The organism is Caballeronia sp. INML1 (assembly GCF_023631085.1).
Lineage (GTDB): Bacteria > Pseudomonadota > Gammaproteobacteria > Burkholderiales > Burkholderiaceae > Caballeronia > Caballeronia turbans.
In genome coordinates this window covers 114,596-170,063 of the sequence record NZ_JALQDT010000055.1, presented here as the reverse complement: position 1 = coordinate 170,063, position 55,468 = coordinate 114,596, and the positions used below count along the sequence as shown (strand labels likewise).

58 protein-coding genes and 2 pseudogenes (2 of these 60 cut by a window edge) are annotated in these 55,468 nt (G+C 61.8%); 24 read left to right on the top strand and 36 right to left on the bottom strand.

The features are described 5' to 3' along the window. Positions 1–218, bottom strand: the 5' end (the start) of a protein-coding gene (gene choW / locus NCR38_RS20840) for a choline ABC transporter permease subunit (protein ID WP_061120449.1). Its footprint begins 685 nt before the window's first position; the window shows 218 of its 903 coding nt (coding positions 1–218); its start codon is at positions 216–218; its stop codon lies beyond the left edge, outside the window. Then, the gene (locus NCR38_RS20835; protein ID WP_061120448.1) at positions 211–1,389 is read right to left on the bottom strand and encodes a glycine betaine/L-proline ABC transporter ATP-binding protein; all 1,179 of its coding nucleotides are present in this window, start codon (positions 1,387–1,389) and stop codon (positions 211–213) included. The genes choW and NCR38_RS20835 overlap by 8 nt, the downstream gene beginning before the upstream one ends. Here NCR38_RS20835 and NCR38_RS20830 point away from each other — a divergent pair. Beyond that, positions 1,376–1,747, top strand: coding sequence for a hypothetical protein (locus tag NCR38_RS20830; RefSeq protein WP_143756390.1), 372 nt, complete (start codon positions 1,376–1,378; stop codon positions 1,745–1,747). The genes NCR38_RS20835 and NCR38_RS20830 overlap by 14 nt on opposite strands. Before the next feature lie 98 nt (positions 1,748–1,845). Here NCR38_RS20830 and NCR38_RS20825 read toward each other — a convergent pair whose 3' ends face one another. Both NCR38_RS20825 and NCR38_RS20820 read right to left on the bottom strand, forming a co-directional pair. Then, positions 1,846–1,998: a hypothetical protein gene (locus NCR38_RS20825; protein WP_167357790.1), complete on the bottom strand. Its 153-nt coding sequence runs from the start codon at positions 1,996–1,998 to the stop codon at positions 1,846–1,848. A 253-nt stretch (positions 1,999–2,251) separates the two neighbouring features. After that, the gene (locus NCR38_RS20820) at positions 2,252–3,121 is read right to left on the bottom strand and encodes a hypothetical protein (RefSeq protein ID WP_250477542.1); all 870 of its coding nucleotides are present in this window, start codon (positions 3,119–3,121) and stop codon (positions 2,252–2,254) included. A gap of 9 nt (positions 3,122–3,130) precedes the next feature. On the opposite strand from NCR38_RS20820, the gene NCR38_RS20815 reads away from it, so the two are divergent. Then, positions 3,131–3,310, top strand: coding sequence for a hypothetical protein (locus tag NCR38_RS20815; RefSeq protein ID WP_250477541.1), 180 nt, complete (start codon positions 3,131–3,133; stop codon positions 3,308–3,310). Positions 3,311–3,489: 179 nt separating this feature from the next. On the opposite strand, the gene NCR38_RS20810 is transcribed toward NCR38_RS20815, so the two are convergent. Beyond that, the gene (locus NCR38_RS20810) at positions 3,490–4,173 is read right to left on the bottom strand and encodes an MgtC/SapB family protein (protein WP_061120445.1); all 684 of its coding nucleotides are present in this window, start codon (positions 4,171–4,173) and stop codon (positions 3,490–3,492) included. Between the two features lie 154 nt (positions 4,174–4,327). Between NCR38_RS20810 and NCR38_RS20805 the strand changes: the two genes are divergently transcribed. Then, positions 4,328–5,407: an AGE family epimerase/isomerase gene (locus NCR38_RS20805; protein WP_061120482.1), complete on the top strand. Its 1,080-nt coding sequence runs from the start codon at positions 4,328–4,330 to the stop codon at positions 5,405–5,407. Between the two features lie 12 nt (positions 5,408–5,419). Here NCR38_RS20805 and NCR38_RS20800 read toward each other — a convergent pair whose 3' ends face one another. After that, complete coding sequence (locus NCR38_RS20800) at positions 5,420–6,961, bottom strand: methyl-accepting chemotaxis protein (protein WP_250477552.1); 1,542 nt, start codon at positions 6,959–6,961, stop codon at positions 5,420–5,422. A gap of 269 nt (positions 6,962–7,230) precedes the next feature. Between NCR38_RS20800 and NCR38_RS20795 the strand changes: the two genes are divergently transcribed. Further along, the gene (locus NCR38_RS20795; RefSeq protein ID WP_061120443.1) at positions 7,231–7,671 is read left to right on the top strand and encodes a PaaI family thioesterase; all 441 of its coding nucleotides are present in this window, start codon (positions 7,231–7,233) and stop codon (positions 7,669–7,671) included. A 77-nt stretch (positions 7,672–7,748) separates the two neighbouring features. Here NCR38_RS20795 and NCR38_RS20790 read toward each other — a convergent pair whose 3' ends face one another. From NCR38_RS20790 to NCR38_RS20750, 9 genes are read right to left on the bottom strand one after another with little or no spacing between them, the layout of a single operon-like run. Next, the gene (locus NCR38_RS20790) at positions 7,749–8,597 is read right to left on the bottom strand and encodes an ureidoglycolate lyase (RefSeq protein WP_061120442.1); all 849 of its coding nucleotides are present in this window, start codon (positions 8,595–8,597) and stop codon (positions 7,749–7,751) included. Positions 8,598–8,639: 42 nt separating this feature from the next. Then, positions 8,640–9,383, bottom strand: coding sequence for an SDR family oxidoreductase (locus NCR38_RS20785; protein WP_061120441.1), 744 nt, complete (start codon positions 9,381–9,383; stop codon positions 8,640–8,642). Positions 9,384–9,435: 52 nt separating this feature from the next. After that, entirely contained in the window at positions 9,436–10,272 is an 837-nt protein-coding gene (locus tag NCR38_RS20780) for an amidohydrolase (RefSeq protein ID WP_250477540.1), read from the bottom strand. Then, positions 10,269–11,315 carry an aldo/keto reductase gene (locus NCR38_RS20775; protein ID WP_250477539.1) on the bottom strand — a complete coding sequence of 349 codons (1,047 nt, stop codon included), beginning with the start codon at positions 11,313–11,315 and terminating at the stop codon, positions 10,269–10,271. The genes NCR38_RS20780 and NCR38_RS20775 overlap by 4 nt, the downstream gene beginning before the upstream one ends. Positions 11,316–11,337: 22 nt before the next feature. Continuing rightward, positions 11,338–12,630 (bottom strand): UxaA family hydrolase, encoded by a 1,293-nt coding sequence (locus NCR38_RS20770; protein ID WP_061120438.1) that lies wholly within the window; start codon positions 12,628–12,630, stop codon positions 11,338–11,340. 9 nt (positions 12,631–12,639) lie between these two features. Further along, positions 12,640–12,957 carry a UxaA family hydrolase gene (locus NCR38_RS20765; protein ID WP_061120437.1) on the bottom strand — a complete coding sequence of 106 codons (318 nt, stop codon included), beginning with the start codon at positions 12,955–12,957 and terminating at the stop codon, positions 12,640–12,642. 11 nt (positions 12,958–12,968) lie between these two features. Beyond that, positions 12,969–13,991 carry an ABC transporter permease gene (locus NCR38_RS20760; protein ID WP_250477538.1) on the bottom strand — a complete coding sequence of 341 codons (1,023 nt, stop codon included), beginning with the start codon at positions 13,989–13,991 and terminating at the stop codon, positions 12,969–12,971. After that, positions 13,981–15,486, bottom strand: a complete 1,506-nt coding sequence (locus tag NCR38_RS20755; RefSeq protein WP_061120436.1) for a sugar ABC transporter ATP-binding protein — start codon at positions 15,484–15,486, stop codon at positions 13,981–13,983. The genes NCR38_RS20760 and NCR38_RS20755 overlap by 11 nt, the downstream gene beginning before the upstream one ends. Beyond that, on the bottom strand, positions 15,483–16,484 hold the full coding sequence (locus NCR38_RS20750) for a sugar ABC transporter substrate-binding protein (RefSeq protein WP_061120435.1): 1,002 nt from the start codon (positions 16,482–16,484) through the stop codon (positions 15,483–15,485). The genes NCR38_RS20755 and NCR38_RS20750 overlap by 4 nt, the downstream gene beginning before the upstream one ends. Before the next feature lie 220 nt (positions 16,485–16,704). Here NCR38_RS20750 and NCR38_RS20745 point away from each other — a divergent pair, with 220 nt between their 5' ends. Continuing rightward, a complete protein-coding gene (locus tag NCR38_RS20745; protein WP_061120434.1) occupies positions 16,705–17,481 on the top strand; it encodes an IclR family transcriptional regulator in 777 nt (258 codons plus the stop codon). A gap of 91 nt (positions 17,482–17,572) precedes the next feature. Beyond that, on the top strand, positions 17,573–18,118 hold the full coding sequence (locus NCR38_RS20740) for a hypothetical protein (RefSeq protein ID WP_250477537.1): 546 nt from the start codon (positions 17,573–17,575) through the stop codon (positions 18,116–18,118). Here NCR38_RS20740 and NCR38_RS20735 read toward each other — a convergent pair. Beyond that, positions 18,115–20,541 (bottom strand): GNAT family N-acetyltransferase, encoded by a 2,427-nt coding sequence (locus NCR38_RS20735; RefSeq protein ID WP_061120432.1) that lies wholly within the window; start codon positions 20,539–20,541, stop codon positions 18,115–18,117. The genes NCR38_RS20740 and NCR38_RS20735 overlap by 4 nt on opposite strands. Before the next feature lie 280 nt (positions 20,542–20,821). Here NCR38_RS20735 and parA point away from each other — a divergent pair, with 280 nt between their 5' ends. Together parA and NCR38_RS20725 are read left to right on the top strand one after the other, a co-directional pair. Continuing rightward, the gene (gene parA, locus NCR38_RS20730; protein WP_250477536.1) at positions 20,822–21,484 is read left to right on the top strand and encodes a ParA family partition ATPase; all 663 of its coding nucleotides are present in this window, start codon (positions 20,822–20,824) and stop codon (positions 21,482–21,484) included. 24 nt (positions 21,485–21,508) lie between these two features. Beyond that, positions 21,509–22,573, top strand: coding sequence for a ParB/RepB/Spo0J family partition protein (locus tag NCR38_RS20725; protein ID WP_061120430.1), 1,065 nt, complete (start codon positions 21,509–21,511; stop codon positions 22,571–22,573). 107 nt (positions 22,574–22,680) lie between these two features. Here NCR38_RS20725 and NCR38_RS20720 read toward each other — a convergent pair whose 3' ends face one another. Beyond that, entirely contained in the window at positions 22,681–24,036 is a 1,356-nt protein-coding gene (locus tag NCR38_RS20720) for a replication initiation protein (RefSeq protein ID WP_061120429.1), read from the bottom strand. Positions 24,037–25,757: 1,721 nt separating this feature from the next. Here NCR38_RS20720 and NCR38_RS20715 point away from each other — a divergent pair. Next, on the top strand, positions 25,758–26,957 hold the full coding sequence (locus NCR38_RS20715) for a DNA-binding protein (RefSeq protein ID WP_061120481.1): 1,200 nt from the start codon (positions 25,758–25,760) through the stop codon (positions 26,955–26,957). Positions 26,958–26,981: 24 nt separating this feature from the next. On the opposite strand, the gene NCR38_RS20710 is transcribed toward NCR38_RS20715, so the two are convergent. After that, positions 26,982–28,022, bottom strand: coding sequence for a tyrosine-type recombinase/integrase (locus NCR38_RS20710; RefSeq protein WP_061120428.1), 1,041 nt, complete (start codon positions 28,020–28,022; stop codon positions 26,982–26,984). A gap of 186 nt (positions 28,023–28,208) precedes the next feature. Between NCR38_RS20710 and NCR38_RS20705 the strand changes: the two genes are divergently transcribed. Next, complete coding sequence (locus NCR38_RS20705; RefSeq protein ID WP_061120427.1) at positions 28,209–29,633, top strand: DUF2252 domain-containing protein; 1,425 nt, start codon at positions 28,209–28,211, stop codon at positions 29,631–29,633. 65 nt (positions 29,634–29,698) lie between these two features. Here the strand turns inward: NCR38_RS20705 and NCR38_RS20700 are convergent, their stop codons facing one another. After that, on the bottom strand, positions 29,699–30,055 hold the full coding sequence (locus NCR38_RS20700; protein WP_086961411.1) for a DUF2471 family protein: 357 nt from the start codon (positions 30,053–30,055) through the stop codon (positions 29,699–29,701). A gap of 267 nt (positions 30,056–30,322) precedes the next feature. Between NCR38_RS20700 and NCR38_RS20695 the strand changes: the two genes are divergently transcribed. Next, positions 30,323–30,511, top strand: a complete 189-nt coding sequence (locus tag NCR38_RS20695) for a CsbD family protein (protein WP_061120425.1) — start codon at positions 30,323–30,325, stop codon at positions 30,509–30,511. A gap of 127 nt (positions 30,512–30,638) precedes the next feature. Here the strand turns inward: NCR38_RS20695 and NCR38_RS20690 are convergent, their stop codons facing one another. After that, entirely contained in the window at positions 30,639–31,241 is a 603-nt protein-coding gene (locus tag NCR38_RS20690; RefSeq protein WP_061120424.1) for a helix-turn-helix domain-containing protein, read from the bottom strand. A 153-nt stretch (positions 31,242–31,394) separates the two neighbouring features. Between NCR38_RS20690 and NCR38_RS20685 the strand changes: the two genes are divergently transcribed. Together NCR38_RS20685 and tdh are read left to right on the top strand one after the other, a co-directional pair. Further along, entirely contained in the window at positions 31,395–32,597 is a 1,203-nt protein-coding gene (locus NCR38_RS20685; protein ID WP_061120423.1) for a glycine C-acetyltransferase, read from the top strand. A gap of 101 nt (positions 32,598–32,698) precedes the next feature. Next, on the top strand, positions 32,699–33,730 hold the full coding sequence (tdh, locus tag NCR38_RS20680) for an L-threonine 3-dehydrogenase (protein WP_061120422.1): 1,032 nt from the start codon (positions 32,699–32,701) through the stop codon (positions 33,728–33,730). Positions 33,731–33,751: 21 nt separating this feature from the next. Here the strand turns inward: tdh and NCR38_RS20675 are convergent, their stop codons facing one another. Beyond that, positions 33,752–34,390 (bottom strand): YceI family protein, encoded by a 639-nt coding sequence (locus NCR38_RS20675; protein ID WP_061120480.1) that lies wholly within the window; start codon positions 34,388–34,390, stop codon positions 33,752–33,754. A 183-nt stretch (positions 34,391–34,573) separates the two neighbouring features. Here NCR38_RS20675 and NCR38_RS20670 point away from each other — a divergent pair, with 183 nt between their 5' ends. Beyond that, on the top strand, positions 34,574–35,092 hold the full coding sequence (locus tag NCR38_RS20670) for a hypothetical protein (RefSeq protein ID WP_061120421.1): 519 nt from the start codon (positions 34,574–34,576) through the stop codon (positions 35,090–35,092). A 249-nt stretch (positions 35,093–35,341) separates the two neighbouring features. On the opposite strand, the gene NCR38_RS20665 is transcribed toward NCR38_RS20670, so the two are convergent. The 4 genes from NCR38_RS20665 to NCR38_RS20650 all read right to left on the bottom strand — a co-directional run bounded on the left by NCR38_RS20665 (position 35,342) and on the right by NCR38_RS20650 (position 38,673). Next, positions 35,342–36,076, bottom strand: a complete 735-nt coding sequence (locus tag NCR38_RS20665; protein WP_086961408.1) for an oxidoreductase — start codon at positions 36,074–36,076, stop codon at positions 35,342–35,344. A gap of 152 nt (positions 36,077–36,228) precedes the next feature. After that, a complete protein-coding gene (locus NCR38_RS20660) occupies positions 36,229–37,077 on the bottom strand; it encodes an SDR family oxidoreductase (RefSeq protein WP_061120420.1) in 849 nt (282 codons plus the stop codon). 41 nt (positions 37,078–37,118) lie between these two features. Then, complete coding sequence (locus tag NCR38_RS20655) at positions 37,119–37,880, bottom strand: SDR family NAD(P)-dependent oxidoreductase (protein WP_250477535.1); 762 nt, start codon at positions 37,878–37,880, stop codon at positions 37,119–37,121. A 52-nt stretch (positions 37,881–37,932) separates the two neighbouring features. Next, entirely contained in the window at positions 37,933–38,673 is a 741-nt protein-coding gene (locus NCR38_RS20650) for an SDR family oxidoreductase (protein ID WP_086961406.1), read from the bottom strand. Between the two features lie 279 nt (positions 38,674–38,952). Between NCR38_RS20650 and NCR38_RS20645 the strand changes: the two genes are divergently transcribed. After that, positions 38,953–39,846 carry an AraC family transcriptional regulator gene (locus tag NCR38_RS20645; RefSeq protein WP_061120418.1) on the top strand — a complete coding sequence of 298 codons (894 nt, stop codon included), beginning with the start codon at positions 38,953–38,955 and terminating at the stop codon, positions 39,844–39,846. Here the strand turns inward: NCR38_RS20645 and NCR38_RS20640 are convergent. Continuing rightward, positions 39,808–40,212, bottom strand: coding sequence for a zinc-binding dehydrogenase (locus NCR38_RS20640; RefSeq protein ID WP_250477534.1), 405 nt, complete (start codon positions 40,210–40,212; stop codon positions 39,808–39,810). The two genes, NCR38_RS20645 and NCR38_RS20640, sit on opposite strands and share 39 nt — an antisense overlap. A gap of 292 nt (positions 40,213–40,504) precedes the next feature. Continuing rightward, positions 40,505–40,567: pseudogene (locus NCR38_RS34495) on the bottom strand (hypothetical protein); the annotation flags it as partial. A 319-nt stretch (positions 40,568–40,886) separates the two neighbouring features. On the opposite strand from NCR38_RS34495, the gene NCR38_RS20635 reads away from it, so the two are divergent. Continuing rightward, on the top strand, positions 40,887–41,243 hold the full coding sequence (locus NCR38_RS20635; RefSeq protein WP_061120417.1) for a hypothetical protein: 357 nt from the start codon (positions 40,887–40,889) through the stop codon (positions 41,241–41,243). A gap of 7 nt (positions 41,244–41,250) precedes the next feature. Here the strand turns inward: NCR38_RS20635 and NCR38_RS20630 are convergent, their stop codons facing one another. The 4 genes from NCR38_RS20630 to NCR38_RS20610 all read right to left on the bottom strand — a co-directional run bounded on the left by NCR38_RS20630 (position 41,251) and on the right by NCR38_RS20610 (position 45,502). After that, complete coding sequence (locus NCR38_RS20630) at positions 41,251–43,059, bottom strand: L-lactate permease (RefSeq protein WP_061120416.1); 1,809 nt, start codon at positions 43,057–43,059, stop codon at positions 41,251–41,253. Positions 43,060–43,775: 716 nt separating this feature from the next. After that, complete coding sequence (locus tag NCR38_RS20620) at positions 43,776–44,315, bottom strand: hypothetical protein (protein ID WP_250477533.1); 540 nt, start codon at positions 44,313–44,315, stop codon at positions 43,776–43,778. 33 nt (positions 44,316–44,348) lie between these two features. Continuing rightward, a complete protein-coding gene (locus NCR38_RS20615) occupies positions 44,349–44,888 on the bottom strand; it encodes a hypothetical protein (RefSeq protein WP_250477532.1) in 540 nt (179 codons plus the stop codon). Between the two features lie 44 nt (positions 44,889–44,932). After that, positions 44,933–45,502, bottom strand: coding sequence for a hypothetical protein (locus NCR38_RS20610; protein ID WP_061120414.1), 570 nt, complete (start codon positions 45,500–45,502; stop codon positions 44,933–44,935). Positions 45,503–45,731: 229 nt separating this feature from the next. On the opposite strand from NCR38_RS20610, the gene NCR38_RS20605 reads away from it, so the two are divergent. Further along, a complete protein-coding gene (locus NCR38_RS20605) occupies positions 45,732–46,463 on the top strand; it encodes a hypothetical protein (protein WP_061120413.1) in 732 nt (243 codons plus the stop codon). Between the two features lie 71 nt (positions 46,464–46,534). Here the strand turns inward: NCR38_RS20605 and NCR38_RS20600 are convergent, their stop codons facing one another. Further along, entirely contained in the window at positions 46,535–47,038 is a 504-nt protein-coding gene (locus NCR38_RS20600; RefSeq protein ID WP_061120412.1) for a hypothetical protein, read from the bottom strand. A 417-nt stretch (positions 47,039–47,455) separates the two neighbouring features. Here NCR38_RS20600 and NCR38_RS20595 point away from each other — a divergent pair, with 417 nt between their 5' ends. Further along, a complete protein-coding gene (locus tag NCR38_RS20595) occupies positions 47,456–47,647 on the top strand; it encodes a hypothetical protein (protein ID WP_061120411.1) in 192 nt (63 codons plus the stop codon). Positions 47,648–47,800: 153 nt separating this feature from the next. On the opposite strand, the gene NCR38_RS20590 is transcribed toward NCR38_RS20595, so the two are convergent. Together NCR38_RS20590 and NCR38_RS20585 are read right to left on the bottom strand one after the other, a co-directional pair. Then, on the bottom strand, positions 47,801–48,073 hold the full coding sequence (locus NCR38_RS20590; RefSeq protein ID WP_061120410.1) for a hypothetical protein: 273 nt from the start codon (positions 48,071–48,073) through the stop codon (positions 47,801–47,803). A 226-nt stretch (positions 48,074–48,299) separates the two neighbouring features. Further along, a pseudogene (locus NCR38_RS20585) lies at positions 48,300–48,561 on the bottom strand (hypothetical protein); the annotation flags it as partial. 289 nt (positions 48,562–48,850) lie between these two features. On the opposite strand from NCR38_RS20585, the gene NCR38_RS20580 reads away from it, so the two are divergent. The 3 genes from NCR38_RS20580 to NCR38_RS20570 all read left to right on the top strand — a co-directional run bounded on the left by NCR38_RS20580 (position 48,851) and on the right by NCR38_RS20570 (position 49,661). Further along, entirely contained in the window at positions 48,851–49,072 is a 222-nt protein-coding gene (locus tag NCR38_RS20580) for a hypothetical protein (RefSeq protein ID WP_061120408.1), read from the top strand. Between the two features lie 140 nt (positions 49,073–49,212). After that, positions 49,213–49,422 (top strand): dodecin, encoded by a 210-nt coding sequence (locus NCR38_RS20575; RefSeq protein ID WP_061120407.1) that lies wholly within the window; start codon positions 49,213–49,215, stop codon positions 49,420–49,422. Positions 49,423–49,445: 23 nt separating this feature from the next. Continuing rightward, positions 49,446–49,661, top strand: coding sequence for a hypothetical protein (locus NCR38_RS20570; RefSeq protein ID WP_143756389.1), 216 nt, complete (start codon positions 49,446–49,448; stop codon positions 49,659–49,661). A gap of 68 nt (positions 49,662–49,729) precedes the next feature. On the opposite strand, the gene ligD is transcribed toward NCR38_RS20570, so the two are convergent. Further along, positions 49,730–52,240, bottom strand: a complete 2,511-nt coding sequence (gene ligD, locus NCR38_RS20565) for a DNA ligase D (RefSeq protein ID WP_250477531.1) — start codon at positions 52,238–52,240, stop codon at positions 49,730–49,732. A 249-nt stretch (positions 52,241–52,489) separates the two neighbouring features. Here ligD and NCR38_RS20560 point away from each other — a divergent pair, with 249 nt between their 5' ends. Together NCR38_RS20560 and NCR38_RS20555 are read left to right on the top strand one after the other, a co-directional pair. Next, positions 52,490–53,407: a Ku protein gene (locus NCR38_RS20560; RefSeq protein WP_061120475.1), complete on the top strand. Its 918-nt coding sequence runs from the start codon at positions 52,490–52,492 to the stop codon at positions 53,405–53,407. Beyond that, on the top strand, positions 53,404–54,246 hold the full coding sequence (locus NCR38_RS20555) for a tetratricopeptide repeat protein (RefSeq protein ID WP_061120405.1): 843 nt from the start codon (positions 53,404–53,406) through the stop codon (positions 54,244–54,246). Before NCR38_RS20560 ends, NCR38_RS20555 begins: the two co-directional genes overlap by 4 nt. A 175-nt stretch (positions 54,247–54,421) precedes the next feature. Here the strand turns inward: NCR38_RS20555 and NCR38_RS20550 are convergent, their stop codons facing one another. Then, positions 54,422–55,315, bottom strand: coding sequence for a LysR substrate-binding domain-containing protein (locus tag NCR38_RS20550; protein ID WP_061120474.1), 894 nt, complete (start codon positions 55,313–55,315; stop codon positions 54,422–54,424). Between the two features lie 134 nt (positions 55,316–55,449). On the opposite strand from NCR38_RS20550, the gene NCR38_RS20545 reads away from it, so the two are divergent. After that, positions 55,450–55,468 carry the 5' end (the start) of a M20 aminoacylase family protein gene (locus NCR38_RS20545; protein ID WP_061120404.1) on the top strand. 1,163 nt of this gene lie beyond the right edge of the window, so the window shows 19 of its 1,182 coding nt (coding positions 1–19); its start codon is at positions 55,450–55,452; its stop codon lies off the right edge, out of view.

Genomic DNA, 55,468 nt, shown 5'->3' with positions numbered 1-55,468 from the left:
AGCACGAACGCCGCGAATCGCCAGCCGACACGCCACAAGCCGATGCCGACGAAGATCGCCATCAACAGCCACATCGGAACGGCCTGCAGGCCGTGTTCGATCGCCGCGGCAAACGTTTCGATGACCTTGCCGATGGCGTCGAAGGTTTTCGCGTCGTGATCGAGGAGATAGTGGACGCCGTGGTCCACCCAACTGCCAAGCGGAATGATTTCAGACATGGGAACCTCGATGGTGCGTAAGAATCTTCAGGACATTGGCCTTGTTGATCGAACCGCAATACGAACCGTCGGCTTCGACGACCGGCAGCGGCGCGGGGCTGGCGACGACGCGATTGACGACGTCATCGAGCGCCATGCTGCGCTGGACGCATTCGATGGGATTGATCTGCGACGCGGCATTGCCGTTCGCATCGCGCCCGACGAAGCCGCGGATGCGGCGTTGCGCATCGAGCACGAACGCGTAGTCGGCGCTGCCGTTGAGCGTCGCCGCGACGCTCGAGGCGTCGATCTGCGGCGCGTGCTTCATCAGCGGCACGGCGTCCGTCTGCATCAGATCGCCCGCGGTCAGATAGCGACTCGTGTCGATGCCTTCGAAGAACGCTTCCACGTAGTCGTCGGCCGGATTCGTGATGATTTCCTGCGGCGTGCCGATCTGCACCACGCGGCCGCCTTCCATGATCGCGATGCGCGTGCCGATGCGCATCGCCTCTTCCAGATCGTGCGACACGAAGAGAATCGTGCGGCGCTGCTCGCGTTGCAAATCGAGCAGCACGTTCTGCATTTCCTTGCGCTTGAGCGGATCGAGTGCCGAGAACGCTTCGTCCATGATCATCAGCGAAGGATTCACCGCAAGCGCGCGCGCGAGGCCGACGCGCTGCTGCATCCCGCCCGATAGTTGCGCAGGCAACTTCTGCGCGAAGGGCGCGAGGCCGACCTGCTCGAGCACGGTCATCGCGCGTGCCTCGCGCTCCTTCTTGCCGACGCCCGCGACCTCGAGGCCGAATGCGGCGTTGGAAAGAACAGTGCGCTGCGGCATGAGCGCGAAGGACTGGAACACCATGCTCATGTCCTTGCGGCGCAGGGCCGTGAGTTCCGAGCGCGGCACCGAGGCCACGTCGCGGCCGTCGATCAGCACCTTGCCGGCCGTCGGTTCGACCAGCCGGTTGATGAGCCGGATCAGCGTGGATTTGCCCGAGCCGGACAGGCCCATGAGCACGAAAATCTCGCCTTCCCTGACATCGAAGGAGACGTTATGGACGCCGACGATCTGGCCGGTGCGCTTGAAGACTTCTTCCTTCGTCGCGCCACCGGCCAGCATGTCCAGCGCCTGTTTGGGACTGTTGCCGAAAACCTTACACAGTCCTTCGACTACTACCTTGGGGGAATTCATCGAATATCTCCTGGCGTGGGCGGACGCGCGTCCGCGCTGTGCATACATAGTTGCCAGAAAAAAGTCGCATCAGCCGACTATTTGCGACAACCACATGTGGAAATACGACACCGGAATAAGGGCGGAAGTGCAAAGTGACGAGCGAAGCCTTGCTGGACAAGGGTTTGCGGGGTACGAAGAGAACGATCTTGCGATTTTCGGCGTGTCGCGCAAATACAAGTCGCCATGTCGTTTTGCGATACAGGCGGGTCGCGAAGCCTGTGTCGGCAGGACGAAAGGGAAGAAAACGAGGGTGACGCGCGAGGCGTGGAAGAAAGATGCGTCCGGCAGAAAGGCCGAAGCGGGGGAACTACGCTAGAAAAACTACAAATTGATGAAGACTGGCGGGCGGGTCGTACGGCGTTTGCCGTCGTGTGTTGCTTGTATTGTGTTTCCCGCGCCGCCCTCAGCGACGCATTACAGACGGATGCCGAAAGCCGTGCCGCGTGCCTTGCGCTGACGCTCGGACTCACGGAAACGTGCTTGATACGAATAGTCTTTATCCATCGGCAGGTGTGCGGACTCGAACATCGAAGCGAATTTTTGCAGCAGGGCGAAGAGGTAGCTCATGACTGACTCCGGTTTGGTGATAGAGGGTTTTCCCTTAGAGAGAATTATAGGGTTAGCCCTGACCTTTTTCTAGTGCAATGCAACATTTCTCGGAAAGAAATCCTGTAGTTTTTCTACAGCCTTACCGTTTTGAGTTGCGCAGAAAAGAGGGACGGGCCGGAGAAGTCCAAAAGACGAACCTCGAGCGCCGCGGCGAGCGAGGACGCGACGTGCCGCCGCAAGGGGCGGTGTCGCAGGAAAGTGACAGCGGGGATCAGTGCGCCGAAGAAATCGCGCGATGGTGCGCGCGATGCGCGTGCTTTTTCGGCGCTGAATCAGGCTGCGCGGCGCGGACCGGCTGCAGCGGCGAGGCGTCGCCGGAATCGCGCGCGCTGTCGGGTGCGCCGTGCAGGCTGACGGTCGCGGAATCGGTATCGAAGAGCGAGGCGAGCGTCGCCTGCTGGTTGAGCATCAACTGCTCGGTGCGGTCCTGCTGCAGTTTGCCGTCGCGGCTCATGCGCAGCAGCAGCGACGTCTGTGCTATGCCGGTCGCCACCGTGACGAGCATCACGCAGACGATGATCGTCAGCATCGTCTTCATGCGGCGCGCGTGGGCTATGGCCGACGTGCGCTGCTCGGCGAGCACCGCGTAGAGCGCGTCGACGGTGTCCGCGAACGCCGTCGCGCGGGCGCGGTCGAGCTCGGGCGCGGCATGGCGGACGTTCGACTTCGCGAGCGGCTCGGCGGCGTTGCGTTCCCCGCGCTCACTGCGATCGCTCGCGATCAGCGCCGAAGCGAGCGCGGCCGGCGACGGCGGTACGCCCTCCGGCGCGACACAAGTGCTAATGCCCGCCGATCGCGTCGCGGCAGCGGCGATCGCGCCGGTCTTTGCGGCCGTCTTGCTCGCGTCCGGTTCCGGCGCCTCGACGTGGGGCAAATCTTCCTGAAACAGGCTGCGCACCGGCGCCACCGCCGCCACCGCCGCCACCGCCGCCACGCTCTCCCGCGCCGCGCGTTTTGCGGCAGCGGAATCAGGCGCAACGCCGCCCGGCGACGCCGTCCCGCCGTTGCATTGCACCGCCGCCAGAAATACGTCCGGCAGTTCGAAACCCTCGAAAGTGCCCTGGCGGATATCGGTGTTCATTGCCTGGAGATGCGCACGTTCGGCGTCTTCGGCGAACAGGTCGAGCGTTTCGCCGCCGCGCGCACCATCGCTCAACTGTGCGAGACGCTGCGCCGAGCGCGCGGCGCGGGCAAGTTTCCTTTCGGTGTCGGTTATGGCTTGCGTGACCTGCAATTCATGCGCTGGCGCGCCGCGCCGGCGGCGGGATGAGGCGGCTGGATCGCCCCGGAGCGCGTCGGAATCTCTCTTTACTGCGGAATCTGGCATAGGTTCGAAAGGCGGCGGCATCTATGGCCGGCGCGCAAGGCACACCGGCGTTTCGGCGATAATTTCCGAGAGGCCGCATTGTCGCATGGCCGCGTGCGCAAACCAGCATCCTCGCGGCGATTTCAGGTCGTATCGTCCTCGCGAAACTCGCGCACGCCGTCGAGGTGCCGCAAACGCTCGCAAATCGCCCGATATTCCATCGCCGATGCGCGCGACAGCTCCACCCGCACCTCGTCCAGATCCGGCGAATCGTCGCTCTGCTGCACGACGAACTGTTTCACGCGCACGCTGCCGGGCCCGAGCGCCTCGTGCAGACCGTGAAACGAGAGCGAGCCGCGATCGACGAGCATCGTCAGTTGCCGGCGCTGTTTCACGCTGATGAAGCGGCGCTCGAGCGGCTTGATCCCCGCCAGAATGATCAGGATGATCGCCGTCGCCGCGATCGACGCCGTGTAGAGCCCGCCGCCGACCGCAAGCCCGATCGCCGCGACCGACCAGAGGCTCGCGGCCGTCGTCAGCCCGCGCACGATTTCCCCGCGCAGCAGAATCGAGCCCGCGCCGAGAAAGCCGATGCCCGAGACGACCTGCGCCGCGACCCGCGACGGATCGAGCACGACGTGGTCGTACTTCAATGCATCCGCGAAGCCGTAGGCGGACACGATCATGATGAGCGCCGAACCCACGCACACGAGCATGTGCGTCCGCAGGCCGGCCGCCCATGAGAGCCGCTCACGCTCGAAGCCGATCACGCTGCCGAGCGCCGCGGCCATCACGAGCCGCGACACCAGTTCCATATTTCCCAACACGTTTCGTCCTCCTCGCGGTAATGGGTCCAAAGACGCGGCGCTCCATGCAGCTTTTGCTATTCTTTTGAGTTGCGTGTGCCTCGCACGGCTGCGCGCCCCTCGAAACAATAAGAGTGTTCTTATGCAGGATCAGCAATCAAACGCTTCGTCGCGCATGCAATCGACGAGCCCGGAATCCGCCGCCCAGTTGCGCGCGCATTACACGAACATCGTGCTGCCGGTGTGGCGCGGGCCCGGATTCAACGCGGCGCTCGGCCTGGCGTATGAAGCCGTCGCGCCGGGCGACCATGCGCCGCTGCCGCCGAAGCGCTATCGGGCGATGGCCTGCGCACGCCAGCTATTCGTGTTCTCGGCAGCGGGCGATCTCGCGCACGCCGCGACGCTCTTCGAATCGCTACGGCACTATTTTCATGACAAGCGCAACGGCGGATGGTTCTACAGCGTGGATGCAAGCGGCGCGCCGCTCGAGCGCCAAAAGGATTTGTACACGCATGCGTTCGTCGTTTTCGCGTGCGCGCATTACGCGAAGAAAAGCGGCTCGGCCGACGCTTTGGCGCTGCTCGATGAAACGTCGCGGCTCATCGAGGCGCGCTTTTCGAGCCACGGCGATCTCCTGAACGCGGTGCTGGCCGAGGATTTCGGCGCCACGATCGAAACGCCGTTGCAAAACCCGCTGATGCATCTCGCCGAAGCGTGGCTCGCCGCACGCGATGCAACCGGCGATGCCGCCTACGACCGGCGTCTCGGGCTGCTCGCGCGCTCCGTCGCGGACGCCTTCGTGCACGCGCCGAGCGGCTCGATTGCCGAATTGCCGATGGGCACGGCGGGCAACCGGCTGGAGCCGGGACATCAGTTCGAGTGGTACTTCCTCGCGCTGGGAAGCGGGCATCCCGCGTTCGAGGCGGCAGGGCTCAACGAAGGGCTCGTTCGCGCGTTCGATTTCGCGCAGCAGCGCGGCGTGGACAAGGAAACGGGCGGCGTGTATGCCGCCATCGACGAAGCGGGCCATGTGATCGACGGCACGCAGCGCATCTGGGCGCAGACGGAGTATCTGCGCGCGCTGGCCACGCGCGGCGAAGCCGTCGGTGCGCAAATCGAGCGCTTTCGCGCGCGCTTTCTGCATGAAACCGGCTGGGTCGAATGCCGCTCGGCGCAAGGCGAGATCAGCCGCGCCGAAATGCCGTCGACGACGCCGTATCACCTCGCGACGTCGTACGCGGCGCTGCCGGTCTGACCCGGCCCTGACTCAGGCGAGCTGGAACACCGACACAGCCGCCTTCAACTGCCGCGTCTGCTCGTGCAGCGACGACGCGGCAGCCGCGGCCTGTTCGACGAGCGCCGCGTTCTGCTGGGTCATTTCGTCCATCTGCGTGACGGCCTGATTGACCTGCTCGATGCCCACGCTCTGCTCGAGCGAAGAGGCGCTGATCTCCGCCATCATCTGCGTGACGCGAGAAATCGACGCCGATACTTCGTGCATCGCCTGGCCCGCGCGCTCGACGAGCACGGAGCCGTCGCTCACCTGCGCGACCGACTCGCCGATCAGTTCCTTGATCTCCTTCGCCGATTGCGCCGAGCGCTGCGCGAGCCCGCGCACTTCGCCCGCCACGACCGCGAAGCCGCGCCCCTGCTCGCCAGCGCGCGCGGCCTCGACAGCCGCATTCAGCGCGAGAATGTTGGTCTGGAACGCAATGCCGTCGATGACCGAAATGATCTCCGCGATCTTGTCCGAACTCGACGCGATGCCGCGCATCTTCTCGACGACATCGTCCACGACGCTCGAACCGCGCGAGGTCGCGTCGAGCGCTTCGCCCGCGAGGGTGTTCGCCTCGCGCGCGTGCTCGGCATTCTGACGCACCGTCGCGGTCAGTTCTTCCATGCTCGATGCGGTTTCTTCGAGCGAGGCCGCCTGATTCTCCGTGCGCGCGGACAGATCCGCGTTGCCGCTCGCGATTTCATCGGCGCCGAGATTGATCGAATCGGATGTCGCGCGCACGGTCTTCACGGTGCTCGCGACGCTTGCCTGCATGGTCGCGAGTCCCGCGAACAGACGGCCGATCTCGTTCGTGCCGCGATCTTCGATGCGCTCATCCAGACGCCCGTTCGCGATGCGCTCGAAATGCCTGCCGGCTTCCTCCAGCGGCTGAATCACGCCACGGCGCAGCGCGACGTGCACGAGTGCGATCCCGGCGACGAGCGCCGCGAGAATCACGATGCCCACCGCGCGGAACCACGCGTAACGCGTGTCGATCGACGCGAGATAGCCGCGGCCCGCTTCATCGCCGAAATTGACGAAGTTCTGCTGTTCCGCGAGATAGCGGTCCTGGAAACCTTGCGTCGGCTGATCGAGGAACGCCTGGAGATTGCCGGCGTCGAGATACTGCACGAGCTCGCTCAAAGCCTTCGAATACTCGGCGTATTTCGCCTGCAACGCGGTCGTGCGCGCCGCGTTCTCCTCGCCGGTCTTCGGCGCGTTCAGGAACGCCGCGAACGACTTGTCCGCCGCCGCGATCTGCTCGCGCGCGTGCTGAACGATCTCGGTCGGCTCGGTGCCGCCGCGCACCATGCGCGTTCCCGCGCGCGAAAGGTTGATGCGCGCGTCCATCAGATGCTGGGTGGTCTTGTTGACCGCGTTCACCTGCTTGAGAGCGATATCGGACAGGCTGCCGACGTCGTCATGCGTGCGCGAGAGGGACCAGAAACCGAGCCCTTCGGTCACCAGTTGAAAAAGACAGAACACCACCAGAACTGCGAGCAAACCCGATGAAACCTTGATCTTTCCGAACATCACTTGCACCCACACTTTCCGAAATTAGGCCCGCCGACGCGGGGACAGTGCGGGTTTACGGCATTCGCGCCGGAAAGCTTGAATCGTTTGCCAAAAGGCTGATCTACGCGAATGCAGGCTTCGCGCCGCTTTCGCGACTGCATCGGCGGGACGCGTCTGCGAGCCGAAACGCACCATTGCACAATTTTTGCCTGACTTCCTTGCAGTGCGCGCGAACGCTTCCTATTGTCTTTGCAGGACGGCACCGAACCCACCCAAGGAGTGTCCGAATGGCCGAAATAGTCGATATCGCGCGCGGTGCGCTGAATGCGCAACCGTTCAGCGCCTTGCTCGGAACCAAGCTGATGCAGGTCGATTCAGCGAGTCTCACGCTGTGCCTGACGATCAGGGACGAGCTCAGGCAACAACACGGCTTCGTGCACGGAGGGGTGGTCAGTTATCTCGTCGACAACGCACTGACCTTCGCGGGCGCGCTGCGGCTCGGGCCGAAGGTCGTCACCGGCGAATACAAGATCAACTATCTGCGGCCGGCCGTCTCCGGCACGCTGATGGCGCGTGCCCGCGTCGTCCATGCCGGGATGACGCAGGCCACCTGCCAGTGCGACGTGTTCGTCACCGATGGCGGCGCCGAGCGGCTCGTCGCGGTCGCGCAGGGCACGATCACGCGCATCGGCGAAAGCGTCTCCGCCGAGCCGGTTTATCACGCCTGAACCTTCAATCTCAATCTCCGTCCTTCAAAGCAAAAAACCTCGCCGCGGCGAGGTTTTTTGTTGGCTGCGCGTGCGCGTCACTGCGCCGCGACGGTCTTCTGCGTCTGCTCGCCGAGGCCCTGAATGCCCAGACGCATCGTCTGGCCGGCCTTCAGATACACCGCTTCCGGCTTCACGCCCATGCCGACGCCCGGCGGCGTGCCCGTCGAAATGACATCGCCCGGCTGCAGGCTCATCACCTTCGACAGATACGCGACGAGTTGCGCGACCGTGAAGACCATTGTCTTCGTGTTGCCGTTCTGATAGCGCTTGCCGTCGACCTCGAGCCACAGATCGAGCTTCTGCGGATCGGCGACTTCGTCCTTCGTGACGAGCCACGGGCCGATCGGGCCGAATGTGTCGAAGCCCTTGCCCTTGTCCCACTGCGTGCCGTGCTCGAGTTGCCATTCGCGCTCGGAGACGTCGTTGATGACGCAGTAGCCCGCGACGTAATCGAGCGCGTTCGCTTCGTCGACGTACTTCGCTTCCTTGCCGATCACCACGCCCAGCTCGACTTCCCAGTCGGTCTTGACCGAGTTGCGCGGAATTTCCACGTCGTCGTTCGGACCGCTGATCGCGCTCGTCCACTTGTTGAAGATGACCGGCTCGGTCGGCACGGGCAGATTCGATTCGGCGGCGTGATCCGCATAGTTGAGCCCGATGCACACGAACTTGCCGATGCGCCCGACACACGGCCCGATGCGCGGATTGCCGTCGACTGCGGGCAGCGACGCGATATCGGCCGCGCGCAGTTTCGCCAGGCCCGCTTCGGTCAGCGTCGCGCCGGCGATGTCATCGACGACCTTCGACAGGTCGCGAATCTTGCCCTCGGCGTCCAGCAAACCCGGTTTTTCCTGACCCTTGGGGCCGTAACGAAGCAGTTTCATCTGGTTTGATCCTTCTGGTTCGGAAAAAGAATGAGGGGCCGGTCAGTTCGACCAGCCGCCATCGATGACATGAATCTGGCCCGTCGTGAACGACGATTCGTCCGATCCAAGATAAAGCGCAAGTGCCGCGATTTCTTCGGCACGGCCGACGCGCCCCATCGGCTGGCGCGCGACGAACGCCGCATGGACCTGATCGACGCTCGCGCCCTGCGCCTTCGCCTGCTCCGCGATGCGGTCCTTCAGCGACGGCGATTCCACCGTGCCGGGACAGATCGCATTGCAGCGGATGCCACGCGTGACGAAATCGGCGGCGACGGACTTCGTCAGCCCGATCACGGCCGCCTTCGACGCACCATACACGAAGCGGTTGGGCACGCCCTTCACGCTCGACGCCGCCGACGACATGTTGATGATCGAGCCGCCGCCCTTTTCCAGCATCTTCGGCAGGAACGCGCGAATCGTCCGATACATCGCCCTGGCGTTCAGGTCGAAGGCGAAGTCCCAGTCTTCCTCGCTCGCTTCGAGAATCGATCCAGCGTGCACGTAGCCCGCGCAGTTGAAAAGCACGTCGATCGCGCCGATTTCATCGGCCAGCGCGTTGATCGCCTGCGGGTCGCGCACGTCGAGCGTGCGCACGTCGAAAGGCTTTCCTTCGAGCGATCCCGTGCGGATATCCGTGGCGATCACGCGCGCGCCCTCTGCCGCGAAAAGCTCGGCCGTCGCGAGCCCGATGCCTTGTCCCGCCGCCGTGATCAGCGCCGTCTTGCCTGCCAGTCTTTGTACCATCCACTACTCCAGTCGAAAGTGTTTTTGAGACATGCCGGGTATATCAGCCGTTTCAGAGACGGTAGAACGCGCGAGCGTTCGCGCCGAAAATCGCGGCTTGCTCGGCTTTTTCGAGATGTGACGTGAGGTTTTGGGCCGTGCTGTGCCATGCAGTGTAACTGCCATTCATGTCGAGCACGGGCCAGTCGCTGCCCCACATCAGGCGCTCGGGACCGAAATGCCGGAGAAGATGTGCGACGTAGGGCTTCAATGTTTCGTCGGTCCAGTTTTCGCCGGATTCGGTCGCCAGGCCCGAGAGCTTGCAATGAAGTCTTTGCCGCAACGCGGCGAGTTGCGCGATGCCGTCGGCCCAGGGTTGCCAGCCGGATGCGAGACCATCGCGGATCGGCGGTTTGGCGCCGTGATCGACCACGATGCGCAAGGTCGGATATCGCTCCACGAATTCGATCAACGAGGGCACATGCCGCGCGAAGATCAACGCATCGAAGGCCAGATCGAGGTCGATGAGACGGCCGATCGCGTCCTCGCGCGGCGCGTGTGCGATCCACGTATCGTCGGGCAAGTCCTGCAGCATCGGGCGCACGCCCTTGAACTTCGGCTCTTGCGCGAATTCGTCGATGAACTTCGCTGCATCGGGCGAATCGAGCGGAACCCAGCCGACGACGCCCGCGATCGACTCTTCATTGCGCGCGAGTTCGAGCAAATAGCGCGTTTCGTCGAGCGTCGGCGCGGCCTGAACGACGACCGTTCGTTGAACGCCGACCGACTCGCGAAGCGGCGCGAGATCGTCCGGACCGAATACGCGATAGAGCGGCTTCATGTCCGGCGTGAGCCATCCGTAGTCGCCGCGCGATGGATCCCAGTAATGCTGATGTGCGTCGACATTCATCGCGGCACCGGCGCGTTCGCGTGCAGCAGACCTTCGGCGCGCAACGCGTCCCATAGCGCGGACGGAACCGGCGTCGCGAACGATGCCGCGTTTTCGCGCACTTCATCCGGCGTGCGCGCCCCCATCAGCACCGTGGCGACGACTTTATGCGCATAAGGAAACTGGATGGCCGCGGTCGCCAGCGCAACGCCATGCGCACGGCATACGCGCTCCAGCTTGCCGACACGCTCGACAATGTCCTTGGGCGCATCGCCGTAATTGAACTTGAGATCGCCGTGCGCGTTGGCATCGAGACCGCGCGCGAGAATGCCCGAATTGAACGCGCCACCGAGCAGGATGCTCACGCCGCGTTTTTCGCACTCGGGCAGAAGATCGTCGAGCGTGTTTTGTTCAAGCAGCGTGTAGCGGCCCGCGAGCAATGCGCAGTCGATATCGAATTCGGCCATCGCTTCCATTACCGCCGCGCCTTCGTTCACGCCGAGGCCTACGGCTTTCACGCCGCGCGACTGCTTCAACTCTTCGAGCGCGCGAAAACCGCCTTCATCGGTAAGCTGCTTCCAGTAATGCGCGTTCTTCTCGCCATGCGTAACGCGGCCGATGTCGTGAATCAGCACGATGTCGATATCGACCATGCCGAGCCGCATCTGGCTGTCTTCGAACGAGCGGACGATGCCGTCGTAGGTGTAGTCGTAGATCGCTTCGAAGGGCAGCGGCGCGGCCCAGCCTTCGCTGCCGTCGTAGGCTGTCGTGCGCGGGACGAAGCGCCGGCCGACCTTGGTCGAGAGGACGAAGTCGCCGCGTGGATAACGCCGCAAGGCATCGCCCAGACGATGCTCCGCCTTCGTGTGACCGTAGTGCGGCGCGGTATCGAAGCAGCGGATGCCTGCTTCCCAGGCGGCATCGACGGTCGCGCGCGCCTCGTCTTCCGTCAGTTCGTGATACAGCCCGCCGAGCGGCGCGGTGCCGAGCGACAGCGCCGTGACTTCCAGCGCCGTGCGGCCGATTTTGCGCCGGCGCGAAACGGCCTGCGTGTCTCCTGTCATGTGCGACCCCCAGTCGATACGTTCAGTTTGAAACGCTCTCCACGGCGCGAGGCACCACAGTAACGCGTCCCGCGCCGCCGGGCAAACACGCGGGTCCGACCGGTTCGAAGGATTTGTAAGTCAGGATGAATTCCTGATGCCCGAGCGCTTCCGACTTCGACGCCGCACCCGCCGCGACCGCGACAGTGACATCGACGATTTCGCGCCCCACTTCGTCGAGCGTCGCGCGGCCTTCGAGGATGCGGCCGGCATCGACATCCATGTCGCCGGACAGGTTGCGATACGTCGACGGATTCGCGCAGACCTTGATGACCGGCGATATCGCCGAGCCGACCACCGAGCCGCGCCCGGTCGTGAAGAGGATGACGTGACAACCGCACGCGATCAGCTCGCCGATCTCCGCGTTGTCGCTGATATTGGGAAAGCCGAAGCGCGGTTCGCCATCGGGGACGACATCGAGCAGATAGAGCCCGCTCGTCGGCGGCACATCGCCCGGCTTGATGATGCCGACGATCGGCGACGCGCCGCTCTTCGAATACGCGCCGAGCGATTTCTCTTCCTGCGTCGTCAGCCCGCCGTCCGCGTTGCCGACGGAGAACGAGCCGTGACCCATCGTCGTGTAATAGCGCGCGGCCTTCTGCACGCAATCCACGATGGCGTCGCCGAGTTCGGGCCGCGCCGCCCGCCGCTTCATATGGAATTCGCAGCCGACGAGCTCGCCCGTTTCCTCGAAGACGCACGACGCGCCCGCGTCAATGAACGCATCGAATGCGCGGCCCACCGCAGGATTCGCCGTGATGCCGCTCGTGCCGTCCGAACCGCCGCATATCGTGCCGACGATCAGTTCGTCGAGCGCCATCGGCACCTTCCGTTGCGCCGCGAGCGTCGCACGCGCCTCGCGCACCCAGTCGAGCCCGTTCTGGATCGTGCTGCGCGTGCCGCCTTTTTCCTGGATCGTCAGCACGGCGGCGGGGCGGCCGCTCGCGCGCACGACATCGGCGAGATAGTGCTTGTTCATGCTCTCGCAACCGAGCGACACGAACAGCACTGCGCCGACGTTCGGGTGCGTGCAGATGCGCTCCAGCATCTTTTCGGCGTAGCTGTTCGGGTAGCAGCCCGGAAAGCCGATCAGATGCACGGGCGACCCGGCCTGCGGGTCGAAGGAATCGAAGTCATCGAACGATGGACGGAAGTGCGCGACGATCTCACGCGCGACGTGATGCGCGCACTCGACGAGATACGCCACCGCGACGACATTGCGGATGCCCTTCCTGCCATCCGCGCGCAGATAGCCTTGCAGTGCTGGACTGTTCATGAGTGTTCTTTAGTGCTGTACGTAGGCGTGCCCGGCATCGTGCGTGTACGTCGGGATGTAGTCGCTTTCCAGATTGTGCGTATGCAGATGCTCGCCGCATGCGACATCCGCATTCACATGACCGATGATCGCGCCGTAGCGCAGTACCTTCTCGTCCTTCGACAGCGCCCGCCGCGCGACCTTGTGCGCAAGCTCGATGGTCGTCGCGAGCGTGACGGACTCGCCTTCGATCATCAACGTTTCGCCTGCGGGCAAGCGCGCGGCGGCGATCAGGCAGTTGTCTTCCGGGCTCAGCAGGATGAGGCGCGGGTCGGTTGTCTTTTGCATCGTTCGATATCTCAAGTTTGCGTGTCGCCACCCGCGATTCGCGCCACCATCAGCGAGCCGAGAATGATCGCGCCGTAGATCGCCTGAATCCAGAACGAAGGAACTTGCGCAAGTGTCAGGAGGTTTTGCACGACGCCCAACAGCAAAACGCCTGACAGCGCGCCGAGCATCGTGCCCTTGCCGCCATCGAGCGAGATGCCGCCGATCACCGCCGCGGCGAATACCGTGAAGATCATGCCGTTGCCCTGATTCGCATTGATCGCGCCGACATAGCCCGTGACGACCAGACCGCCGATCGATGCGAGCACACTGCCCAGAATGAACACGCCCCACGTGATGCGCTCGACACGAATGCCCGCCGCACGCGCCGCTTCCGGATTGCCGCCGATGGCATACAGCGCGCGCCCGAGCCGGTGATAGCGCAGCATGAACGCGGCCGCCGCGAACGCCGCCGCCGCGAGCCACACGGAAATCGGCAGGCCGAGCACGAGCGTCGTTGCGAGCGTGAAGAACGACGGCGGCATGTCGAAGAGCGTGCCGCCCTTCGTCGCGCCGACGAGCATCCCGCGCAGCACGATCAGCATCGCAAGGGTGACGATGAACGCGTTCAGGCGCAGCCGCACGACCAGAAAGCCGTTGACGAAGCCGATCAGCGCGCCCACGACCACGATCGCCGCGAGACCCGCCGCAACCGGCCACTCGAGACCGAAGCCCGCCGACGCCGCGGGCATCACGAGCATCGCGCCGACGGCGGGCGCGATGCCGACCGTCGACTCGAGCGATAAATCGAACTTGCCCGTCAGCACGATCAGCGATTCGGCGAGCACGACGAGCGCGAGCGCTGCCGACGCGCCGAGGATGCTGATCAGATTCGCCTGCGTCAGAAAGCTCGGGCTGACGAACGCGCCGATCGCGAGCAGCAACGCGAGCGCGGGCAGCAGCGCGAGATCGCGGAACCGCGCGAGCTCGATGCGCGGGCGCTGGCGTTGCATCGGCACGCCGGCCATCGCGGGACTGGAAACGTCATGCTTCATGGAGACTCACTCCTTCGACGGATGCGATGAGTTCATGGTCCTGCCATCCGGCAGGAAATTCGGCCGCGATCGCGCCACGGAACATCACGAGGACGCGGTCGCAGGTGCGCAGGTCGTCGAGTTCGCCGGAGACGACGAGCACCGCCTTGCCTTCCTCGCGCACGCGTTCGACGACGCCGAGCAGCGCTTCCTTCGATTTCACGTCGACGCCCGCGGTCGGATCGATGAGCACGAGCACGTCCGGATCGGTCGCGAGCGCGCGCGCCATCACCACCTTTTGCTGATTGCCCCCGGACAGGCCGGACACGACATGCTCCGGCCCTTGCGTCTTGATACCGAGCGCCGCGATCATGCGGCGCCCGAACGCGTTCTTCTTCGCCGGCGACGCGATGCCGAAGCGCCCGAGCGTGCGCGCGATCGTCATCGACGCGTTCTCCGCGACGGACTGGGTGAGCACGAGACCCTCGCGATGCCGGTCCTTCGGCACGCAGCCGACGCCGTTCGCCAATGCATCGGGCACGTCGCCGGGCGTGAGCGCGCGGCCGTCGACCGCAATCGTGCCGCTGCGCTGCGCCTTCAATCCGGCGATGGCTTCCGCAACGCTCGTGCGACCGCTCGTCGTCGCGCCCGTCAGTCCGATGACTTCGCCGCGTCGCACGTCGAAGCTGACGTCGTCGTAGTCATCTCCGCACAGGCGGGACACGGCAAGCGCGATCGATGCGTCCGCGGGCAAAGGCGCGCGCGCCGCCGCATCGGCGACGGCGAGACCGCCTTGTTCGCCCGTCATCGCTTCGATCAGCTTGTCGCGCGGCAGCGCCGAAACCGGTGCGCTGACGATATGCCGCGCATCGCGCAATACGGTCACCGCCTGACAGATTTCGTACACCTCCTGCAAGTGATGGGAAATGAACAGGAAAGTGACACCTTCTGTCTGCAACTCTTCGATACGCCTGAAGAGACGCTTGATCTCGTCGCCGTCCAGTTGTGCAGTCGGCTCGTCGAGGATGATGAAGCGCGCGCCATACGACAGCGCCCGCGCGATCTCGACCAGTTGCCGCGCCTCGACGGTCAGGTCGCCTGCGCGCGCGTCTTCGCGCACGTCGATCTTCCAGTGATCGAGCAATGCGCGCGCGTCGCGACGCATCGTGCGCCAGTCGATCACGCCGCCGCGCCGATGCTGGCGATTGATGAACAGGTTCTCGGCGACCGACAAGTCGCGAATGATCGTCGAATGCTGGTAGACGCACGCGACGCGCTCGCGCCATCCGTCGCGGTCCGCAAGGGGCGGCGCAGGCTCGCCGCCGAAGCGGATCTCGCCGGCGTCGGGACGGCGCAGGCCTGTGATCATCGAGACGAGCGTCGACTTGCCCGCGCCGTTGCGCCCGACGAGCGCATGCGACTCGCCGGGCAAAACGCGCATGGTGACGTCCGACAGCGCCGCCGTCGAACCGTAACGCTTGGTCAGCCCAAGCGCTTCCACCACGGGCGCGCTCATTTGATGCTGTTGCCCCAGAGGGACTTGTCGTCGACGTTGGCTTTCGTCACGAGCGGCGCGGGCAACTGATCTTCCAGAATGCCGGGCGCGCGCTGGACGATCGTGCTGCCGTGATCCGTCGGGCCGGGCTTGAAGGTCTGTCCGGCGAGTGCCGCCTTGATATAGAAGAGGCCGTACTTCGCGTACAGATCGGCGGGCTGCGAGATGGTCGCGTCGATTTCGCCGCGGCGGATCGCATCGTATTCCTGCGGGATGCCGTCGTTGCTCACGATCACAATGTGTTTCGGATCGCCCGCCTTGACGAGCAGTTGCTTGCGGCGCAGCGTCTGGAGCGTCGGCGACAGATAGACGCCGCCTGCCTGCATGTAGATCGCCTTCACGTCGGGATTCGCAGTCAGCAGGCTGTCGAGCGCGGTCGCGGCGGCGTCGCCTTTCCATGCTGCCGGAATCTCCAGAAGACTCAGCGACGGATATTTCTTGAGGCACTCGCGAAATGCCTCGGACCGGTCGCGGCCGTTCACCGATGCCAGATCACCCATGATCTGCACGACCTTGCCCGACTTCACGTGCTCGCCGATGTACTCGCACGACTTCGTGCCGTACGCGCGGTTGTCGGCGCGCACGACCATCGCGACCTTGCCCTGGGTCGGCGCAACGTCCACCGCGACGACCGGCACGCTCTTCGCAGACGACGCATCGAGCGCCCGGCTGATCGCCGCCGAATCCAGCGGTCCGACGACAATGCCCTTCGCGCCGAGATTCAGCAGGCTGTTCATGTCGGTGATCTGCTGCGCGGGGTCGCCGTTCGAATTGACGGGCGCGAGGATGTCTAGGCCCATTTCTTTCGCATATTTCGGCAGGTAGTTGTTGTACGACTGCCAGAACGGCGATGTCAGCAGCGGCAGGCCGAGGCCGACCTTGCCGCTCTCGGTGGCGTGCGCGAGGCCGATGGTGCCCGCCGCCGCAATGGCGACGGCGAGTGTCTTCGTGATTCTCATGCGTCTGTCTCCTGATTTGTGCGGTTCTTCGTGACTGCTACGTGGGGCTTCGGAAACTGCCGGTGCATCTATTCATCAGTGAACGTATTATTCATATACGCACAAATTGAAGTCAAGGACGATGCGCGGCGAAACCGGTCGGTAATTTCCCTAGCCGGTATTCGCCGACTGACAGAAGGCTTAAACTCGGCGCGAATTCATGAACCGACCCAGACTGCCCATGGACGTGGAAGACAACGACGCCGACCGCTATCGCGCGCCCGCTCTCGACAAGGGGCTCGATATCCTCGAATTGCTTTCGGAGCAGAAGTCGGGACTGACGCGTGCGGAAATCACGAAAATGCTCGGGCGCAACGCGAGCGAGATGTATCGGATGCTGGAGCGGCTCGTCGCGCGGCAGTACGTCGTGCGCTCGCCCGAAGGCGATCGCTATTCGCTGAGCCTCAAGCTCTATGCGCTCGCGCATCGGCATCCGCCGATGAACCGCCTGATCGCCGAAGCGTTGCCGGTGATGCAGCGATTCGCCGACTCGGCCGAGCAGTCGGTGCATCTCGCCGTCTACGATCGCGGCAATCTGCTCGTCATCGCGCAAGTGGATGGACCCGGCACCTGGGGCATTTCGGTGCGGCTCGGCTCGCGCGTCGGTTTGATCGACACCGGCTCGGGCCGCGTGATGCTCGCTTTTCAGACCGAGGAGCAGCGCGAGCACATGCTTGCGGAGCACACCAAGGTCAAAGGCGAGCTCGCGCTGGATCGCGCGGTGCTCGACGCCGATTACCGGCGGATTTGCGAACTCGGCTACTCGAAGAAGGACAGTCAGCAGACCTTCGGCGTGACGGACGTGACGTTTCCGCTGCTCGGGCCATCCGGCCAGGCGATCGCCGCCCTCACCTGCCCGTATATGCGACGTATCGACGAATACGTGGCGCCGTCGATCGAAGACGTCACGGCATTGTTGAAAGACGCCGCGGCATCGCTTTCGATGATGCACGACTGACTGGCGCGCTCGACGCGTTAGAATGGCGGCCCTCTCAAAAAGCCGGCGCGCCGCGATCGCGTGCGGCCGTGTTCAATTCAACGCATTCCCGATGGCGAAACTCCTCTCCGACACCGAATTCCTCCGATTCACCGAGCTTCAGCAAAAGCAGGCGAACTTCACGATCACGTCCGACGAAGCCGATGAGCTCCGCGAAATCGTCGCCCGTGCGCAGAAAACGCGCGACGATCGCGCGGCCGCGATGCAGGCGATAGAAACGTATATCGCGCAGTTCGACATCACGCCCGACGAGCTTTTCCCGGCCGAGCAGATCGGCGATGCGGCGCGCACCTTCGGCCTGATTCCCGCCGCAAAGAAGGAGCGCACGCTGCCACCCCAGCTGACGCACAACGGCAAGCCATATCAGTGGACGTCACGCGCGCTGCCCGAGGACATCCGCGTGCCGCTTTTCGACGCGTTCCCATCGGGCCAATCGGTCAAGCCGTTCATCGCGACATTGAAGGACACGTCGCGTTGCGCATTGACAATCGCGCGACTCGAAAAGGAAACGGGAAGTACGTACGCCGAAGCATTGCTCGACGAGCTTTCGCTGTCGCGGGCCCAGATCGACGAAGCGCTCGCGAAACTGGCGGCCTAATCGGCGCGCGGCTGTGCTGGCGTATCGCACAGCCGCATCCTGAAGCCGACGACGGTCGGATCGTCGGTCTTCGTCAGCTCGAAGCCGCTATTGCGCGCGAGTGCGATCATGCCGGCGTTCTCGCGCAAGGCTTCGCCGACCAGCCAGCGCGTGCCGCGCTGTTTCACGTAGTCGATGATGCGCGACAGCAGCAGCGATCCCAATCCCTTCCCCTTCATATCCGAGCGTGCGGCGACGGCGAACTCGGCGGTCTCGTTGTCGGGATCGGCGATCGCGCGCGCGACGCCGAGCGTCTCGCCTGTCCCTTCGCCGTTCGCCCGCGTGACGATCAACGCCATCTCGCGGTCATAGTCAATCTGCGTCATGCGCGCGAGTTGCGAGTGATCGAAGCTGCGGACAGCGCCGAAGAAACGCAGACGCAAATCTTCGGCGGTATTGGCGGCGACGAAGGCCGCGTGCGCTTCTTCGTCTTCGGGGCGAATCGGCCGCACGGTGACGCGCATGCCGCGCCAGTCGAGCGTCTCTTCGAGGCAGCGCGGATACGGCACGATTGCAAGCGGCTTGCGATGCGCGCCAAGCGTGAGTTGCGGTTCGTGAACCGCGACCGAATCGCGCGTCACGCGCAAGGTGAGCCGCAGCGCGACGACTTCCTCGATATAACAAACGAGTTGCGACAACGCGGTCAGCGCATTGAGCAGCGTTTCGGCAGGGAGTTCGCGCGAGCGCGGCGAGCGCATGACGAGATCGCGTGCGAGCACGGGGTTGAGCGGCGGCAACGCGAACTCGTGAAGCGCGTCGGCAAGTCCAAGTGCGCCTTCGGCCTTGAACTCGAACACGGGACCGAACACGCGATGGTTGAGAAGCCGCGCCTGAATTTCGACGGCATCGCTCGTGAGCGAGTCGGGCGGCCCTGGCTTCACCGTAATGCCGAAGCGAGCGAACACGCGCGCCGCCCGCTCGCCATTCAGTTCGGTGATGCCGTTTTCGAGCGCGCTGCGGATTTCGCATTGCGCGGCATCGATATCTTCTGGGATATCGGCGGGGAGGCCGTCGGGCGTTTGCATCAACAACTCGCGGCCTTGCCGGAAATTGACAAGGCGCGCGAAGCCGCGAGCGAGCCGATGCGGCGTCGTGTGGACCGGAATGCCGTTCGCGTGCAGTTCGTCGCGCGTGGCCGAATCGACGCAGCCGAAAAAGCAGGCCAGCAATCCGCGATAGGCGTGACGCCGCTCGGCGATCAATGTGCGCGCGACGTCCGCGACGGGCGCGCTATGCGTCGGCGCATGCACGACGAACACGGTGCCGGTTTCGCGATGCGACGCGAGCGCCTCGAGCGCGGCGCCGAAATCGGCGGGCGTGGCATCGTCGCCCAGGAGAAGCGGGTTGCCCGCACGGGCGCGAGGCAGTGCGGCGGCCACGGCATCGCGGGCGGCGGCCGGCCAATGAGCGAGGTCATCGCCCGCGGCGCCGAACGCGTCCTGCGCGAGGGTAGCGACGCCGCGGTCGCTCGTGATGACGGTCGCGACATCGCTCGCCGCCACGCGTCCAATGCCGAGCGTTTCGATTTCGTCGAGCAGATCGTCGAGTGAATCGACGCGGACGAGTCCCGCGCGACGGAAGGCCGCCCCGTAAAGACGATCGAACGGATCGTCACGGCCGTTGCGAAGCACGAGCACGGGCTTATTTCGCGCGGCGGCGCGCGCGGCGGACATGAATTTGCGCGCCGACCGGACAGTTTCTATCGCGAGCAGGATTGCACGCGTCGATGCATCGCTCGCGAGGTAATCGAGGATGTCGCCGGAATCGACATCGGCTTCATCGCCAAGCGCGACGATGCGCGAGAAGCCGAGCCCACGTGCGCGCGCCCAGCCCAGCACGCCGTTTGTCAACGCGTTCGATCCGGAAACCCACGCAACGCCACCGGATTTCACACTGCATGCGGGCGCGCCGAGACACGCGCCGATCGCAGGCGTGACTACACCGAGACTTCCAGGCCCGATGATCCGCACGAGGAAAGGCCGCGCGGCTGCAAGGGTTCGACCGGTCCATTCATCCGCCTCGGCGGCGGACGATTGATGCTTGTCTTGCAATGACGACGAACCGCCACGTTGCTTTGCTTCGCCGACGATTACGACGGCCTTCGTTCCTCGTCGGCCCAGGCGCTCGACGAGCCCCGGCCATGTGTGCGGTCGAGTGCACAGCACGGCGACGTTCGGCGCTTCGGGCAACGCATCGACGTCCGCATACACGGTTTCGCCATCGAGCGACTTGTGCTTCGGGTTGACCGGCCACAGTGAACCTTTGAATCCGGCGCATTGGATACGCGCCCATACCATCTCGCCGACGCTCCCTGCACGCGACGAGGCCCCCACGATAGCGATCGACTTCGGCGCGAAAAGAATATCCAGATTGCGAACGGTCATGGCGGCTCCGGCACGAGCGGCAGTTGTGACAGCGCTTAGGATAGGCGATTTTGTTTTGGGGAGGATGACTGAGATCGAACGTCGCCGGGGCGGACTTTATGCGCATAAAGTCCGATGACCGTCTCACCGACTTGGCCGCGTCGGACCGGTCCCGCGCGCCGTACTTTATGCGCATAAACCTCGGCCGAATGGCTAACCGACCCGCTTTGTTGCTGTTTATCACTGGAAAAAAAACTACGCCAATGTAAAATTCAACGAACTTCAAAATCCGGAGCGAAATGTGGCGGCGGAAATCATAGCGATCACGCAGCAGAAGGGTGGCGTCGGCAAGAGCACGATTGCGATGCATCTCGGTGCGGCCTTTCACGAAAAAAAGAAGCGTGTGCTGGTGGTCGACGCGGATGGTCAGAACACCTTGGTACATTGGTCGAGCGCCGCATCGGACGGCGCAAGCGGAATTCCGTTTCCGGTCGTCAATCTCTCCGAAGCGGGAGGACAGATCCACCGCGAGATCAAGAAGTTCGTCAACGACTACGACATCATCGTCGTGGATTGCCCACCGTCGATCACCGAGAAAGTGTCCGGCGTCGTGCTGCTCGCGGCGAGCGTCGCCGTGATTCCGACTTCGTCGTCGCCTGCGGATTATTGGTCAAGCGTCGGTCTGGTTAAGCTCGTCCAACAAGCACAGGTGATGAACGAAGATCTGCGCGCTGTCTTCCTGCTCAACAAGACGGAAGAGAAGCGCATGCTCACACGCGAACTCAAAGTCGCGCTCGAAGAGCTCGGCTTTCCTTTGCTTAAAACCCAAATCCCCACGCGCGAGTGCTACAAGCAGGCGATGGCACTCGGTGTGACCGTCCTTCAAATGAGCGATCGCGGGTCGCGTCTCGCGGCAGCGGAGATCCGCGCCGTGGCGGACGAGATCCTCGCCATGCTGTCCTGACTTTATGCGCATAAAGGACCCTGAATGAAACCGTCTCAGTTTGCAAAGGGCTTCAAGGCTCGCCCCGATTCGACAAGCAGTGAGAAGCGCACGGCGCTCGATCGTCTCAATGCAATCGATGGCATCGTCGACATTCAGCACGTGGGGCAGGCTGCCGCGAATGGCCGATCGAGCGCTTTCGTCGCCGATGATCCCGCCGACGTGAATACCGGACCGGAGTCCGATGAATATCGCGCGTGGCGGCGCGCTAACCGTTATACGACGGGCCAAGTGATCGAACTGCCGCTCAAGTCAATCAAACCCAGTCCGTTCAATCCGCGCCATTTCTATCTCAAGACCTCGATTGCGGAATTGGCCGTCAATCTCGCGAAGCAGGGGCAACAGCAGGCGATTCACGTCATCCCTGACTACGAAAGCCCGGGAACGTTTTTCGTCAGCGATGGCGGTCGCCGCGTACGGGCGCTCAAAGAGGCGAACAAGGAAACGGTCAAGGCGGTGGTCGTCGACCTGCCGATTGGCATTCAGAGCTACAAGCTGGGTTACGACCTCAACGTTCAACGCGACTCACAAACCGTGTTCGACAACGCCGTAGTCTGGCGGCGCTTCCTCGACGAGCAGCACTTCCAGAGTCAGCGCGAACTGGCCGACCATCTCGGTCTGGATGAATCGACAATCGCCGTGGCGCTATCCATCGCGAAGCTTCCCGAGAACGTCATGCACGAGATGGTCGCGCGGCCGGACCGGTTCGGCTCGAACATGGCTTATCAGATCGCCCGCTATCATGCGGCGCGCGGCAGCGACGCGACGTTGCGGCTCATCAACAAGATCACGTCGGACGATCTGAGCACCCGCCAGGTCGCCGATATCGTCAAAGGTCGTGCGAGCGCTCAAGAAACACCGAAGACACCGAGCCGTCAGCGCTATGCGCAGCGTCTCGAGATCAAGCTGGATGGCGTCGCAGTCGGCGATCTGAAGTCATACGGTGAAGATCGTCTTGAACTGCGTTTGCGGGGCTTGTCGCGGGACAAGCGCGATGCGTTGCTGCATCAGATCGAGCTCATGCTTCAGCCTTCCGACGCCGAAAAGTAACGCAGTGAATGGCCGCGGAACTGATTCTTCGGCGGCCGTTCTTGTCTCACGATTCATTCTGAAAGTATTGCAGCGGCGCCTGCGGCATCACTGTGCATGCGAAGCGGTCAGCGCGACTGACTCAGCGTAAATGCCAACAAGTCGCCATCCGTAGGCTCGCCCCATGTCTTTCGAGCCAACCAGTCGAAGAAGGATGTCTCCGCGAGCTTGGAATCCAGTCCGCGCTTGCGCCAATCGTCGCGCATATGCGTGCCCAGCCCCGGAAGCACATCCTCCTCGAAAGACTGGCGCGCGATCTCCCGTTCTTCCTCACCTTGCTCGTCGTACAGCACGCGCGCTTCCTTGCGGCGGTAGGCCGAAAACTCGCTCAGCAAGCGGGCCTTGAGATCGTCGGCGGCAGAAGCGGTCGCTGGCGTGCGCACCGCCGTACCGCTCGTTGCGGGGGGCAGTGCCTCTACAGGCGGCGCATAGCCCTTCTTGAGCGCGTCCTTAAAAAGAGCCGCTGCGCTGCGAACCGGCGGTAGGGTTGTGCTGCGCATGCGCTGCTCCGTCATCTGGAGCGCCGCGCGGATGCGGTTTTCCTCGCTGTCTGCGTAAAGTGTCTGCGCGTCTTTCAATGGAATGCCAATCTTTACCATCCGATCAACGAGCGTACTGTCGAACACGTTCGGATGTTCGTCGAGCGCCAGCATCGGCTGCTTGCGCTCGGTGACGCGGAACTGAATTTCAGCGACCCGCCGCCCTTCACGATGTTCGACCAACTCGACGAAGATGTTGGTTACCGCATTCACCTCGGCAATCGCGGGGCGCAGATAATCGCGCTTGAAGTATTTGTATTCGCGCTTGGCTTCGTCGCCGGCTTCGGTGTCGGGCGTACCGGAAAGGATCGGCCGCCACCACTCCCACGTTTCGCGCATCGTCAGATGACTGGGATTGGTCAAGTAGCGAACACAGATTTCGTAGAGTGCAAGGCCAGCGCTGCTGCGCAGTTGGCTTTGGAACTGCAGGCTTAGTCGCGCATACTGGACGGGATCCAGCAGCTTCTTTTTGATTTTGGGCGCGAAAGAGAATTCGACCCATACGCGACGTGTTGTCGGATCTTCGAGAATTTCCGCATCGGCGATCAGCGTCGAAATGCCCCATTTCCGACCGGGCTTCTGGCTCGACGTGCCGGTACTCCACTCGACCTGCACCGACACCATGCGACGCAAATGCTCTTTGACAAGTGCGGTATCGTTCGAGTCGAACGCAGAGTTCGCGACGATATCCGATAACAGCGCGCGATACGTGTCGCCAGCGTCGTCAGCCTGCTGAGCGACTGCGAGGAGCACATTGAAGAGCTTTCGGGTGAGCAGCGTGATCTTGCCGCTCTTCGGTTGAATCGCAATAGCCTCGACCGCCTTGCGCAATTCCGCCGAGCTCGGGCTGACTACGTCGGTCTTCTTTGCGCGCTTGGTGGCCATGAGATGGTCAGGATCGATATTGCGAGCAAGGATACCCATCGGGGTGAACCGCGTCTATAGGGGCGACTTCACCATAGAGGGGTGAGGTTGGTCCGAATCATTCGACTCACTGCGGTGCGCTCCTGTAAACGCTCACCGCTCACCAATCGGGTTCATCTCATATAAGCACTGCCCGCACGGGTAAACGAAATGCGGGGATTTCTGGAAGTGCCCGCAACGTCCGAACGCAGGTCCCGAAAACACTCACCTGCGATTTTTTTGGCGCATTATGAGGTGTGGTACGCGAGAGACATTCCGGCACTTGAACATGAACTAGCACGCGATTGTGACGGTTGAGGTGCAAATCCAGCGCTAACGCTCTTCACTCTGCGTCCAGCCCAGCAAGACGTCCCGAAAACTCTCACCTTCGAGTCGGGTGGACCGGACGTTATATGTACGCCGAGGCCCTATCCCGGCGTCCGCACAACGGAATAACCTCCCGTAAATGCTCACCGACTGAGTCTTGAAGCGCGCGCAAGAACCAAAAAGCACGGCCTCGGGCTCCTGCAAAGGCTCACCTTTGCGAGTCGCCGTCGGAAAAACGCGCCTTTTTGGGCACCTATCTCGCTTTCACTGCGTGGCTATGCGGACACCGGCTCCCGCAAAGCCTCACCTTTTGACGCTGTGCTACAGAAAACTAGCGGTACCAGCCGCTCCCGAATTTGCTCACCATCCCTCATCACAACCACGCGGGCCTCGGCCTATCTATCTGATTTCACGGGAGTTACGACATCAGGACGAAGCGGCGGCGCTCGCTCTCCATCCAACTCGACAAAGTGACATCCCGGATTTCCTCACCATAAACTGGGTACTTTTCCTACAGAACGTTCGCCAGTACTACGCTGTCTCTTCCCGAAAATGCTCACCTTACATCGTCGAGCCTGAAAGTTTCGGTCGCGAGGGGCAGTCTTGCGGCTCAACACCCCCGGCCGCCAGTCCATTACTCCCGAAAAAGCTCACTCTTCGATCAAAACTACACCAGGGAGCAGCGCAATGTTGCACATTCGCCCGAAAAGACTCACCTTCGTTCCCGAACCTTTCCTGTAAACGCTCACCTGTCGGGAATTATTACTTCATACATGTAGTTAACACCCCATCTAGCCGCCTCCCGAGAATCCTCACCTTTCCCCAATTGCTGGGCATGAGAGGATTCACGTATAGCAACGCCGACAGGGTATTAGTCTCCCGAATACGCTCACCTAGATGTTTACCACGCTCCCTGAATCCCCTCACGATCCCTCCCGCAGGTGCTCACTGACTGTCCCGAAGCCCGTCACCGATCCCTCCCGAATAGCTTCACCATAGTTCCCGTACAATCTCACCCGATCAACCGCAAAGCCTTATGGGATAAGGCTTTACCGCGGCGTTAACAGGGTTAACAAGGTTCAAGGGTGTTTACTTCTAATACTCTCAAGCGCCACTGAGTCTCTTTCGCTAGCTGCGATACAAAACGCGTGAAACATCGCCCGGAAAACGCATATATCGTAAATCCCTTGCTAAATCATAGGCTTGTAGCCACAATCTCAGGATGTTTCACGAATAACCTCGACGACGCCGGCTCGAATGCTTAAAACGGCAGGAAGCGGTCTGACAGGGACATTGGTGCAGATCAACAAACCATTTTCATAACGTTCAACACGTAAAACGTTATGATCGTTATGTTGAACGGCTTATTCTCGGACATGAATCAGCACACCCGCGACATCTTGCGTCAGGAAATCGAAGCGATGCGTACCGCAGGCGCCCGACGGCAAGATCTTTCTCAGCACGCGTGCAAGCGGCTTTTCTTCGACCTCGGCATACGACCTTCAGTCACCACCGTCCGCGAACTCACACAGACGGGCAGCGCGAGCGACATTCCCAAAGATATCGAAGCCTTTTGGGCGGGCCTGCGCACGGCGCTGCGCGTGCGCATCGACGCCGGCGCGATGCCGGAGGTGTTGCAGCAACGCGCAGGCGAACTGCTGGCGGCGCTCTATGACGAGGCTCAAAAACTCGCACTCGCAGCTCTCGACGACGACAAAGCTCGTCTCAACGCGGCCGTCCAGGCCGCGCAGGCGCAGGTTCGGGATGCCAACATTCGTCGCGAGGCGATCGAGCAGGCCCATCAGCGTGCGGAGGCACGCGCCGAAGCCAACGCTGCACAGATCGCCGCCCTGGAAGCCGAACTGAAGGCGCTGCGCAATGAGGGATCGGGCGCTCAGGCCGGTCTACGCGAGGTCATCGCGCGTTGGGAAAAGGAAAACGAGACCCTGGCGGCGCGCCTGCAGCAGGAGCAAGAGTCGGCTGCGCGGCTTCGCGACCGGGTCGACGAACTGCAAGCCGAATTGCGCCAGAACACCGAGCACTACGCCCAGCAGATCAAGGACGCAATCAAGGAAGCTGAACGACGCGTTCACCCGATGCTGGTCGAGCTCGACTCCTTGCGCGGCATGGCAGCTACTTATCAGGCAGGCGCGCGCGAAGCAGGCCAGAAGGAATTTGATTTCATTCAACAACTTAGCGCTGCAAGAAGTCGCGCGGATCGGCTCGAATCGCAAGTGCGGGCGCAGTCCGACGAAATCGATGCGCTCGTTCGAGAGCGCGACGCTCAGCGTGTCCAGTCCGGGGCCAGCGCTGAAGTCGGTGCGTTGATTGCGTCGCTGGCGGCCGAGGGTCGCCTGAGTTCCGTCGAAATCGCCAGACTGGGTACGCAAGTGGATGCGCACGTCGTGGCGCCCCCCGCCTGTCCGGCGTGCGAAACGGGCGAACCGGAACTTCAGCGCCACGAAGACGAATACGAACTCTCCTGCCCGAACTGCGAGCGGACATCGGGTGCAGCGTCATCCAAGCTCGCGGCTGTCGACGGCTTTATCCGCTCGGCGCGTGTCAGCGCATCGTGAGAGCCGTCTCGCGGGCGTATCGGGTCAAAGGTGAGGGTTTTCGGGATCGTCGACGGCTGTGTGTAAATCCCCGCCGGGCGTTCCGCTAACGCGCGCCTGAGCGAGATCCCGCTCCCGTATTTGCTCACCCATCCAATCCTGCCATGCACGGAGCAGCCGATGCACGGAGATCGTCTGCTGAAATCCGAGCCATTGCCCGACGCGTTCGGGGTCCGTTCCGTCTTCGAAGTGTTCCGCCGCGTACGTGTTGCGCAGCGTCTGCGGACTCGCTCGCGCGACGCGTGATGCGGCGATGCCGGACGCGGCCACGACAGCGTCGATCGCGCGCAGCATAGTCGCCTTGTGCATGTGGCGGCCGGACGACGCGGCCGGAAACAGCAGCTCGCCCGCTAGATCTGCCGTCTTGCGCTCGCTGATCCAGTTGTCGAGCAATTCGACCGCGAACGGCGCAAGCCGCGCTTGCCGGATCAACAGCGGGTTCGACGCATCGACGGTGATATACGGCGCGCCCGCCGCGTAGCAGTCGACGGTCAATTGCGCCGCTTCGCCCGTTTTCACGCCTCCGCCCAGAAACACGGCGACCAGCGCCCGGTCGCGTCGCTCGCGCCAGCGCTGCCCGGCCGGCATCGCGCCCATAGGCGAAAACAGATGCGCGACGAGCAGCGCCCGCTCGTCGTGAGTGAGAAACCCGGTCGGCTCGTTGTCGCGCGCTTTGCGCCATGCCGCGTTGCCGTCCTGAGCGATGAATCGCGCCGGATTCGTCGCCGCCGATTCCACCTCGCGCACATGATCCAGCACGCGCTCGATCAGCCTCAGATAGCGCATGCGTTGCGGACGTCGGATGTCCAGCTGCGCGACGAACTGCTCGATCACGGGACGTTGCACCGTATGCAGCGTCGCGCGCTTCGCGGCCAGCCACTCGAGAAAGTTGCCCCACTGCGCGCGATACACATCCGCCGATGACGCCCGGAACGACTGCTGGGCGAGCCATGCATCGAAAGCGGCGTGCGGATCGGCCTGCCAGTCGGCGCGCTGTTGGTCAAAAAGATCGGGAGTGTTCGGCATAGTGTTCGGAAGGCGCGTTGCGCACTGTGTTGCACTGCGCACAGGGTCGGGCTTCACGCGCGGAACGTCAAGCAGAGGTGTTCGCAAAAGTGTCGAACACTGTCTTGCCGCCGGTGCGTTTGGTCACTACTGTCGTCGATACGGCTTCCTTCCGCCCGCAAGCACAAGAGCAAAATGGAGTGAGTGATGCCCCAGCTATCCTGGCGGCAACGCCGTGCAACGGGACGCGCCGCGCGCGAGCGCACGCCGCGAAGCGCACAAGAGGCGATTGGCGACATCGACCGCGATCCGATCGAGCTCTTGCGGATAAGCAGCGAAGGCCGCGTGCGTGCGCTGATCCCTTTGCGCTACGGCCGCATGCTGGTTTCGCCGTTCACCTTCTATCGCGGGAGCGCCATTTTGCAGGCGCATGATTTGGCCACCACGCCGGACAGCGGCATCGCGATTCAAATTTGCGGCGACTGTCATTTGTCCAATTTCGGCGGATTCGCGACGCCGGAGCGCGCGCTCATCTTCGATCTCAACGACTTCGACGAAACCGCGCCCGGACCCTGGGAATGGGATCTGAAACGGCTCGTTGCGAGCTTCACGATCGCCGGTCGGCATCTCGGCCACGGAGATCTTGCCGCCGACGAGTTCGCTTTTCGCGCCGCGCGCAGCTATCAGACGCATCTGCGCGAGTACGCCGAAATGAGCGTGCTCGATCTCTGGTACGAGCGCATCACTTTCGATCGCATGCACGACACGCTGCAGAGCGAGGACGCGCGGCGGCGCATCAAGCGCGGCATCGACCGGGCGTCGCGCCGCACGCACGAGACGATGCTGCCGAAGCTCGCGGAACGGACCTGCGACGCCTGGCGCATTCGCGATGCGCCGCCTGCCGTATTCCACATTCAGGGCAAGAGCACGCTGATCGACAAAAACGATGGCTGGATGACGCTGAAAGGCAGGCGCGACGAGATTTTCGAGGCGCTCATGCTGAAGTACGTGGCCACGCTGACGCCGGAGCGGGCGAGGCTGCTGTCGCAATTCGCGCTGCAGGACGTCGCGTTCAAGGTGGTAGGCGTGGGCAGTGTCGGCACGCGTTGCTTCGTCCTGTTGCTAACCGACCACCACGACAAACCGCTTTTTTTGCAGATGAAGGAAGCATCGACGTCGGTTGTCGCGAGATACGCGAAGCACGCGAGAGACGTGGACCATTCCGGGCACGATGGACAGCGCGTCGTTCATGGTCAACGTCTGATGCAGGCGGCCACGGACCCGTTCCTCGGCTGGGCGACAGGGCCGCTCGGACGTACGCTGTACATCCGTCAGTTGCGCGACATGAAAATTTCCGCCGAACTCGAAAACCTGAGCGACGACGCCTTTCGCGAATACGCCGCGCTTTGCGGCTGGGCACTTGCCCGCGCGCACGCGAAGGCAGGCGGACGCGCGCCGGACATTTCGGGCTATCTCGGCAACAGCGATCGCATGGCCGAAGTGCTGGTGCGTTACGGGCGGAGCTACGCGGATCAGGTGGAGAAGGATTACGAGGTGTTTCGTGCCGCGTGTCGGAACGGCAAGCTCGAAGCGCGTTCCGATGCGGACATGTCGGCCGACTTTGCGCCTTGAAGCTATTCGATGCCGGGTGAGATGGAACCGGGGACGTCGGCATCGCCGCGTCCCCGGGTGCCACGTCAGTGCGCGCCGATGACCGCCCGCGGTTGCCCTTGTCGGGCTGCGCGCTCGTAAGCGTCTACGGCGAAAGCGAAAACGGCGGGCAACGCGTCGGACGATGCAACATCGACTACGTCGTCCGTCTCAGGGAAATGAAAGTCGTCGGGACGCGCAAACAGTTCACGCAATGCGGCTTCGTGCCGTCCGGCAAACCCGAGGTCCGCGACGGCCTCGGCCTCGATTGCGTGCAATAGCCGCCAGGTCAACGGCACGCCTTTGTCGATGTAACGCCCTGCGATCTGACGCGTGATGCGCTCCAGGTCGCGCACGGCGCGGGCAAACTGCCGCCTGCTCAGGTTCTCGCCATTCGACTCCATGATTCACCCCTTTTCCCAACCGGTCTCATTATACTGTATAAACATACAGTACTTGTTGCAATGAAAATAGCGTCGCGCTACTCGACCCGGGTGTATGTGCGATTCCGCCTACGTGCGATTCAGACATTCGCTGCTATGCGTGCCGGCCGTCGAAGCGCATCGTGGAACCATGCTTGGGAAATCTTCCGAGCTGAACGCGCAGACGCTACTGCGTGCGTTCGACGGCACCGCGCGGCCAACACCGCTGCAAACCACGGGAGAACTGAGATGAATAAGGATCAAGTCGAAGGCGTCGGCAAGCAGGTCAAGGGCAAGATCAATGAGGGCGTCGGGAAGGTAACTGGCGACACGGCTCAGGAAGCCAAGGGCGATCTGCAACAGGCTGCGGGCAAGGTCCAGAAAGGCGTGGGCGATGCGCGCGAAGATCTGAAGGACACTGTGAAGAAGAACCCGTAAGACGGGCGTTTCGGCGCCGCGACGTTGGCGCCGTTTCCGGCGGGACGTGCTCCGATGCGCGTCCCGTTTTTCATTGCGGGTGAACTATTGTCGCGGGCTTTGTGCGCATAAAGTTGCCGCGGACGCGTCAGCCGTGAATCACCACGAGCAGCGCCTTGGCTTCCGCGCGTCCGACGTTGCGGACCGCATGCGCTTCGTCCGCCGCGTAGCGCGCCGTTTCTCCCGCTTTGAGCCGACGCGTCGAACCCGACGCATCCACTTCGATCGTCCCGTTTAGCACCGTCACGTGCTCACGCGTCCCCGGTTCATGCGCGTTCGACGTGAGCGCGGCGCCCGATTGCAGTGTGAGTTCATACCATTCGAATTTGCCCGCTAGTTCTATCGGTCCCCACACACGCAACTGATAACCACCGTTATCGCCGGTCAACGTCGGTATTTCGTGCGGCCCGGCAACGCGGATTGCTTCGACCGGCCTCTGCTGCGCGAACAATTGATCCAGACTGATGCCGAGCGCGTTGGTCAGTCGCCAGGCGACCGCAATCGTCGGATTCGCCTTGTCGCGCTCGATTTCCGACAGCATCGACTTCGACACGCCGGCCGCCCGCGATAAATCGTCGAGCGTCAGCTTCCGTTCATTGCGCAAGCGTTGAATGATCTCTCCGACGCGCGGTGGCGTCGCACCGGCCCCCGCGAGGTCGCCTGTTTTTCCTTCCGAAACCGTGCTTGCCATGAATCGATCAATCCCTTAAAGTGTTCGGCATATCGAAAATAAGTTCGAAATATCGAACGTGTCCGATGCGATGAATGCACTATAACAGGGCTAAGGGCCGCTCGCGCGCACTGCGCGGCCGGACACCACGATCAGGCCAAACAAAGGATTGCGATGAAAGACCGATATCTCTCCCATCTGCGTTCGACACTCGACGAAATTCGCTCTGCAGGCTTCTATAAAACGGAGCGCGTAATCGCAAGCCCGCAGTCATCAGATATCCGGCTCGCGAACGGAAGCGGCGTGCTGAACTTCTGCGCCAACAACTACCTCGGTCTTGCGGACGATCGCCGCCTCATCGAGGCCGCGAAGGCTGGTCTCGACGCCGACGGTTTCGGCATGGCGTCCGTACGGTTCATCTGCGGCACGCAGACCGTGCACAAGGAACTCGAGCAGGCGATCGCGCAATTTCTTGGCACCGACGACGCAATTCTTTATTCCAGTTGCTTCGACGCGAACGGCGGCCTTTTCGAGACGCTGCTGACAGAGGAAGACGCCATCATTAGCGACGAGCTCAATCACGCCAGCATCATCGACGGCGTGCGGCTTTCGAAGGCGCGGCGTCTGCGCTACAAGAACAACGACCTCGCGGATCTCGAGGCGCGCCTCCAGGAAGCCGACGCCGCCGGCGCACGCTTCAAACTGATTGCGACCGACGGCGTCTTCTCGATGGACGGCATCATCGCGAACCTTGCCGGGATCTGCGATCTCGCCGACCGTTACGGCGCGCTTGTGATGGTCGACGACTCGCACGCCGTGGGCTTCATCGGCGAAGGCGGACGCGGAACGCCGGAGCACTGCGGCGTACTGGATCGCGTGGACATCATCACCGGAACGCTCGGCAAGGCGCTCGGCGGCGCATCAGGCGGCTATGTCGCCGCGCACAAGGAGGTCACCGACCTGCTGCGTCAGCGTAGTCGGCCGTATCTGTTCTCTAACTCGTTGGCGCCGAGTATCGCGGCGGCATCGCTGAAGGTGCTCGAACTGCTCGACAGCGCTGAAGGCGCGACATTGCGCCGGCGTGTCCGCGAGAACGGCGCGCACTTCCGCCGCGCGATGTCCTCGCTCGGCTTCGACCTTGTCCCCGGCGAACATCCGATCATCCCGGTCATGCTCGGCGACGCGCAACTCGCCTCGAAGATGGCCGATGCGTTGCTCGAAGAAGGCGTCTATGTAATCGGCTTCTCCTACCCCGTCGTACCCAAGGGACGCGCGCGCATCCGCACGCAGATGAGTGCGGCGCATACGCCCGAACAGATCGATCGCGCAGTCGATGCGTTCGCGCGCGTCGGCCGCTCGCTCGGCGTCATCCGCTGAGCAGCACCGCGGACTTTATGCGCATAAACCACGAGGAACGGGCCACGAGCCCTCGACCTTCGAAGAAGCACCACGAAGACCACACGTCAGGAACAAACGCAATGAAAGCCCTCGCCAAACTCGAACGCGCACCCGGCCTCACGTTGACGCGCGTGAAGCGGCCCGAAGTCGGCCACAACGACGTTCTCATCCGGATCCGCAAGACAGCGATTTGCGGCACCGACATCCACATCTGGAAGTGGGACGATTGGGCACAGAAGACAATTCCTGTGCCGATGCATGTCGGGCACGAGTACGTCGGCGAAATCGTGGAGATGGGTCAGGAAGTGCGCGGATTCGCCATCGGCGATCGCGTGTCCGGTGAAGGCCATATCACCTGCGGCTTCTGCCGCAACTGTCGCGCGGGCCGTCGTCACTTGTGCCGCAACACGGTCGGCGTTGGCGTGAACCGCGAAGGCGCGTTCGCGGAATATCTCGTGATTCCTGCGTTCAACGCATTCAAGATTCCGCCCGATATCTCCGACGATCTCGCCGCCATCTTCGATCCGTTCGGCAACGCGACGCACACTGCGCTTTCCTTCAATCTCGTCGGCGAAGACGTACTGATTACCGGCGCCGGGCCGATTGGCGTGATGGCCGCCGCGATCGCGCGGCATGTGGGCGCCCGCAACGTCGTCATCACCGATGTCAACGACTATCGCCTCGAACTCGCCCGCAAGATGGGCGCGACGCGCGCGGTCAATGTTGCGAACGAAAACCTGCGTGACGTGATGAGCGAACTCGGCATGACCGAAGGCTTCGACGTCGGTCTGGAAATGTCGGGTGTGCCGAGCGCATTCACGGCGATGCTCGAATCGATGAATCACGGCGGCAAGGTCGCGCTGCTCGGCATTCCGCCGGCACAGACCGCGATCGACTGGAATCAGGTGATCTTCAAGGGACTCGAAATCAAGGGCATTTACGGACGCGAGATGTTCGAGACCTGGTACAAGATGGTCGCGATGCTGCAAAGCGGCCTCGATTTATCGCCGATCCTCACACACACCTTTGCCGTCGACGACTATCAGCAGGCGTTCGACACGATGCTCTCCGGGAACAGCGGCAAGGTCGTGCTCGACTGGACCGCAGCTTGAACGCTGCTCGTCATTGGCTTGTCATTGAGCAGAAACAGCCGGCGCTTTCGAAAATTCGGCCTGAATGGCGACGTGCACATCGTCGCCGACGGCTGGATACCACGTCGTCAATCCGAACTTCGCGCGGCTGAAATGTCCATCGGCTGAAAAGCCCAGCGTTTCCTGCTTCGTAAGCGGATTGACCGCATGCCCGTTGAAGGTCACGTTCAGCGTAACGGGCTTCGTCGTGCCGCGTATCGTCAGGTCGCCCGTCAATACACCTTTGTCGTCGCCCGTGCGCTGAAAAGCCGTGCTGACGAAAACGATGCTCGGATACCGCTCGACATCGAACATGTCCGGCCCTTTCAACATGCGGTCGAGTAGCGGCACGTTGGTGTTGACGCTCGACGCGTCGATGGTCGCACGCACCGAGCTTCGCGACATGCCGTCCGCATTCCAGTCGAGTTGCGCGGTTGTCCTGTCGAATCGGATGACGAAGCGCGAGTAGTGAAAATGATCGACGTCGAAGCTTACGTTCCAGTGATGCGGATCGAGCTGATAACGTCCCGGCGGCACGCTCGATTCGCTCGACGACACATGATGCGTAACGACCTGCAGCGGCGTGCACGCCGTCAGCGCGGCCGCCGCCAGAAAAGGAACGAGACACTTATAAACGTTCATCGCGCTTTGCCTCGGATACACGTACAAGAAAATTTCGACAAGTTTCGCCGAGATCATGAAAGCGTGCGCAAGCCGTCACGCGCTTTTCGTCAGCACACACAAAAATGCGGCGATCAGGTAGAGTTCGCCTCGACCTCCATCTCAAAAAAGGCGCCATCGCCTGCGCGCGACGGCGGAGAACCCATGCGCACATGGCTGTCCCGTTTCCGAACCTTCCGCGCGCACGTGTTGACGGCCGTCGCCGTCGCCGCGTCGGCCTGGACACCAGCCGCGCACGCGAGCTGGTGTGGAGACGGCCTCTGGATCGACGCGATGGTCGCTTCGCATCACTTTCATCCGGACAAGGATTTCGAGCAGTTCAATCCCGGCATCGGCGCGGAATGCTGGGTCGCGCCGCAATGGGCGGTAACGGGCGGCTACTTCCGCAATTCGCTGTCGAAGCCATCGTTCTATGGCGGCGGCGTCTGGGGCCCGGACTTTCTTCACTGGAACTACATCAGGCTCGCCGTGATGGCCGGCCTCATCTCCGGCTACGACTACGGCAGTTATGGCATCGGGCATAACCATATGGTCGGGCCCGTGGCCGCGCCGCTCATCATGCTCGAATACAAGCACGTCGGCGCGAATATCATTCTGATTCCGCCGATACCGTCGAGCGATCTCCCATTCACGCTGGGCTTCATGCTCAGAATGAAATTCTAGGGAATCCTCAGCGAGACAATAAAGTGTCGACTTTTCGGAAACCTCATTAGAACGCCAATATTGTGGCGATGTTTCACTTCTCTTTTGAAATGGCCGTCTGGCGCGTTGTCACGACGGGCGCGCAGGTCCTTGCAAAAAAACCGGGGGGAACCAAGATCCGACAAAAAGCTGCTTCGTCGTCTGAACATGTCAGTAGGTGCCCAAAATGAAAGTATCGACTTTCCGCGCTCATGCGGGACTCGCGGTTGGTCATAAGACTCTCGAGCTCGATTGGGCGGCAAGCGCTGCTTCTCGAATTGCTTCGGCAGCACGCGCCGGGTTGCCCCGCTGGTGCCCTACCGAGGCGTGATAAGCGCGGCGAGCGTCGCCGGCCGTGCGGTCATAATCTTCGATGATAGTTTGAGCTTCACCTGAGGAACTCGGCCATTCCGTTCGAAAGCCGCTTGGCTCGACGGTCATGATCTTGATGCCTAATGGTTCGACCTCTTTGCGGAGCGTGTCCGACAGTCCCTCCACGGCAAACTTGCTGGCACAGTAGTAACCGACGCCCGTAAACCCGACCATTCCGCCGATCGAAGTCAGGTTGACGATCATTCCGCTGCGGCGCGCGCGCATCCCGGGCAACACAGCATGAATCATATTTGCAGTGCCGAAGAAATTTACCTCGAGCAGTCGCCGCGCGTCGGATTCCGCGGTTTCTTCCACCGCTCCGAAAAAGCCGATACCCGCATTGTTGATCAGAACATCGATCCGGGCGAAATGTGCTTCTGCGGCTTCGACCACTTTCCGGCACTGCTCCCGATCTGTGACATCCAAGGGTAGAACAATCGCATCCCCCTTCCATTGCAATTCGGCGATCGTTTCCGACTTGCGGGCGGTAGCGACGATCTTATCGCCGCTATTGAGAAGATGTTCAGCGATAAAGCGCCCGAAACCAGTCGAGCAGCCGGTCACGAGCCATACTTTTGACGTTTCGTTTCTCATGGTTCCTGTTCCTTGAGACAAATGCGATTGCAAAAGAGCGCATCTGGTAGTCGCAGGGCGCAACAGCCTATGGCTGTTGCAGCACCAAAGAAATGAACTAGCCGGTGGTAAGCACCAGCGCCTCCTTCAGTACCGGAGGCTTTCGCCAGGACTCAGTCCGCGAAGTCGGTGGCTTCGGAAGAGCCCCTCCACGCGTCGAGATCCTGAGCGACTGCTTTGGCCTTGACTGCTGCGAGGTCGTTGGCGATCCTGCCGGCGAACAGATGCAAGGGCGGTGTCTCGACACTGGCTGCCTGGATGATCAGCAGTGCCAGCTTGTCTGGGTCTCCCGCCTGATGGCCGTGCAGCGTGTCCAGGTGCAGGTCGAGCGACGCCTTCGCCTCCGAATAATCGTCGATCTGCCGCTTTGCCACTGCCAGCGCCCCGTTCGACAGGAAGTCGGTGCGGACCGGGCCCGGATACACCACCGTAGCGCGAATGCCGAGTTCAGCAACTTCGGCGGCCAGCGACTCCGTCAAACCCGCCAGCGCGAACTTGCTCGAAACGTAGCTGCCCCAGCCGGCATATCCGCCCTGGTAGCCAACAATCGACGAGATGTTGATGATGTGTCCGCTGCGCTGCCTGCGCAGATGCGGCAGCGCATGGCGCAGTACAGCCGCTGGGGCAAAGAAGTTAACTTCGAAATTCTGACGAAGCTCACCTTCGGACAGTGCCTCGACCGTTCCTTGCTGAGCATATCCGGCGTTATTCACGACCACATCGATGGCGCCAAATGTCTGCACGGACTTCTCGATTGCCTGTCGGATGCTCTGTTCGCTGGTAAGGTCCACTTCGAGCGGAAGGAAGTGGTCGGATGCCTGACCGAACGCTTCCGTCAGCGAAGCTGCGGTGCGCGAGGTCGCGGCCACGCGGTGGCCTTGCTCAAGCAGATGACGGACGAGCTTCTGGCCGACGCCTTTCGATGCACCAGTGATAAACCAGGTACGGGATGCTGATTTCATGATGAAAGTCCTCGAGTAGAAAAGTCGGGTGTGCAATGTCTTTACGGGAGTGCGACGCTCATGCCGCCATCGGCCATCACTACGGCGCCAACCATGAAGCTGGCCTTTTCCGAGGCCAGGAAAGCAATCACCTCTGCAATTTCCTTCGGGTGGGCCGCGCGGCGGATCGGCGCCTTTTTGCCGTGCTCGGCGAGGAATGCCTGACCGTCAGCGTGGATGTGATTGGTGATGTTGGTGATGACGTCGCCCGACCCGACCGCGTTGACGCGAATGCCATGGTCGATGGCTTCCAGCGACAAGGCGCGCGTCAATTGCGCCAGCGCGCCCTTCGAGGCCGCATAGGCTGCGATCGTCGGGAATGCCTGATAGCACGCGTACGAACCCACGTTGACGATGGCGCCGGTCTTTGCCGGCACCATCACGCGCATGGCTTCGCGTGAGAACAGAAACGCACCTGTGGCATTGACTGACTGGATGCTGTTCCAGTCTTCAAGCGACATTTCGACGACGGGCTTGTTGATGATGATCGCGGCATTGTTGACGAGGATGTCGAGCTTGCCGAATCTGTCCACCGCAGCTGCGACAGCCTGCACCGCGCTTTCCTCGCGGGCCACGTCGGCGATGAGGGGCACGATGCCGGGGCGGGCAAGCGCCTCGACATTGGCGCTGCGCCCCACCGCGATTACGTCTGCACCCTGGGCATGGAGCAGTTCCGTAGTCGCCAGGCCAATGCCGCTGGCCGCGCCGGTAACGATAGCGATTTTGCCCGCGAACGTTCCGGTTTCTCGATTGCGTGATGTCATGATGGTTTCCTTGATGGTTGGCCAGATCGGTTGAGTGATAGGTGCCCAACTTTCAGAACGGGCTTGCGGTAGGCCGCACGACTATTTCGCTGACGTCGACATCCGCCGGCTGCTCTACGGCGTAGGCGATGGCGCGAGCGATGGCGTCAGGTGCGATGGCAATGCGGCGGAACTCCTGCATGGCCGACCGTGCGGTGTCGTCGGAAATCGAATCGGCCAGTTCGGACTCCACGACGCCCGGGCAGATCACCGTCACGCGGACCTTGTCGGTCTCCTGACGCAGCCCGTCGGAAATGGCGCGCACGGCAAACTTGGTGGCGCAGTAGACGGCTGCGGTCGGCGTTACGGATAGCCCACCGATCGACGAGATATTGATGATCTGGCCTTGGCCCTGCTGCTCCATGGCCGGCAGGACCGCCGCAATGCCGTGCAGTACGCCACGGATGTTCACGTCAATCATCCGGTTCCACTCGGTTACCTTCAGCGCGTTCAACGGCGACAAGGGCATCACCCCGGCATTGTTGACAAGCACGTCAATGCGGCCAAACGTATCGAGCGCAAAGCGGGCGAAGGCCGCGACGTCCTCGGATGAGGTGACGTCGAGTTCGCGGTAGCGGACGATGCCGCCGGCTGACTGCAGCGACTCCGTCAGCTCGACGAGCCGGTCGGTGCGGCGCGCGCCGATGACAAGCCGATGGCCTTGCGCCGCGAGCAAACGGGCGGCGCCTTCGCCAATGCCGCTGCTTGCGCCGGTGATCAGAATAACTTTGGACTCGGTGGATGAGATTGCCATCTTGCATACTCCTATTGTTGGTTCGAAATTGGCCGCGCCTGTCACTGATAGCGCGGAGGACGACCTTGCCGGAGCTCGGCCTGTTGAACCGCTATGTGTTCATCGGCCGGTGAATGAATGGTAGGAAAGACGGCATCGCAGGCGAATACATGGAGCGATGCCATCGTTGCCTAATCCTATTGATTCGGTTGGCGCATACAGCGGAGGTGAATAAAATGCTGTCTGTCGAAACTTCGGGAGAGCGTGGTGCGAAACAATCGCAATCCGGTTTCCATCCGGATGGTCCGGCTACTGGAGAAACTTGCACCCAGCGAGGGTTACACCCAGTCGGCGCTCGATACCGTGCGGCTGATGCGATCTGATCGCCCGCTCGGGCGCACGCCCGTTTTGTACGAGCCGAGCATCGTGATCGTTTGCCAGGGGCGCAAGCTTGGATTCCTTGGCAACGAGGTGTACGTCTACGATGCGCAGCACTATCTCGTGCTGTCCGTCCCCCTACCGTTCTCGACGGAAACGCAGGCCTCGCCGGACGAGCCAATGCTTGCGGTATCAATCCGGCTGGACCTGCTCGAACTGAGCGAGCTCATCGCGCACATCGGTGCGGCTAGGCAGCATCCCGAAGCGGCGCCAGCAGGCATCGTCTCCACACCGCTGGACGACAAGCTCGCGGGCGCGACAATACGGTTGCTGGAAGCGTTGACTGAGCCGCTCGATGCACAGGTACTGGGGCCGGCGATCGTGCGCGAAATCTGCTATCGCGTACTCACTGGCGAGCAGGGTGCGGCAATGCGTGCGGCGCTGGCACATCACGGCCGCTTCGGACGAGTGGCGCGGGCACTCAAGCGGATCCACACCGAATATGCGGAGCCGCTCAACGTCGCGCGTCTTGCCGAGGAAGCGGGCATGAGCGTTCCCGCGTTTCACGCTAATTTCCGTACGGTGACCCAGACATCGCCGATCCAGTACATCAAGTCCACCCGCCTTCATCAGGCGCGCCTCATGATGATCCGTGATGGTGTGACTGCGGCGGCGGCAGCCGGACGCGTTGGGTACGAAAGCGCGTCTCAGTTCAGCCGGGAGTTCAAGCGCCTGTTTGGCCGGACACCGGTCGAAGAGGTGCGGGACATGCGCGAATCATTTACGCTCTCGCCGGCGGTCCGCTTCGGGACCTGAGCTTCGATAAGCGCCCATATCGAGTATCACCTTCCCGCGCACGTGGCCGCTCATGCTCCGTGCAAGAGCATGGCTTGCCTTTGGAAAAGGGAAGACCGAATCGATGTGCGTGCCCAATTGGCCTGAGCCATGGAGGGCGGCTAACGTTGTAAGCAGCGCTTCATCGGCGCGCGTGGCGAAGTTTTTGCCGGTGGCACCGACATGGTTGCCAAGGACTGGGTCCGGCTTGCTGACGGTAGACGCTAGTGTTCCTCCCGGCTTCAGCACGGACCACGATCGGGCCTGCGTATCGCCACCCACCAGGTCCAGCACCACATCGAATTTCGATGTGCGCGCCGCAAAATGTTCTCGGTTGTAGTCGATCACGTCCGTGGCGCCGAGGCTTTGCACCTAGTCCCGATTGCCGGCCGACGCGGTGGCGCTCACGTGGGCGCCCGCCAGTCTCGCAAGTTGCACAGCGACGCTGCCCACACCACCTGCTGCGGCATGAATCAGAACTGTCTGACCGGCCTGCAACGCGCCATACTCGTGCAGCGCCTGCCAGGCCGTTGAGCGACGCAGCGGGAACCGCAGCCGCCTCGAGGAAACCAAGGGACGCCGGTTTGCGCGCAAGCCGGGCAGCGTCGACAACAGCGCGCGTGGCGAAGGCACCGACGATGCCGATAAACCCCATCACCTCGTCGCCTGGTGCCAGCGTGGTGACGTTGCGTCCTACCGCGATGACGGTGCCCGCAACATCGACGCCGGGCGTGAACGGTAACCGCAGCGGTATGAACGGCGATCGAAATATTCGCGCAGGTGCGCGATCCGGCCATTACGGGCGGTGAGGAAGACGACGTACTACTGCCGGTCGACGTTTCATTGGGCAGACACGTGGTCGTCTTGCTATCTGTATCTCATTGCCATGCGAGGAGGGGCACTTGCGGTGCGACGGCGATTCCACTCACTCACTCACGTGATGTCCAGTCCATTCTCGTTATATAAGGTTCCGGTGCGCATTCTCTTGTGTCGCTGGTGAACGTGACAAGTCGCTCGAGGCCATGATCGAGCATGAGCAGTACGGGCATCTCCGACTACTCAATGACTTCCGCAACTATCTTGCGATCCAGCGGGACATGTCGCGCCGCGAGTTGGTGGGGCGTTCGCTGAGTGACGCGGGCTACACCGGCAAGAATGTCGCCGGCAGGGCGCACGTCAGCGTCAAAAGCGGTGCGACCGTGACCAACGGTCAGATGGTCGCGATGAGCATGCCGGGCTACCTAGACGCGAAGAGCGGCCCGCGTCCCGCCTACGCATGCTTCGTCATTAACGCGGGGCCGGTGCAGGCGCTCACCGACATGCTCGAAATCTTCGACGACGAGGCGAAGATACTCGGCATCGTTTACGCGCGTTATTGAGCTGGCGTCATTGCGGCGGCACCGGAATCATCCACGGAAACACATACGCCTGCAGCATCGCAATCACGCCGATCACCGCCGCGCCCGCGATCGAATGGAAGAACACGGTCCGGAAGATCGGCCCGAGCGCAAAAGCGCGTTCCTTGGGATCGTCGTAGCACGCGGCGCATGCGACCATGATCGATTGCGCATCGATCATCTTGCCCATCACGCCGCCCGTCGAATTCGTCGCGACGATCAGGATTGGATTCAGGTTGAGCTGTTGCGCGGTGATGCGCTGCAAACTGCCGAAGAGCGCGTTCGACGCCGTGTCCGAACCGGTCAGGAACACGCCGAGCCAACCGAGGAACGCCGCGAAGAACGGGTAGAACACGCCCGCGCCCGTGAAAGCGAGTCCGAGCACCGCGTCGGTGCCCGAGTAGCGCGTAAGAAAGCCGAGGCCCAGCACCTGCGCGATCACCAGCACGGGAATCTTCATGCGGCGCATGGTCTGCATGAAGGCGTCCTTCCATTGCACGGCGGACAGACGCAGCACGAAGCCCGACAGCATGGCCGCGACGAACACGCCGGTGCCCGCCGCCGATAGCCAGTTGATCGTGAAGCGGGCCGCTTCCGCTTTGGCGTTGACGGGCGCGACCGGCGGCATCCGATGCACGAGGTTGTGCAGCGCGGGCATGTCCCAGACGGGCAAGGACAGCGTGCCTTTGAAGGGCGAGCCGAGGAGCGTCGTCGAGAAGGTGACACCGGCGAACAGGCTGTTGAGGAATTTCTTGAATTCGGGCACGCCCCACAGCGCGCAACACGCGATCAGAATCACCCAGGGCATCCACGCATACACGGTTTCGCCGACAGAGTATTTGTACTTCCACTCCGACTTGTCGGTCGCGACCGTGGCCGTGCTCTTGCCCTGCCGCGCGAGCGCCTCGCGCTCGGACCTGAGCAGAAAGCGCGTCTTCGGATGCCAGACGAAGCGCAGGAACAGCGCCGTGCAGATCACCGAAAACACGCCCGACACCACATCGGTCATCAGATGGAGCGCGTGACTTCCGGACGCGTAAAACTGCATCAGCGCGAACGATCCGCCCGCGCACAGCATCGCCGGCCAGACTTCGAAGACTTCCTTCCAGGATCCGCCCTCCATCTTCACGAAGGTCGCGACGAGCCAGAACGGCACGAGCAGCGATACGAACGGCAACTGGTGGCCGGCCATCGCGGAGAGCGTGACCTGATCGAGCTCGCTCACGGCGGCGAGCGTGACGATCGGCGTGCCGATCGCGCCCCACGCGACCGGCGCCGTATTCGCGAGCAGGTTGAGCACGGCGGACTGAAACGGCCTGAAGCCGAGCCCGACCATCACCGCGCCGGCGATCGCCACGGGCGTGCCGAATCCGGACGTGCCTTCGATGATCGCGCCGAACGAAAACGCAATCAGCACGCATTGCAGCCTGCGGTCGAACGAGATATGGACGATCGATTCCTTGACGATCTCGAACTTGCCGGTGACGACGCTCATCGTGTAAAGGAACATCGCGGCCAGCACGATCCAGATGATGCCGAGAAAACCGGACAGCGAGCCGAGCGCGAACGCCGACACCGCCGAGGCCACCGGCATCCGGAACACCAGACAGGAGACGATGAACGCGGCGATCACGCCGAACAACGCCGCGTAAGGCGCTGAAATGCCGAGATGGACGTTGCCCTGCGAATCGCGATGGCGATGCAGCGCGATGAAGTAGAGCAGCGTCAGAATGGGGATGGCCGCGACGATCGTCGAAAGGAATACGTTGCCCAACGGGTTGTAGGTCTGCTGGTACATGTCGTTTCCTTTTTCGGTCTTAGGATTCGAACGCTGCCCGCAGTCCAGACGAGACTTCACGCCGGCGGGAAGTGCGAGCACCCGGGCAACAACCTGTTCCTTACAGATTTACTACCGATTCTTTGAGGTATAGCGGGGGGAAGGGTCGAATGCAAGTTTTGCGGCGGCCCGCGGGGAGGCTCGACGAAAACTTCCGAAGGCCGCAGTGGTGCCGTAGGGTCCACCCTCACTCAACGGGAGGGAGGTTCGCAGGTTTGCTAGAGCGCCTGTCAGCATGGGGAACGATTGATAAGGGACGTCGCGGTGCCGTCACCGGACAGCAGAAGGGCCGCATCTGGATGCCGCCCCCGAAACAGGCTCAGAGCTTGCTATCTATTCCAACACGGGAGGTCTTCATGTTCAAACTCTTCGGTCTTTTGACCCTTGCCGTAGCGTTCTCCGGATGCGTTGCCGCTCCGCCGTACGGCTACAGCGAGCCCGTATATGGACCCGGCTACTACGCGCCGGGCCCCAGCATCGGCGTTGGCATTGGCGGTGGCAGCTTTGGATCGGGAGTGGGCGTCGGCGTAGGCGTCGGGTTCTGAGCTGGACGCATTCCTGATACCAATGGCTCCTCAGTCGCGGGACATCGAGCAGCTTCCTGAATACCGTGCCTCTCTCGCGCTTCGGGCCGTTTATGGCCTGCCTGCAACGGGCAGCGATAGAAGTCACGCTTGTCAATATCGGATTCTGAGCGGCTCCGGATGATCACGGGTAATGACGAGCTTCGCGGCTGCGGGGTACCCCGCGATCGTCAAAGGGCTCGGATATTGGTTGCATACGGGCGGACCGGTGCCCCCGAAGCTGGAGCGGACGGTCAAGGGCACCGCCGGACCTGCGGAGGCGAAGTACACCGTGACCTCGCCACCCCGTCTGACCGGAATCGCGAACCGGGGTCTCCACGCGGACAGGATGACGGGATCGCCGCTGCAATCCGTCGACGTGAATTGGCCGGACGAAACAGCGAGCCATTGGAAATCGGTCGCGGAGAAGTGGAAGCTCGCGTCCTGGATCCGCGTGATGGGCACGACGGTGGTCGCGTCCCCGGCCGTGAACGCGACACCGTTTTGACCGCTGAAACTTGCGAGATTGCCGATCACGCGTCCGTTCGCATCGAAGACTCTTAGGAGGCGATGTTTCGCGTGATGCGCAGAATCGTCCGCAAGCGGCGCGATCGTATAGAGCGCGAACAGTGCTCCAGCCAGGAAGCGTTTCATATCGGCCTCCATGAGGACCGCACTCCGACCGCATCAGAAGACGATGCGCAACGGTTCGGGATGACGCTGAGTCAGCGGATACGTGCTTCTGACCGCCCAATACAGCGAGCCTTGGTCGTACGGCGTCGGGCTGCATGAGGTCGCGCCGGAACCATCCGTCTGCCTCAACGACCACACATGCACATTGCCGGAATACCCCTCGACGGCGGTATAAACCGTCACGTCGACACCGTCTCTGACCGCGATGGACGGCGTTGGACTGGCCGATAAGGGAACCAACACGCTTCCGCTGCAGTCGGCCGACGCGTACCCGACGGACGGATAGCCGACCCATTCGTACTCCGATGCCGAGTACTGGGACGGACCGATGCGCTTGTGATCGACGATGACGAACACGGGCTCGCCGTCTATCGCGATATACACGCCGACGACGCCCGCGAAAAACGCCAGCGGTCCGACCGCGCGCCCTTGCGCGTCGTACACCATTGGCAGGCGCGCTTCGTCGCGCGCATCGCGTCCCCGGTCAACGCGCCCGCCTGCGGCACTCAGACTAGCGCACAAGATGAGCAGCATAACGAGGAATCGTCCCACGACGCGTCTCCGTCTATCGCAGCTGGTCAATAGCCGATCGTCAGCGGCTCGGGATAATGGGCCGTCAGCGGATAACTCGTCTCCGCGGTGAACGCGGGCACGGGCGCGGTCGAAGGCGGCATGTGACCGATGACCGGAGGCGGCTTGCACGTCGTTCCGTCGGACACCGCGACGATCTGCGCCGGCGACGAGACGGTATCGCCCGCGATCAGGAGCGTGACCTCGGCGCCATTTCTCATCGCGATGGAAGGACGCGGGCCGCTCCAAGGAGAGATGATCGGCGAACCGCTGCAGTCGGTGGTCGAATACTGGAACGGGCCGAACGTCTTCCACTGGAATCTCGACGAATCGGTGTCGTTGACATCGATGCGCAGCCATGTCACGGCGGCGAAGACGATCGCGCCGTCTACATCGAGATAAACGCCGTCACCGCTGCGATCCGACGCGAGCCGTCCGACAAGTTTGCCGTTCGCATCAAACACCTTGAGGACGCGCTGATTGTCGCGTCGTTGACGCTCGCGAGCGTCGTCCGCATCCGCATGTAGCGACATCGCGCTCATGAATAACCCGACCATGAGAAGGAGCAAGCGCCGCATGAGCGTCTCCTCTGACCGATGCCGTCCGCACGGCTTGCGGCCCGGATCTGTCTGCTCAATCAGGATAGGCTCGCGATGCCTTCATTTCAAGGACGATGCATGCCCACGCCGGGTTGTCGACGCCCAGAAGCAATGGACATCAATACCTGGATCGTCGAAAATCGCAGCACGTGCATCGACGGTCTGACCGAGCCTGGACAATGTAAGTTGCCCAAGAAAGGAGCGCATCATGCCCGCCCTATCCCTTTCGAGCGGTACAGTAGTCAACGAGATTGCGGAACGCATCTATCGCATCTCCACTCCAGTCGAAATCCCCGGCGGTGGAGGATTCTCGTTCAACCAGTATCTAATCGACGACGACGAACCCCTGCTATTTCACACCGGCCTGCGCAGGATGTTTCCCGTCGTCCGTGAAGCAGTCGAGCGCATAGTACCAATCGATCGACTGCGCTATATCGGTTTCTCCCATTTCGAGGCCGACGAATGCGGCGCACTCAACGAGTTTCTCGCGGTCGCGCCGCGTGCGGAGCCACTGTGCGGCCAAGTCGCGGCCATGGTTTCAGTTAGCGATTATGCCGACCGGCCGCCACGCGCGCTCAGTGATGACGAGACGATCTCGCTCGGGCAGCACAGCGTGCGGTGGCTTGATACGCCGCATCTACCGCACGCGTGGGAATGCGGATTTCTCATGGAGACTGCGTCGGCAACGCTGCTCTGTGGGGACTTGTTTACCCAAGGCGGTTCGCATCCCCCGCCACTTACCGAGGGTGACATCCTCGAACCCAGCGAAACGTTCCGTCAAAAGATGGATTACTTCTCACACACCAGGTACGCCCGCCAAATGCTAGAACGCCTTGCTGCATTGCAGCCGACAACGCTGGCCTGCATGCACGGCAGCGCTTGGCATGGCGATGGTGCGGCCTTGTTGCGCGCGCTCGCTGACAGCGTCGAACGCGCCTGACTAAAGTGCGGCGCAGAAGAGCGAGAGACAGCAAGCGGCCAATTTTTCCAGCCTGTCGAATACTCGGGGGTTCAACGTGACGGTTGCGCGAAGGGGTTGATTAGCTGCACCTTCTTTCGGTCTTCTACTCGCTCGAGCAGTTGCACCTTGCCCCAATCGGCGCACAGTGCTTCCAGTTCCCGCACTACGTTTGATTCCAGTGCCTGCAATCCCGCGTCGCCCTGGAAGTTCGATTTGAATGCGTGGAGGAGGCGGTGCTGAAGAAGGCGTGTCACGTCCTCAATTCGTCCGGGCGCGTTCGAGTCAGCGAACAAGACCGTCTCGGGCGAGAACGGGTCGTAGTAAATCAAGTTTGGATACTCGGCGTTCACCGCAACCTTGGGCTCATCACTGACTAGCAATGAGCCGAGCAGTTGGACAGAGCCTTTCATGCCCTTGGGCGTTTTGAAAACCCATAGGCGCTTCGGCAACCGCTCCTTGAGTTCAGCTATCTTCGCGCTGTTGGAGCCGAAGTAGCCGACCTGACCGTTCTTCAAGTCCGGCTCGAACTTCTGCCAATAGTAAAAGATATCCATTTCCCGCCTGTCCGCCTTTGTCGGTTAGTCATTTGCGACGACGTAATGGTACCAACAGCGTACTCCGAGTTCGGGAGATGATTACAGAGTCCTCGCGTATACCCGCACTGGGGGTGAGAGGCCGTGTCCGGCGATTCAGAGGGTTGGTCCTCGCTCCGACGGCCATCGCCTGGTGTTTCCACGTTGCCAACAGAAGCTTTGTGATGTGTCGCAATCCATCACACACTTCGCTGCCGCGACCTGACGGAGTGAAAAAGAGGATTCCAGATTTGCCATTTGTAAACAGTAAGTTGGGCCCGTTCGTAGTGACAGGATTGAGCTTGGCACAGAACGTGTCTATAGCTAAGCGAGCGCAGATGCGAGCCGCTCAATCACAATCCCGTTCCTTACCCCACATTACTTTTAGGGTGAATCGAAATGAGCACGCTGACTATTGTTGACCTTCGCCAGGAAAAGGAACTGTCTCGTACCGAGATGGCCCGTGTCGTAGGTGGGCATGATGTGGAGAAAGAAAAAGCACTTGTTGAAGCCTACCGTGTTATCCACGACATAAACACACTGGAAAATACGCCCGACCCAGCCCCTGCCCACGTTGGCATGAAGCTGTGATTATCGACCCTTGAGAAAGGGCATGGGTTGTCCTCAAGGGAATGCGTGCCGCGTGGCGTAGCAGCTGCACCGATACGTCACGCGGCGCTTGCACGCGAAGTTGCACAGCTAAGACATAAAACCGGCAAATTCAGGAACCGATGGCTTTCGTGGCTACTCCTCGAACGGGTTGCGGGGGTCTTTTGTTTCGGTACTAAGGTTGTACTCGGCACGCACAGCTTTAAGCACGCCCTCGATGTCGCGCTCGAAGCCGACTGCGTTCCCGAAATTGCTCATGTTCCAATTGCAGCCTGTTTTGTCGGTCTCTTGTAACTGGGGCCGCGGCACACGAATCTTCACTCCATCCTCGACGACTTCTTGCAGTCGATGAATTCGACGGTCGACCTCTTGCTGGAGCCGCGAAGCATTAAGCGTCTTGCGTATCACCCGAGTCTCCTTTTCGAGAATCTGAGCCAGTCTGGCTCATTCGCGGTGTTCCGCGACCTATGATCGACATGCGACTTGCCTGCACAGAACGCTCGATTGGCGCGACAAGGAGCGTGACCAAATTAAGCGCTCTCAGCGCGCGGGTTCGTCCGGTGCATCGTTATGCTGCAAGTTGATGCTCGTAGCAAGGCTGTCTCTATCATCCGATATTGCATACATTGCTTCTGCCTGCGGCCTCGACCTCCGGTGAGGGCTCATCCGTGATTGCGGCAAAAGAAAGTAAGTCGCGTTCTCCAGGCGAGCGCCAGCGCGACCTTCTCGTACTTCGCTTTCTTGATGTTTTCGAAAAAGACATCAACGAGCATCACTGCATGTGTGTAACCGAAGCACTTCACATCATAGTTCACAGGTTTGCCGGCGATTCGGCACTGGTATCGCAGTGGCTTTACCACGTACTTGCCATTCTCCATCACAAGGACTGGCGCATACCCCGTCTGAAGCCGAAAACATCGTCGCTGACTACAACCTCAGCCGAACTCATGAGCTATCCGAATGGTCGTTTCGCGCGTAGGTGTGGGCTCGTTACGGGCCGCCAGCGGCCCGGCACCGCGAAGGGCGTAATGTGCGTAACGCCGGAGACGAGACCGGCAATGTGAATGTCATTATCTGGCCGTCGCTCCTTGAGAAGCAAAGAAGGGAAGCACGCCGCCCGGCTCGGCCGCTCTCCGGAACGCGGCTTGCTTAAGCCTCAAGTGCACATCACACCTGGAGGCACCCATGGCAGGCGACACCGCATACAAGCCCGGCGAAATCGTGAAGGTCAGCGGCATCTACTCGGTCGTACACGAGGACGGCAAGAATACGTTTGAAGTGACCTGTGTGGAGGGAGAGCACTTCCCGCCGACGCGAAGTGGGAAGGGAGCGCATTTCGAACTAAAGTACGCCGCGACGCATGCTCACAAACACGACGAGTTGAAGGGCACGGAGGCGCGCAACTGACATGGGGAACTGGCCATGGCGCATGCCGACAATGGAGACAATCAGCTGCGCCGTGGTTTCGTGCGTCGTACCTAGCGTTGCATTAACGCAATTCAGGCCCGTAACGAGACGGGCGTCTGTTTATCCTGGAGCTGGCTTCAATGTCCGAACACGTCTATAAACTTCTTGAGGTGACCGGTTCGTCCGCGATTTCATCCGACGACGCGGTGCAGGCCGCGCTTGAGAAAGCGTCTGCTACAGTGCACAACCTTGAATGGTTCAACATTCAGGAGGTTCGAGGTCATATTGAAGGCGGAAAAATCCTTCACTGGCAGGTGACGCTCAAGGCAGGCTTCCGCATCGAAGACTGATTGGCTATGTGGAGCAGCCGGGAGTGAAACAAGACGGTGGCGAAGCCGAGGCCATCTTGCGAGTCGCGAATGCAGCGCGAGAGGTGCTATCGGCGGCGGAGGCATTGGAAGAACATGCCAAGGCCAAGAGCAACGAAGGCGCCCGGGCTTTGCACCTGGCGCGCCTCACCGCTGCTGTTGATGACCTTCAATCGGCGCGCGATGCGCTGGACGAGCTTCTCGCCAAGAAGTTACGCTGACTTTGTCCGCAACGCTCGTCACTTTGCGACTTATGTTGTGCCGCGCTCGAGTCTCCGCGCAAAACCGCTTACGGCAGACGCTTGATCGCTGCTGCCAAAGATTGTCTGGCCGACCAGAAGTCCTTCCACGGGTCGCTCGCCTGGAAGCTCAGATATTCACGTGCCGTCTGGACATTCCACTGAGCGCCGGTCTTGAGGTCGGAAAGCTGCTCCCAAGCGACCGGCATCGAGACGCCCATTCCAGGTCGAGCCCGAGCGGAGAATGCCGAAGCGGTTGTTTGTCCTTTCCCGTTGCGCAGATAGTCGACATAGATTTTGCCGACTCGATTAGATGGTCCAGACACCGCCGAAAAGCGTTCAGGGATAGTCTTGGCAAGATGCCGAACGAACGATTGCGAGAAAGCCTTCACCTTCGCGTAGTCCAATCGCGGAGCCAGCGGCACGACGACATGCAACCCTTTGCCGCCGCTTGTCTTGAGCCAGGCCTGGATACCTAACTCGGACAGCAGTGTCCGAACCAGCATTGCCGCCTCCTGGACGTGATTCCATTTCACCGCCTCACCGGGGTCCAAGTCGAAGATGACTCTGTCAGGCGCGTCAAGCCGACGGACCACCGAGTTCCATGTATGGAATTCGATGGTGTTCATCTGAGCCGCGCTCAGCAACGCGTCCGCCGTATCGACCGTCAATAATGGCGGATGCTTTGGCCACAAATCGCGACTGTGAGCAGTCAGGCCAGGCATCGCGGTGCGCTCGGCGTGTTTCTGAAAGAAAAGGTTACCAGCGACACCGTCCGGCGCGCGAACGAGCGCGACAGGCCGATCTTTGATGTGAGGTAGCATCCGCTCCGCAACGCTCGCGTAATACCGAACAAGGTCTGCCTTCGTGACTGACGCCGACGAATCGATAACGCGCTCGGGATGGGTAATCTTGAGTTGCGGGGGCGGCTCGGGAGCTTGCGTCTTTCCACCCTCACGGACGACGGTGCGAGCAGTTTTGTCCAGGCGTAACCCGATAAAGGATGCTTGCCTTACCACACCTTCCGCCGTCCAGGCTGCAAACTCCACCTCTGCAACCAAAGTTGGTTGAACCCACCTCTCGCTGCCGGCTGCACGCTTGGACCATCGTCCGGGCTTCTTGACAGGCGTGTCGAACGGCGTCTTGTCAACCTCGAGAGGCGCGAGGCGGTGCCAAAGGTCTCGTGCGGTTTTGGAATCCCATCCGGTGCCGACACTTCCGGCGTCATGGAGCTTGTCGCCAACGTAATAGCCGAGCAACAAGCTGCCGACTTCCCCATCGTTGCCGCCACGTGCGGTCATGCCGCAAACAACGAACTCCTGTCTCAAGCGTGTCTTCGCTTTGAGCCACGTTTGCGTCCGGCCCGACTCATAAAGCGCATCTCGCCTTTTGAGAATCAGGCCCTCCAGGCCCAGTCCTGCAGCAGCCTGAAAAACCTGTGCGGCCGGTGCGTCGAAATTTTGACTGAACAACAGGTGTTCGCCCGAGTCCTCTAGAAGCTGTGCGAGTCGTGCTCGCCTTGCCCAGAGCGGCACTTTCCTGAGGTCGTCCCCGTCGATATACATCAGGTCAAAAAGGAAGAAGACAATTTCCTGATTCTTGGCGCCGTCAATGGCATCCTGAAGTGCCGAGAAGCTGGGAATGCCGTCCTTGAGCACGACAATCTCGCCGTCAATCCAGGCGCTTGAAAGCGGGAGTTCCAATAGCTCGGCGGCGAGCGTCGCAAACTTTGCCGTCCAGTCGTGGCCGTTTCGCGTGAACAATTTCACGCGCTTCTTATCAATTCGGGCGAGGAGGCGATAGCCGTCCAGTTTCGTTTCGGTTATCCAATCGCCGACCGCAGGCAGCGACTCAGCAAGCGTGGCCAGTTGTGGCTCCAGCTTTGCAGGCAGCGGCGCTCGTATTGCGGCCGACAGGTCAATCCGGAATTCGGCTGCGCGCGAGCGTCGCGCCGCCCTTGGCTCACGTTCTTCAATGAGCCCAAGCGGCTTCGCGGTGACGCTGTCAGGAAGCGCCTTTATCACATCGTACTCAGCGAGCGGGCGAGCCCACTCGTCGCGCTTTTTGAAGAGCATCCACTGGTCTTGCTTGTCGCCGGCCTTCGAAATGCGCACCAGCTCCCATAGGCCGGCGAGCTTCTCACCGTGCAGCCGAAAGACCAGCTTGCCCGCTTCCATTCCTTTAGCGGCGTCGCCCACCGGCTCCCACGTTCCGCGGTCCCACACAATGACAGTGCCGGCACCGTATTGCTTTGGAGGGATGGTGCCCTCGAAGGCAGCGTAATCGACGGGATGGTCCTCTACATGCACCGCCATCTGCTTTTTCCCGGGGTCGTAGCATGGACCTTTGGGTACCGCCCACGACAACAGCACGCCATTGAACTCGAGTCGAAAGTCGTAGTGCAGACGGCTCGCCCAGTGCTTCTGGATAACGAATCTGAGGCTACCAGTACCGACGGTCGTGTCACTGGTCGGTGCTGCCGGCTCGGGCGTGACGTTGAAGTCCCGCTTTTTCCGGTAGCGGGCCAGCGGGGGCGAGTTCGTGTCACGGGTAGGAACCATGATGGCGGTCCATAAGCAGAGCGGTGACCAAGCGCAGCTTGCCACCTCGAGCAAACTTTCAAACCAGCCGACGAAGCAAGCGACATGCCGTTCCGTTGCATGACGCCGGAAGCCGGAATGGCCTTCATCGCGGTTGCTGCCGTGCGGCGGCACACCTGGTGCTATCCTGTTTGCACGCCCTGGCGGCCGTGGGCGACGATTTCATCCTTTTCGTCCGGCGAAAGGCTAACAGCCGGCCAGGAGAAGCTCATGGTTGCTCGCTCCATTGCATCGCTTTCTCTGTCCTTTGGACTGGTCTCTATTCCCGTTCGACTGTACTCCGCCACAGAGAGCTCGTCCGACATTCGATTCAACCTGCTGGCCCCCGACGGCTCACGTGTGAAACAGCAGTATGTCTCGGAATCCACTGGGCAGGTCGTCGAGCGGGCTTCCATGCAGAAGGGTTACCAGTTTGAGAAGGACCGCTATGTCGTCTTCACCGGCGACGAATTGAAGGCGCTGGAGGAAGGCGCGAGTCATGTCGTCGAGATAGTCTCATTCGTTCCGGAAAAGTCAGTCGATCCCGTGTTTTACGACAAAGCGTATTTCATTGCGCCCGATAAACGCGGCGGGAAGCCATACAGCCTCTTGCAGCAGGCGCTCGCCGAGACCGGCAGATGTGCCTTGGCAAAATGGTCGTACAAAGGCAAGACGCGAATCGTCCAGGTTCGTCCAACGCCGGACGGCATGGTTTTTCAGCAGTTGCTGTTCGCAGACGAAGTCCGGTCTCTGAAGGACTTGAATATCGAACATGTCGCAGTTTCCGATTCCGAATTGAAGCTCGCGGTGCAAATCATCGAGCAGGGCGCAGAGGACAACTACGACGCTTCGGCCTACGAGGATGAAGAGAAAAAGCGCGTCCTGGCAGCTATCGACCGCAAGATTGAAGGCAAACAAATCGTAGCGCCCGAGGCTGGCGAAGCTGCACCGACTGGCGAAGTGATTGACTTGATGGAAGCGTTGCGCGCGAGTCTCGCCAAGAGCGGCGAGAAGACAAAGCCCACAGAAAAGCGGAAGACTGCGTCGAAAGCTGTTGAAGAACCGGTGGTTCCAAAAACACGCAAACCTGCCGCACGAGCGCCGAAGGTTGCCGCCGAAACTCCGGCGAAGGCGCGCGCACGCAAGTGAGCAAACGCGACGTATCGCACTACGTCTCACTCGCCAAGCTTCAATCGATGCTTGGCGTCTCGCGCGGCATCGTCGATGGACTCATCGAGTTAGGTCTCGTGACGCCTACCCGGGGACCTCGTAACGCCTTGCGCTTCACGTTCCAAGATGTCGTCCTTTTGCGCACGGCATTGCAGTTGCGGACGGCGAAGACCACGCCGCGTAAGCTGCGAGAGGCGCTCGCCCGACTCAAGCGCGACCTTCCTGACGAGCTTCCATTGTCCGGCATCCGCATCGCTGCCGAGGGAGACGCGATTGTCGTCAAGACGGGACCGTCGCGCTGGGACGCGGTAACGGGTCAGATGCTGCTCGACTTCGAAGTGGCCAGGGTCGGAGGCGATGTCGTGCTCTTTGACGCGACGCCAGAGCGCAAAAACACTGCGGCTGCCCAGGCACAGGAACGATATGAATTGGCTGAACAGTTGCTGGCGGCTGACCCGCGCGCTGCCGAGCGGAACTACAGGCGCGCCATCGAGCTGTCTCCCGAGCCCTTTTACGCTGCGTACGTCGACCTCGGCGCCTTATTGTGCGAGGACGAACATCAATGCGGTGAGGCGCTGCGCGTGTTCGACCAGGCGCTAGAGCATTTCCCGGACGATGCCGTGCTGCATTTCAACCGAGCGGTGGCGCTCGACACGATGGGGCGGCTCGATGAGGCAAGGAGGAGCTATGAACAGTGCCTCGCCATCGACCCGAATTACGCAGACGCTCACCACAACCTTGCCATCGTTCTCGACAAGCGCGGTGACCGGCGCGGCTTGATTCGCCACCTGAACGCTTACCGCAAGCTGAGTAATTGAATCCGGCAAGACGCTCCACATAGCCCTCTACCGCGGGCAAGGATGAGGGTCGAACGGTGTCTTAGCTTCAGGTGTCGCCCTTTGCTTTCGAAGCCCGGGAGGTAGACGAACCTGCGTGGCCCAAATTTTGAAAGACAGAATCCAGACTGAATCGGCATGAGACATTCGAGGCGTGTCACAGCGAACGCGCCGCATGTTGAAGGCATTCGAGCAACACCGTCGCGGCGGGCGTCAACGGACTGTCCCGCCGCGTCACGACGCGCACCGACACCGCGGGCAACGCATCGGCGATCGGAAAAACGGCGAGTCCTTCGCTGACCCACGGGTGTTCCAGCAACGCGGCGGGCATTGCGGCCAGCGCATCCGATCCGCGCAACAAGCCATGCGCGATGATGAAGCTCGGACACTCGATCACGCGCCTCGGCACCGCCAGACCGCGCTCGGCATACGAATCGAGCAGCGCCTGCGTCGAGCTTTCCGGCGACGGATTCAGGAGCCACTCCGCATCCGAGAGTTCCGCCAGCGACGTGCAGTGCCGCAACGGATGATCCGCCCGCCCGACGATCGCCGAGCGGCTCTCATACAGTTCGATGTGGTCGAACTCCGGCGCGAGATGCTCGGGCACGACCACCGCGACGACGAAGTCGAGCGAGCCGTCGCGCAAACGCGGCATCGCGACACCCGGAAAACCCTCGATGAAACTCACGCGCGCGTTCGGCATCTGTCGCCGGAACGCGCGATACGCCTGCGGCAGTATCGATAGCGCAGCCGTGGGCGTGACGGCCGCGCTCACACTTCCCGCACCCGCGCCTTTCATTTGCGTGATGTCGTCTTCGGCGCGGCGCATCTCGCTCACGATGAGATGCGCCCGCACGCGCAACTGCTGCCCGAATGCGGTCAACTGCACGCCGCGCGCGGTGCGTAGAACCAGCGGCACGCCGAGATCCTGTTCCAGCTCCTTGATTGCCTTCGTAAGCGCCGCCTGTGACAGATGAAGGCTGCGCGCGGCTGCACGGATGCTGCCTTGCTCGGCGGTCGTCAGAAACGCGCGCAACTGATGAATCTTCATGCTCATGAGCGACATCCTAGGGTTAGCACCGACAACCGATGGTATTCACGCAATAAATTTACCGTCTTTTGGTTTGCTTTTCGGCTTTATATGCTTGGGTTCACGTTGAATCCGCATCGAGCAAGGAGTGTCACATGCTGTCAGTCGAGCCCG

Bases quoted from the DNA above. Each gene is read 5' to 3' on its own strand.
- NCR38_RS20610 (WP_061120414.1), bottom strand. From the start codon at position 45,502: ATGCGGCGCTTGCTCCTTCTCATGGTCGGGTTATTCATGAGCGCGATG.
- NCR38_RS20760 (WP_250477538.1), bottom strand. From the start codon at position 13,991: ATGAAGCATGACGTTTCCAGTCCCGCGATGGCCGGCGTGCCGATGCAA.
- NCR38_RS20805 (WP_061120482.1), top strand. From the start codon at position 4,328: ATGCAATCGACGAGCCCGGAATCCGCCGCCCAGTTGCGCGCGCATTAC.
- NCR38_RS20715 (WP_061120481.1), top strand. From the start codon at position 25,758: ATGAATCAGCACACCCGCGACATCTTGCGTCAGGAAATCGAAGCGATG.
- NCR38_RS20675 (WP_061120480.1), bottom strand. From the start codon at position 34,390: ATGAACGTTTATAAGTGTCTCGTTCCTTTTCTGGCGGCGGCCGCGCTG.
- NCR38_RS20740 (WP_250477537.1), top strand. From the start codon at position 17,573: ATGGCGAAACTCCTCTCCGACACCGAATTCCTCCGATTCACCGAGCTT.
- ligD (WP_250477531.1), bottom strand. From the start codon at position 52,240: ATGGTTCCTACCCGTGACACGAACTCGCCCCCGCTGGCCCGCTACCGG.
- NCR38_RS20780 (WP_250477540.1), bottom strand. From the start codon at position 10,272: ATGAATGTCGACGCACATCAGCATTACTGGGATCCATCGCGCGGCGAC.
- NCR38_RS20720 (WP_061120429.1), bottom strand. From the start codon at position 24,036: ATGGCCACCAAGCGCGCAAAGAAGACCGACGTAGTCAGCCCGAGCTCG.
- NCR38_RS20550 (WP_061120474.1), bottom strand. From the start codon at position 55,315: ATGAAGATTCATCAGTTGCGCGCGTTTCTGACGACCGCCGAGCAAGGC.
- NCR38_RS20745 (WP_061120434.1), top strand. From the start codon at position 16,705: ATGGACGTGGAAGACAACGACGCCGACCGCTATCGCGCGCCCGCTCTC.
- NCR38_RS20600 (WP_061120412.1), bottom strand. From the start codon at position 47,038: ATGGATATCTTTTACTATTGGCAGAAGTTCGAGCCGGACTTGAAGAAC.
- NCR38_RS20825 (WP_167357790.1), bottom strand. From the start codon at position 1,998: ATGAGCTACCTCTTCGCCCTGCTGCAAAAATTCGCTTCGATGTTCGAG.
- NCR38_RS20655 (WP_250477535.1), bottom strand. From the start codon at position 37,880: ATGACATCACGCAATCGAGAAACCGGAACGTTCGCGGGCAAAATCGCT.
- NCR38_RS20835 (WP_061120448.1), bottom strand. From the start codon at position 1,389: ATGAATTCCCCCAAGGTAGTAGTCGAAGGACTGTGTAAGGTTTTCGGC.
- NCR38_RS20800 (WP_250477552.1), bottom strand. From the start codon at position 6,961: ATGTTCGGAAAGATCAAGGTTTCATCGGGTTTGCTCGCAGTTCTGGTG.
- NCR38_RS20690 (WP_061120424.1), bottom strand. From the start codon at position 31,241: ATGGCAAGCACGGTTTCGGAAGGAAAAACAGGCGACCTCGCGGGGGCC.
- NCR38_RS20820 (WP_250477542.1), bottom strand. From the start codon at position 3,121: ATGAACACCGATATCCGCCAGGGCACTTTCGAGGGTTTCGAACTGCCG.
- NCR38_RS20645 (WP_061120418.1), top strand. From the start codon at position 38,953: ATGGTCCGGCTACTGGAGAAACTTGCACCCAGCGAGGGTTACACCCAG.
- NCR38_RS20790 (WP_061120442.1), bottom strand. From the start codon at position 8,597: ATGAAACTGCTTCGTTACGGCCCCAAGGGTCAGGAAAAACCGGGTTTG.
- NCR38_RS20735 (WP_061120432.1), bottom strand. From the start codon at position 20,541: ATGACCGTTCGCAATCTGGATATTCTTTTCGCGCCGAAGTCGATCGCT.
- NCR38_RS20755 (WP_061120436.1), bottom strand. From the start codon at position 15,486: ATGAGCGCGCCCGTGGTGGAAGCGCTTGGGCTGACCAAGCGTTACGGT.
- NCR38_RS20635 (WP_061120417.1), top strand. From the start codon at position 40,887: ATGATCGAGCATGAGCAGTACGGGCATCTCCGACTACTCAATGACTTC.
- NCR38_RS20770 (WP_061120438.1), bottom strand. From the start codon at position 12,630: ATGAACAGTCCAGCACTGCAAGGCTATCTGCGCGCGGATGGCAGGAAG.
- NCR38_RS20725 (WP_061120430.1), top strand. From the start codon at position 21,509: ATGAAACCGTCTCAGTTTGCAAAGGGCTTCAAGGCTCGCCCCGATTCG.
- NCR38_RS20575 (WP_061120407.1), top strand. From the start codon at position 49,213: ATGTCCGAACACGTCTATAAACTTCTTGAGGTGACCGGTTCGTCCGCG.
- NCR38_RS20605 (WP_061120413.1), top strand. From the start codon at position 45,732: ATGCCCGCCCTATCCCTTTCGAGCGGTACAGTAGTCAACGAGATTGCG.
- NCR38_RS20595 (WP_061120411.1), top strand. From the start codon at position 47,456: ATGAGCACGCTGACTATTGTTGACCTTCGCCAGGAAAAGGAACTGTCT.
- NCR38_RS20695 (WP_061120425.1), top strand. From the start codon at position 30,323: ATGAATAAGGATCAAGTCGAAGGCGTCGGCAAGCAGGTCAAGGGCAAG.
- NCR38_RS20705 (WP_061120427.1), top strand. From the start codon at position 28,209: ATGCCCCAGCTATCCTGGCGGCAACGCCGTGCAACGGGACGCGCCGCG.
- NCR38_RS20560 (WP_061120475.1), top strand. From the start codon at position 52,490: ATGGTTGCTCGCTCCATTGCATCGCTTTCTCTGTCCTTTGGACTGGTC.
- NCR38_RS20650 (WP_086961406.1), bottom strand. From the start codon at position 38,673: ATGGCAATCTCATCCACCGAGTCCAAAGTTATTCTGATCACCGGCGCA.
- NCR38_RS20710 (WP_061120428.1), bottom strand. From the start codon at position 28,022: ATGCCGAACACTCCCGATCTTTTTGACCAACAGCGCGCCGACTGGCAG.
- NCR38_RS20660 (WP_061120420.1), bottom strand. From the start codon at position 37,077: ATGAAATCAGCATCCCGTACCTGGTTTATCACTGGTGCATCGAAAGGC.
- NCR38_RS20670 (WP_061120421.1), top strand. From the start codon at position 34,574: ATGCGCACATGGCTGTCCCGTTTCCGAACCTTCCGCGCGCACGTGTTG.
- NCR38_RS20785 (WP_061120441.1), bottom strand. From the start codon at position 9,383: ATGGTACAAAGACTGGCAGGCAAGACGGCGCTGATCACGGCGGCGGGA.
- NCR38_RS20620 (WP_250477533.1), bottom strand. From the start codon at position 44,315: ATGAAACGCTTCCTGGCTGGAGCACTGTTCGCGCTCTATACGATCGCG.
- NCR38_RS20615 (WP_250477532.1), bottom strand. From the start codon at position 44,888: ATGCTGCTCATCTTGTGCGCTAGTCTGAGTGCCGCAGGCGGGCGCGTT.
- NCR38_RS20765 (WP_061120437.1), bottom strand. From the start codon at position 12,957: ATGCAAAAGACAACCGACCCGCGCCTCATCCTGCTGAGCCCGGAAGAC.
- NCR38_RS20795 (WP_061120443.1), top strand. From the start codon at position 7,231: ATGGCCGAAATAGTCGATATCGCGCGCGGTGCGCTGAATGCGCAACCG.
- NCR38_RS20630 (WP_061120416.1), bottom strand. From the start codon at position 43,059: ATGTACCAGCAGACCTACAACCCGTTGGGCAACGTATTCCTTTCGACG.
- NCR38_RS20665 (WP_086961408.1), bottom strand. From the start codon at position 36,076: ATGAGAAACGAAACGTCAAAAGTATGGCTCGTGACCGGCTGCTCGACT.
- NCR38_RS20700 (WP_086961411.1), bottom strand. From the start codon at position 30,055: ATGGAGTCGAATGGCGAGAACCTGAGCAGGCGGCAGTTTGCCCGCGCC.
- tdh (WP_061120422.1), top strand. From the start codon at position 32,699: ATGAAAGCCCTCGCCAAACTCGAACGCGCACCCGGCCTCACGTTGACG.
- NCR38_RS20815 (WP_250477541.1), top strand. From the start codon at position 3,131: ATGCGCACGTTCGGCGTCTTCGGCGAACAGGTCGAGCGTTTCGCCGCC.
- NCR38_RS20750 (WP_061120435.1), bottom strand. From the start codon at position 16,484: ATGAGAATCACGAAGACACTCGCCGTCGCCATTGCGGCGGCGGGCACC.
- NCR38_RS20580 (WP_061120408.1), top strand. From the start codon at position 48,851: ATGGCAGGCGACACCGCATACAAGCCCGGCGAAATCGTGAAGGTCAGC.
- NCR38_RS20775 (WP_250477539.1), bottom strand. From the start codon at position 11,315: ATGACAGGAGACACGCAGGCCGTTTCGCGCCGGCGCAAAATCGGCCGC.
- NCR38_RS20685 (WP_061120423.1), top strand. From the start codon at position 31,395: ATGAAAGACCGATATCTCTCCCATCTGCGTTCGACACTCGACGAAATT.